General features: G+C 64.3%; 49 protein-coding genes (1 of these 49 running past the window's edge). 17 read left to right on the top strand and 32 right to left on the bottom strand.

The window, feature by feature from the left end; genetic code table 11:
* The 4 genes in view from J5M58_RS17905 to J5M58_RS17890 are tightly spaced (at most 3 nt apart) and all read right to left on the bottom strand, a layout consistent with a single transcriptional unit that may run on beyond the window.
* Positions 1-951 carry the 5' portion of a GspE/PulE family protein gene (locus tag J5M58_RS17905; protein WP_207878961.1) on the bottom strand. Its footprint begins 498 nt before the window's first position, so the window shows 951 of its 1,449 coding nt (coding positions 1-951); it begins with the start codon at positions 949-951; its stop codon lies off the left edge, out of view.
* On the bottom strand, positions 951-2,714 hold the full coding sequence (gspD, locus tag J5M58_RS17900; protein ID WP_207878942.1) for a type II secretion system secretin GspD: 1,764 nt from the start codon (positions 2,712-2,714) through the stop codon (positions 951-953). The genes J5M58_RS17905 and gspD overlap by 1 nt, the downstream gene beginning before the upstream one ends.
* A gap of 3 nt (positions 2,715-2,717) precedes the next feature.
* Entirely contained in the window at positions 2,718-3,143 is a 426-nt protein-coding gene (locus tag J5M58_RS17895) for a pilus assembly protein PilZ (RefSeq protein WP_207878940.1), read from the bottom strand.
* Positions 3,140-4,780 carry a lipoprotein UxpA gene (locus J5M58_RS17890; RefSeq protein WP_112250896.1) on the bottom strand — a complete coding sequence of 547 codons (1,641 nt, stop codon included), beginning with the start codon at positions 4,778-4,780 and terminating at the stop codon, positions 3,140-3,142. Before J5M58_RS17890 ends, J5M58_RS17895 begins: the two co-directional genes overlap by 4 nt.
* A 224-nt stretch (positions 4,781-5,004) precedes the next feature.
* Between J5M58_RS17890 and J5M58_RS17885 the strand changes: the two genes are divergently transcribed.
* Positions 5,005-7,059, top strand: a complete 2,055-nt coding sequence (locus J5M58_RS17885; RefSeq protein WP_207878939.1) for a PhoX family phosphatase — start codon at positions 5,005-5,007, stop codon at positions 7,057-7,059.
* 138 nt (positions 7,060-7,197) lie between these two features.
* Here J5M58_RS17885 and gspK read toward each other — a convergent pair whose 3' ends face one another.
* Positions 7,198-8,163, bottom strand: coding sequence for a type II secretion system minor pseudopilin GspK (gene gspK / locus J5M58_RS17880; protein ID WP_112250894.1), 966 nt, complete (start codon positions 8,161-8,163; stop codon positions 7,198-7,200).
* 145 nt (positions 8,164-8,308) lie between these two features.
* Here gspK and tatA point away from each other — a divergent pair, with 145 nt between their 5' ends.
* The 3 genes from tatA to tatC are packed head-to-tail and all read left to right on the top strand — an operon-like array spanning position 8,309 to position 9,605.
* Positions 8,309-8,542 carry a twin-arginine translocase TatA/TatE family subunit gene (tatA, locus tag J5M58_RS17875; protein ID WP_207878938.1) on the top strand — a complete coding sequence of 78 codons (234 nt, stop codon included), beginning with the start codon at positions 8,309-8,311 and terminating at the stop codon, positions 8,540-8,542.
* Entirely contained in the window at positions 8,542-8,847 is a 306-nt protein-coding gene (gene tatB, locus J5M58_RS17870) for a Sec-independent protein translocase protein TatB (RefSeq protein ID WP_207878937.1), read from the top strand. The genes tatA and tatB overlap by 1 nt, the downstream gene beginning before the upstream one ends.
* Complete coding sequence (gene tatC / locus J5M58_RS17865; protein WP_207878935.1) at positions 8,844-9,605, top strand: twin-arginine translocase subunit TatC; 762 nt, start codon at positions 8,844-8,846, stop codon at positions 9,603-9,605. Before tatB ends, tatC begins: the two co-directional genes overlap by 4 nt.
* A gap of 103 nt (positions 9,606-9,708) precedes the next feature.
* Here the strand turns inward: tatC and J5M58_RS17860 are convergent, their stop codons facing one another.
* Positions 9,709-10,020, bottom strand: a complete 312-nt coding sequence (locus J5M58_RS17860) for an NGG1p interacting factor NIF3 (protein ID WP_112250889.1) — start codon at positions 10,018-10,020, stop codon at positions 9,709-9,711.
* Positions 10,021-10,023: 3 nt separating this feature from the next.
* Positions 10,024-13,920, bottom strand: a complete 3,897-nt coding sequence (gene purL / locus J5M58_RS17855; protein ID WP_133970341.1) for a phosphoribosylformylglycinamidine synthase — start codon at positions 13,918-13,920, stop codon at positions 10,024-10,026.
* A 323-nt stretch (positions 13,921-14,243) separates the two neighbouring features.
* Between purL and mltF the strand changes: the two genes are divergently transcribed.
* Positions 14,244-15,701, top strand: a complete 1,458-nt coding sequence (gene mltF / locus J5M58_RS17850) for a membrane-bound lytic murein transglycosylase MltF (RefSeq protein ID WP_112250883.1) — start codon at positions 14,244-14,246, stop codon at positions 15,699-15,701.
* Between the two features lie 111 nt (positions 15,702-15,812).
* On the opposite strand, the gene tadA is transcribed toward mltF, so the two are convergent.
* From tadA to J5M58_RS17820, 6 genes are all read right to left on the bottom strand, one after another.
* On the bottom strand, positions 15,813-16,292 hold the full coding sequence (tadA, locus tag J5M58_RS17845; protein WP_207878933.1) for a tRNA adenosine(34) deaminase TadA: 480 nt from the start codon (positions 16,290-16,292) through the stop codon (positions 15,813-15,815).
* A complete protein-coding gene (locus tag J5M58_RS17840) occupies positions 16,292-17,674 on the bottom strand; it encodes a multicopper oxidase family protein (RefSeq protein WP_207878932.1) in 1,383 nt (460 codons plus the stop codon). The genes tadA and J5M58_RS17840 overlap by 1 nt, the downstream gene beginning before the upstream one ends.
* An 89-nt stretch (positions 17,675-17,763) precedes the next feature.
* Positions 17,764-19,236 carry a M48 family metallopeptidase gene (locus tag J5M58_RS17835; protein WP_112250880.1) on the bottom strand — a complete coding sequence of 491 codons (1,473 nt, stop codon included), beginning with the start codon at positions 19,234-19,236 and terminating at the stop codon, positions 17,764-17,766.
* 31 nt (positions 19,237-19,267) lie between these two features.
* On the bottom strand, positions 19,268-19,933 hold the full coding sequence (locus J5M58_RS17830; RefSeq protein WP_207878931.1) for a hypothetical protein: 666 nt from the start codon (positions 19,931-19,933) through the stop codon (positions 19,268-19,270).
* Positions 19,926-20,585, bottom strand: coding sequence for a hypothetical protein (locus J5M58_RS17825; protein ID WP_112251139.1), 660 nt, complete (start codon positions 20,583-20,585; stop codon positions 19,926-19,928). The genes J5M58_RS17830 and J5M58_RS17825 overlap by 8 nt, the downstream gene beginning before the upstream one ends.
* A gap of 2 nt (positions 20,586-20,587) precedes the next feature.
* Entirely contained in the window at positions 20,588-21,028 is a 441-nt protein-coding gene (locus J5M58_RS17820) for a hypothetical protein (protein WP_112250879.1), read from the bottom strand.
* Positions 21,029-21,205: 177 nt separating this feature from the next.
* Between J5M58_RS17820 and J5M58_RS17815 the strand changes: the two genes are divergently transcribed.
* The gene (locus tag J5M58_RS17815; protein ID WP_207878929.1) at positions 21,206-22,150 is read left to right on the top strand and encodes an AraC family transcriptional regulator; all 945 of its coding nucleotides are present in this window, start codon (positions 21,206-21,208) and stop codon (positions 22,148-22,150) included.
* 63 nt (positions 22,151-22,213) lie between these two features.
* Here J5M58_RS17815 and guaA read toward each other — a convergent pair whose 3' ends face one another.
* The 4 genes from guaA to J5M58_RS17795 all read right to left on the bottom strand — a co-directional run bounded on the left by guaA (position 22,214) and on the right by J5M58_RS17795 (position 26,790).
* On the bottom strand, positions 22,214-23,791 hold the full coding sequence (guaA, locus tag J5M58_RS17810; protein ID WP_013971139.1) for a glutamine-hydrolyzing GMP synthase: 1,578 nt from the start codon (positions 23,789-23,791) through the stop codon (positions 22,214-22,216).
* A 78-nt stretch (positions 23,792-23,869) separates the two neighbouring features.
* The gene (guaB, locus tag J5M58_RS17805; protein WP_013971138.1) at positions 23,870-25,339 is read right to left on the bottom strand and encodes an IMP dehydrogenase; all 1,470 of its coding nucleotides are present in this window, start codon (positions 25,337-25,339) and stop codon (positions 23,870-23,872) included.
* Positions 25,340-25,425: 86 nt separating this feature from the next.
* A complete protein-coding gene (locus J5M58_RS17800) occupies positions 25,426-25,983 on the bottom strand; it encodes a sugar ABC transporter ATPase (RefSeq protein ID WP_112250875.1) in 558 nt (185 codons plus the stop codon).
* A gap of 51 nt (positions 25,984-26,034) precedes the next feature.
* On the bottom strand, positions 26,035-26,790 hold the full coding sequence (locus J5M58_RS17795; protein WP_112250873.1) for a sulfite exporter TauE/SafE family protein: 756 nt from the start codon (positions 26,788-26,790) through the stop codon (positions 26,035-26,037).
* A gap of 97 nt (positions 26,791-26,887) precedes the next feature.
* Here J5M58_RS17795 and J5M58_RS17790 point away from each other — a divergent pair, with 97 nt between their 5' ends.
* The 4 genes from J5M58_RS17790 to leuA all read left to right on the top strand — a co-directional run bounded on the left by J5M58_RS17790 (position 26,888) and on the right by leuA (position 32,326).
* Positions 26,888-27,766, top strand: coding sequence for a LysR family transcriptional regulator (locus J5M58_RS17790; protein ID WP_207878928.1), 879 nt, complete (start codon positions 26,888-26,890; stop codon positions 27,764-27,766).
* A gap of 251 nt (positions 27,767-28,017) precedes the next feature.
* On the top strand, positions 28,018-29,397 hold the full coding sequence (gene xseA, locus J5M58_RS17785) for an exodeoxyribonuclease VII large subunit (RefSeq protein ID WP_112251138.1): 1,380 nt from the start codon (positions 28,018-28,020) through the stop codon (positions 29,395-29,397).
* Positions 29,398-29,400: 3 nt separating this feature from the next.
* On the top strand, positions 29,401-30,228 hold the full coding sequence (locus J5M58_RS17780; protein ID WP_112250869.1) for a M23 family metallopeptidase: 828 nt from the start codon (positions 29,401-29,403) through the stop codon (positions 30,226-30,228).
* Positions 30,229-30,652: 424 nt separating this feature from the next.
* The gene (gene leuA / locus J5M58_RS17775) at positions 30,653-32,326 is read left to right on the top strand and encodes a 2-isopropylmalate synthase (RefSeq protein WP_112250867.1); all 1,674 of its coding nucleotides are present in this window, start codon (positions 30,653-30,655) and stop codon (positions 32,324-32,326) included.
* Positions 32,327-32,564: 238 nt separating this feature from the next.
* On the opposite strand, the gene J5M58_RS17770 is transcribed toward leuA, so the two are convergent.
* Genes J5M58_RS17770 through zwf form a run of 3 tightly spaced genes read right to left on the bottom strand, consistent with a single transcriptional unit; the run spans position 32,565 to position 35,432 of the window.
* Positions 32,565-33,245: a bifunctional 4-hydroxy-2-oxoglutarate aldolase/2-dehydro-3-deoxy-phosphogluconate aldolase gene (locus tag J5M58_RS17770; RefSeq protein ID WP_112250863.1), complete on the bottom strand. Its 681-nt coding sequence runs from the start codon at positions 33,243-33,245 to the stop codon at positions 32,565-32,567.
* A 17-nt stretch (positions 33,246-33,262) separates the two neighbouring features.
* A complete protein-coding gene (pgl, locus tag J5M58_RS17765; protein WP_112250861.1) occupies positions 33,263-33,976 on the bottom strand; it encodes a 6-phosphogluconolactonase in 714 nt (237 codons plus the stop codon).
* Positions 33,963-35,432 (bottom strand): glucose-6-phosphate dehydrogenase, encoded by a 1,470-nt coding sequence (zwf, locus tag J5M58_RS17760; RefSeq protein ID WP_112250859.1) that lies wholly within the window; start codon positions 35,430-35,432, stop codon positions 33,963-33,965. Before zwf ends, pgl begins: the two co-directional genes overlap by 14 nt.
* A 211-nt stretch (positions 35,433-35,643) precedes the next feature.
* On the opposite strand from zwf, the gene hexR reads away from it, so the two are divergent.
* Positions 35,644-36,507 carry a DNA-binding transcriptional regulator HexR gene (hexR, locus tag J5M58_RS17755; RefSeq protein ID WP_181457315.1) on the top strand — a complete coding sequence of 288 codons (864 nt, stop codon included), beginning with the start codon at positions 35,644-35,646 and terminating at the stop codon, positions 36,505-36,507.
* Here hexR and J5M58_RS17750 read toward each other — a convergent pair.
* From J5M58_RS17750 to edd, 11 genes are all read right to left on the bottom strand, one after another.
* Entirely contained in the window at positions 36,500-37,354 is an 855-nt protein-coding gene (locus J5M58_RS17750) for a D-hexose-6-phosphate mutarotase (protein ID WP_112250855.1), read from the bottom strand. The genes hexR and J5M58_RS17750 overlap by 8 nt on opposite strands.
* A gap of 116 nt (positions 37,355-37,470) precedes the next feature.
* Positions 37,471-38,763, bottom strand: coding sequence for a carbohydrate porin (locus J5M58_RS17745; RefSeq protein WP_243432399.1), 1,293 nt, complete (start codon positions 38,761-38,763; stop codon positions 37,471-37,473).
* Between the two features lie 101 nt (positions 38,764-38,864).
* Positions 38,865-40,019: an ABC transporter ATP-binding protein gene (locus J5M58_RS17740; protein ID WP_112250851.1), complete on the bottom strand. Its 1,155-nt coding sequence runs from the start codon at positions 40,017-40,019 to the stop codon at positions 38,865-38,867.
* Positions 40,020-40,022: 3 nt separating this feature from the next.
* Positions 40,023-40,868: a carbohydrate ABC transporter permease gene (locus tag J5M58_RS17735; protein ID WP_112250849.1), complete on the bottom strand. Its 846-nt coding sequence runs from the start codon at positions 40,866-40,868 to the stop codon at positions 40,023-40,025.
* On the bottom strand, positions 40,861-41,769 hold the full coding sequence (locus tag J5M58_RS17730) for a carbohydrate ABC transporter permease (protein WP_112250847.1): 909 nt from the start codon (positions 41,767-41,769) through the stop codon (positions 40,861-40,863). The genes J5M58_RS17735 and J5M58_RS17730 overlap by 8 nt, the downstream gene beginning before the upstream one ends.
* Before the next feature lie 198 nt (positions 41,770-41,967).
* A complete protein-coding gene (locus tag J5M58_RS17725) occupies positions 41,968-43,254 on the bottom strand; it encodes an ABC transporter substrate-binding protein (RefSeq protein WP_207878926.1) in 1,287 nt (428 codons plus the stop codon).
* Positions 43,255-43,358: 104 nt separating this feature from the next.
* Positions 43,359-44,609, bottom strand: coding sequence for an AGE family epimerase/isomerase (locus tag J5M58_RS17720; RefSeq protein WP_207878924.1), 1,251 nt, complete (start codon positions 44,607-44,609; stop codon positions 43,359-43,361).
* 239 nt (positions 44,610-44,848) lie between these two features.
* A complete protein-coding gene (locus tag J5M58_RS17715; RefSeq protein ID WP_112250843.1) occupies positions 44,849-46,303 on the bottom strand; it encodes an ATP-binding protein in 1,455 nt (484 codons plus the stop codon).
* Positions 46,284-47,009 carry a two-component system response regulator GltR gene (gene gltR / locus J5M58_RS17710; protein ID WP_112250842.1) on the bottom strand — a complete coding sequence of 242 codons (726 nt, stop codon included), beginning with the start codon at positions 47,007-47,009 and terminating at the stop codon, positions 46,284-46,286. The genes J5M58_RS17715 and gltR overlap by 20 nt, the downstream gene beginning before the upstream one ends.
* A gap of 169 nt (positions 47,010-47,178) precedes the next feature.
* Positions 47,179-48,138 carry a glucokinase gene (locus tag J5M58_RS17705; protein WP_133978453.1) on the bottom strand — a complete coding sequence of 320 codons (960 nt, stop codon included), beginning with the start codon at positions 48,136-48,138 and terminating at the stop codon, positions 47,179-47,181.
* Positions 48,135-49,961, bottom strand: a complete 1,827-nt coding sequence (edd, locus tag J5M58_RS17700) for a phosphogluconate dehydratase (RefSeq protein WP_112250839.1) — start codon at positions 49,959-49,961, stop codon at positions 48,135-48,137. The genes J5M58_RS17705 and edd overlap by 4 nt, the downstream gene beginning before the upstream one ends.
* 264 nt (positions 49,962-50,225) lie before the next feature.
* Between edd and gap the strand changes: the two genes are divergently transcribed.
* From gap to J5M58_RS17670, 6 genes are all read left to right on the top strand, one after another.
* A complete protein-coding gene (gene gap / locus J5M58_RS17695) occupies positions 50,226-51,227 on the top strand; it encodes a type I glyceraldehyde-3-phosphate dehydrogenase (RefSeq protein WP_041506241.1) in 1,002 nt (333 codons plus the stop codon).
* A 246-nt stretch (positions 51,228-51,473) separates the two neighbouring features.
* A complete protein-coding gene (locus tag J5M58_RS17690) occupies positions 51,474-51,986 on the top strand; it encodes an RNA polymerase sigma factor (protein ID WP_112250837.1) in 513 nt (170 codons plus the stop codon).
* Between the two features lie 71 nt (positions 51,987-52,057).
* Entirely contained in the window at positions 52,058-53,017 is a 960-nt protein-coding gene (locus tag J5M58_RS17685) for a FecR domain-containing protein (RefSeq protein WP_207878922.1), read from the top strand.
* Between the two features lie 261 nt (positions 53,018-53,278).
* A complete protein-coding gene (locus tag J5M58_RS17680) occupies positions 53,279-55,882 on the top strand; it encodes a TonB-dependent receptor (RefSeq protein ID WP_112250834.1) in 2,604 nt (867 codons plus the stop codon).
* Positions 55,883-56,103: 221 nt separating this feature from the next.
* Positions 56,104-56,697 carry a biliverdin-producing heme oxygenase gene (locus J5M58_RS17675; protein WP_207878920.1) on the top strand — a complete coding sequence of 198 codons (594 nt, stop codon included), beginning with the start codon at positions 56,104-56,106 and terminating at the stop codon, positions 56,695-56,697.
* Between the two features lie 54 nt (positions 56,698-56,751).
* Entirely contained in the window at positions 56,752-57,168 is a 417-nt protein-coding gene (locus J5M58_RS17670; protein WP_085624064.1) for a YbaN family protein, read from the top strand.
* Here the strand turns inward: J5M58_RS17670 and J5M58_RS17665 are convergent.
* Positions 57,148-57,671 (bottom strand): amino acid permease (locus tag J5M58_RS17665; protein ID WP_207878918.1); only part of this gene is annotated, 524 nt, incomplete at its 5' end. The two genes, J5M58_RS17670 and J5M58_RS17665, sit on opposite strands and share 21 nt — an antisense overlap.

Below are 57,671 nucleotides of genomic sequence, written 5' to 3'. Positions count from 1 at the left end.
GATTTCGCCGAGCATGATCACGTCCGGGTCCTGGCGCAGGATGGCGCGCAGGCCGCTGGCAAAGGTCAGCCCGGCACGCGGGTTGATGGCGGTCTGGCCGATGCCGGCAATCGCGTATTCCACCGGGTCCTCGACAGTGAGGATATTGCGGCTGCCGTCGTTGAGGCTGTTGAGGCTGGCATACAGGGTAGTGGTCTTGCCCGAACCGGTCGGCCCCGTTGACAGCACGATGCCGTTGGGCCGCGCCAGGCAACTGCGCAGGCCCTGCAACACCGCCGCCGGCATGCCCAGGTTGCCCAGCGCCAGCAGGCTGGCCTGCTTGTCGAGCACGCGCATCACCACCCTTTCGCCGTGGATGCCGGGCAGCGTCGAGACCCGTACATCCACTTCGCGCCCCGCCGCGCGCAGGGTGATGCGGCCATCCTGGGGCTGGCGCTTTTCAGCGATGTCCAGACGGGCCATGACCTTGATCCGCGACACCAGCATGGCCGACAGCGCACGCGGTGGGCGCAACACTTCGCGCAGGTGGCCATCGACCCGCAGGCGCACTACCAGGCTCTGCTCGAAGGTTTCTATATGAATGTCCGAAGCGCGCAGGCGCAGGGCCTGGCCGAACAGGCCGTTGATCAGGCGGATCACCGGTGCTTCGTCGTCGCTCTCCAGCAGGTCCTCGATACGCGGCATTTCGCTCATCAGGCTGTCCAGGTCGACCTGGTCGCCGATGCCTTCGATCAGCGCCTCGGTGGCAGCGTCACCGGCCTGATACAGCTGGCCGAGGCGTTCGTCGAACAGCGCAGGCTCCAGGTATTCGACCAAGCTGGGCTGGCCGTGCACACGCAGCAGCTCCTGCAATTGGGCGCTGTCGGCGTCGTGCCGCAGCCATAGCTGCCAGCCCTGCTGCGCAGGGCCCATGGCCACCCCGCTCTGCCGCGCCTGGCGATAAGGCAGCATCACCAGTCACCACCTTCCAGCCGTGCGCGGCTGGAGGGGAACACCTGCAGTAGCGGCGTAGCGTTCTGCGCATCAGCCAGGTCGGGCAACTGCAGCGGCGTGGTCTGTTGCAAGGTGCGGTACTTGTCTTCGCTGAGCCCGGCCAGGCTCGGCCCGTCACGCAGGATGCGCGGGCGGATGAACACCATCAGGTTCTGTTTGGTGTTCTTGGTCGCGTCGGAGCGGAACAGCCGCCCCAGGTAAGGGATATCGCCAAGCAGCGGCACGCGCTGGTCGCTGGTGCTCAGTTCGTCGCTGATCAGGCCACCGAGGATCACCAGGCCATTGTCCTCGACCATGACCTTGGTCTTGATCTCGCGCTTGTTGGTGATCACGTCGCTGGCCGCCGTAGTGTCTGCGATCGACGACACTTCCTGGACGATGTCCAGGCGCACGCTGTTGTCGATGTTGATCTGCGGCTTGATGCGCAGCTTCACCCCGACTTCCTTGCGCTCGATGGTCTGGTACGGGTTGGCGTTGTTCTGCGTCACCGACCCGGTGACGAAGGGTACTTCCTGGCCGACCAGGATCGACGCCTCGGCGTTGTCCAGGGTCAGCAGGGTGGGCGTGGACAGCAGGTTGAAGCCGCTCTTGCCCTTAAGCGCGTTGACCAGCATGGCGAAGTTGAAGCCGCCACCGAAATGGCCGATACCCGCCATGGCGCCGGTGGTGCTGGACAACAGGTCACCAAGGGCCTCGTTGTCGCCGCTGGCGGCGGCCCCGGCGATGCTGGCGATGTTCACTCCGTTGCTGCCGAAATTGACGATGCCGGCACCGAACTTTTCGTCGGCGAACAGCCACTGTACGCCCAGCTCCTGGGCGCTGCTGTCGGACACCTCGGCGATGATCGCTTCCACCACTACCTGGGCACGACGGATGTCCAGTTGCTCGACGATGGCGCGGTAGGCGGCCAGCTCGCTGTCGGGGCCGACCATGACCACGGCGTTGGTGCCTTCTTCGTATTCCAGGCGGATGCCCGAGCCCCCGGCGGCAGGCACGGCGGGCCTGTCCTTGCCTTCTGCTTCGCCCGCACCTTCAGAGGGCGCCATGCCTTCCTGGCTGAGCCCGCGCAACACCTTGACCACTTCGCCAGCATTGGCATGGCGCAGGTAGATGACCTGGGTACTGCCGCTGCCTGGTGCGTCCTGGGGGCGGTCGAGCTGGCGCAGCAGGCTGGCGATACGCTCCAGGTTGCTGCGCCAGTCGGTAACGACCAACTGGTGCGCCGCCGGGTAAGGTGTGATCACTCCGACCCGTGGGTCGATCAGGGGCTTGAGAATGCCCAGCACCTGCTCGCTGGCGGCGTTGCGCACATTGAATACCCGAGTAGCCACGCTGTCGCTGCCTTCCCCCTGCTGCCCTCCCGCCTCCACCGGCACTGGCTCCAGGCGAGCGGCCTGGTCGGGAACGATCTTCACGCTGCCGTTGGGCAGGTCGACCGTGGCATAGCCCTGGGCGCGCAGCTGGGCCAGGAAAATGTCGTAGATGGCATCGGCGTCATGCAGGTCGACGGTGCGCACGGTGACCTTGCCCTTGACCCGGGGGTCGACGATGAAGGTGGTGCCGGTGATGCGCGACACACTGTCGATGAACTCGCCCAGCTCGGTGTCGACGAAGTTCACCTCGTACATCGGCGTGCCGTTGTCGTCGAACACCGGCTCTTCGGCATAGGCCATGGACAGCGCCAGGCTCAGCGCGGCCGCTACGCAATATCTGACAGGCATCGTTCATCCTTGCCGCTTGAAGCCGGTCACGGCGGAGCGTGGCGGCCAGGGCAGACGTTCACGCCGCCCCTGGTTGTTGAAAATCAGGCCATCGCTGTCGATGTCCTGCAGCACGATCCCTGGCGCCAGGCGCTGGCCGCGGGCCAAAGTGCGCACCTGCTCGCCATAGCGCAGCACTACCACGCTGGAGGCCAGTGGCTGGGCCTTGAGGCCGCCGAGGTATTGCAACGGCAGGCGGGTGATGGCGATGGCACCGTCGTCGTCGGGTGCCTGCCAATGGCCGACCATCAAGCCAGGCAACGGCTTGTCGGCCACTGCAGGCGCAGTGGCCGGTTGCGGCTGGCGGCCCAGTTGCAGCACACACTGGGCCGCCAGCCAGCCGGCCAAGGTCAGGCCAGCGCCAGTCAGCAGGCGCGAGGCGAGCATCACGAGGCCAGCTGCCTTGGGTGCCAGCCCGGGTGGCCCTGCACGTAGCGCACTTCGGGCAGCTGCAGGGGCGCCAGTTGCCAGTCGCTCGACTGGCGGGCGAGCCAGGCTTCGACCCGTTGCCACAGCGGCTCGCCGGCCTGGGTCTCGAACTGCAGACCAAAGGTGCGGCACAGGCCCTGCACCGGCTCCAGGCCACTGATACGCTTGCCTTGCGGGCTATAGCTGACACGCCAGGCCTGGCCCTGCCAGCGCGGCAGGTCCTGGCTGTTGTCCAGCAACAGCGGGTCGCCGAACAGTTGCTCAGCGGCGTTTTCCAATACTTGTTCGACCTGCCGGGCCGGCGCTTCGACCACCGGTGCCGGGTAGCCGCCGGTAAGGCTGATCAGGTGTTCGCGGGTAATGGCCGCCCCGGCGGGCAGCGGGTAGTCGTAACGCAGGCCCGGCAGCAGCACCGGCATGCTGCTGTCGTCGGCCAGGGCTTGATGCAGCAGGCGGTCCCAGCTGCCGCCTCGGGTATCGCGGCGCCACAGCGCCTGTGGCGCGCGGGCCAGCGGTTGATCGAGCCAGGCCGCGTGGCCAGCGCGCTGCTGGCGCAATTCTGCCTGCAATGCCCCGACACGCTGCTGCGCGGCGGGTGCCAGCTGTTGCTCAAAGGCTGGGAAGAAACGCCCGTCGAACTGCCACAGCCCGGCCACGCGCTGGCAGCGCAGGCGGAAGGCGCCGCTGCCCCGGCACCCGGCGAACAGCACCGGCACGCGGCGGCCGCTGGCCTGGCTCACCTCGACCGGCGCCGGCCACAGGTCCTGGCCGCGGGCGCACAGCAGCACGTCGATCTGCGGTAGCCGCTCGGCCAGCCACAGGCCCGGCCCGGTACCGACATCGGCCATGGCCACCACCAGGTCGGCCTCGCGCCGGGCCTGTTCGAACACCGGTTGCAATGACTGGTACCACTGTTTAAGGGAGGCTTTCTGGTCCTGGGCATAGGGGTCGGTCACGCCGACCACGGCAATACGTGCACCGCCGCGTTCGAAGATGTGCAATGCCTCCAGGCCCAATGCGCGACGTTGCGTGTCTGCCAGCCCGGCGCCCAGGGTAACGGTGCCAGCCTGGCGATACAGTGCCGGGCTGCGCTGTGGCCACAACACGCGCTCGTCGCTGCTGACCCGCGCTTCACTGCCCAGCAGCTGGCTGCCTCGCAGGCCGCTTTCGCCCTGGGTCAGGTAGGCCAGGCCACTGCCATTCCAGCCCTGGCCGTTCTCCAGGGTCAGGCTGTTGCCCGCCCCAGCCTCGCCGCGCAGCTGTTCGAGCAACGCTGCCAGCACCGCATAGCCGCCCAGCTGGGCAGATGCAGCCTGGCTGGCATCCAGCAGTGGCGCCAGCTGTGGGTAGGTGATACTGGCACTGCTGCCGGTCATCCATGGGGCGCGGCCCAGGTGGCTGACCGGCCCCAGGCGGGTGGCCGGCACCACCGCCTGGCCAGGCTGGCGCGCATCGAGGGTATCGGCCACATAAAGCAGGTCGAGGCTGGCGTTGCCGCCCTGCTGCCCGGGGAATGCGGAGCAGGCGCCGAGTAACGGTGCCAAGGCACCGATACCCATCCAGCTGATCACTTCGCGCCTGTGCACACTGCTTGCCATCGAACCCGCCATCCTTATCCACGTTCATTCAGGGCACCGGATGTTGCGGCGTTGGCATTACAGTTTGATGGCAGAAATCCGACAGCCATTCCAAAGTGATCTGTAGAACACAGCGCTAAGAGCGAGTCGTTTTAAAACCGCCTTAACATTTCTGCCAATGAATCATCATATTTGCGAACTAAAGTCGCGGTTTCCTCTAACTCAGCCAACATAAGGACACCCTGATGAGTCGAGATACCGGCGACAACCTGGACCGGAACCAAAGCGGCAACCTGCCGATGGCCAACGTCATGGACGCCTACCTGAGCCGCCGCAGCGTGATGCGCGGCAGCCTGGGCGCCGCCATCGCCATGATTGCCGGTACCGGCCTGACAGGCTGCTTCGACGGTGGTGGTTCCGATCACGATGATCCGGAGCCACCCGTGACTGAGCCGGAAGAGCCGAAACTGGCACTGGGCTTCCAGTCCATACCGGGCTCGCGCACCGACGCCTGCGTGGTCGCCGCCGGCTACAGCGCCTATGTGCTGGCGCCTTGGGGCACGCCGCTCAACAGCAACGGCAACCCGTGGAAATCCGACGGCAGCAACACCTCGACCGACCAGGCCAACGCCATGGGCATGCACCATGACGGCATGCACTTCTTCCCCATCAACGGCAGCTCTGAAGACGGCCTGCTGGCGATCAACTTCGAGTACATCGACACCGCCGCCCTGCACCCGGCCGGCCCGACCACCGATGTCAACGGCAAGCGCCCGGTCGAGGAAGTGCGCAAGGAAATCAACGCCCACGGCGCCGGTGTTGTCCGCCTGCAGAAAATCAACGGTCGCTGGCAGGTGGTCGACAACGACCCGCTCAACCGCCGCTTCACTACCGCCTCGCGCATGGAAATAACCGGCCCGCTGCGGGGTACCGACCATGTCAAGACCAAGTACTCCACCGCCGGCACCCACTGCCGCGGCACCAACAACAACTGCGGCAACGGCTACACCCCGTGGGGCACCTACCTGACCTGCGAAGAGAACTGGCCAGGCATCTTCGTCAACAAGGGCACCCGCCCCGAAGACCAGCGCCGCATTGGCGTGGGCACCTCCAGCGGCCAGTACAAATGGGAAACCGCAGCCGGTGACAGCAGCGAAGTGGCCGACGAATTCGCCCGTTTCGACGTCACCGTCAAAGGCGCCAGCGCCACCGACGACTACCGCAACGAAGCCAGCACCTACGGCTACATCGTCGAAATCGACCCGTACACCAGCAACACCTTGGCCACCAAGCGCACCGCGCTGGGCCGCTTCCGCCACGAAGGCTGCGCCCCAGGCCTGCCCGTGGCCGGCAAGCCGCTGGTGTGGTACATGGGTGACGACTCGAACAACGAGTACCTGTACAAGTGGGTGTCCACCGCCGTGTGGGACGCCGCCGATGCCACCCCCGCCGACCGCCTGGCCACCGGCGCCAAGTACCTCGACCACGGCAAGCTGTATGTAGCCCGCTTCAATGCCGACGGCACTGGCGTATGGTTGCTGCTGGACGTGGCCACCGCCACCACTGGCGGCAGCACCCTGGGCGCACTGTATGGCGACCTGCCGGGCATCATCCTCAACACCCGTGGTGCTGCCGATGCCGTGGGTGCAACGCCGATGGACCGCCCCGAATGGACCACGGTCAACCCGCTCAACGGCGACGTGTACCTGACCCTGACCAACAACAGCGCGCGCACCCCGGAAAAGGTTGATGCAGCCAACCCGCGCGGCCCGAACCGTCACGGCCACATCATCCGCTGGCATGACAGCGACGACCAGCTGAGCTTCACCTGGGACATCTTCGTGTTCGGCGCCAACGCTGCTGGCACCGCCGACATCAACCGCTCCGGCCTGACCGAACTGAACCAGTTCGCCAGCCCGGACGGCATGAGCTTCGATAGCCGTGGCGTGCTGTGGTTCGAGACCGACAACGGCGAGAGCACCTTGACCGACTACACCAACGACCAGCTGCTGGCAGTGATCCCCACCAACCTGGTGGATGCCAGTGGCAAGCAGGTGCCGGTGAATGCACAGAACCAGGTGGACCTGCGCCGCTTCTTCGTCGGGCCGAATGGCTGCGAGGTGACCGGGATAACCTTTACCCCGGACAACAAGACCTTGTTCGTCAACATCCAGCACCCGGAGAACTGGCCGTATACCGACAAGGCTACCGATGCCACACCGGCAGGTACCACGGTAAGGCCGCGGGCTGCGACGGTGGTGATCCAGCGTATCGATGGCGGGGAGATCGGCACCGCCTGACAGGGCGCCGGTCAGTCAGCCTTGTGCTGGCTGTACCGGCCTCTTCGCGGGTAAACCCGCTCCCACAGGTACTGCACAGTGTTCAAAACTGTGCGGTCCCTGTGGGAGCGGGTTTACCCGCGAAGAGGCCGGTGAATATTACCGAACCATCGGCTCCCGGCTACGCACCCGCACTTGCTGCGCCGGCACCCGGGCATGCCATTGCACCACCCCCAGCGCCTCCACCTGGAACTCGCTGCGTATCACCCGCCCCTCCTCCGCGAACGACAGCTGCAACAGAAAATACCCGCTGTTCAGTAGCAGCCCTTCGCTCAGCCGTTCGAACGTTTCGTCATCCACCGCCCCCAGCGCCTGGCGTAGCGCAGCTGCATCCACGTAACCTGACGCCGGCCGGCCGCTGATGATGCGGCTGAGCAACGAGCGCGGATAGCGCCCCTCATACAGCGCTTCCAGCAACGGCAGATGCTCCAGCCCCAGGGCATTGGCATTCAGCCGCCAGCCGGTGGTCTGCGGCAAGGCGCACAGCATCGGGTAACGGCCCTGGCGACTGGCGTCCGGCTCCAGTAGCAGGTTCAACTCGCTGGTATCGAGCATCGGCTGGTTGGCCGCCAGGCGCGGTGGTTGCTGGCGCAGGTATTGGGCGCTCTCGGCGCCCTGCAGGCGGGTATCGCTGTCGGCATCCAGCCAGTCGGCCAGGGCGTCGACCAGGCGCTGCGCCGCCATGTCGTCGCCCAGCAGGTACCGCAACTGGCGCGCAGCACGCTCGCCGTCCGCGCCGAGCAACGCATTGACGTTGAAACAGGTGTGCTGGTCGCGGACCCGCAACTGCGCCTGGCCGGCGCCAAAATCGTAGTTCAAAGGCTGCCCACGCAAGGCCTGCCAGAACAGCGGGCTAAGCCGCCAGCTAGGGTCGCGCAGGGCCTGCTCGGCATAGGCCAGGCCGGCCTGCTCCATGGCTCGCGCCTGCACCCGCTGATGCAACAGGCGCACATCATCGACCTGGCGCCTGCCATCTTCCACCAGCCAGGCCATGCCTGCCGCCAGCATCGCCAGCACCACCATCACCATCAACAGGGCCGCACCCTGCTGTTGCCTGCCACCCATCCTTGCCTGCCTCTGTCGCCGAATGAAGACGCCAGTCAACACGCCAGGTGTTGCAGGTAGATGGCAATGAACGTTCGTCATGTGTACGTCATCTGCGCGAGGCAGGATTGTCTTTCCTTTTCATGGCCTTACAGGAGTAGTCGCAATGGGTGGCATTGGAATCTGGCAACTGGTGATCGTACTGCTGATCGTATTCCTGCTGTTTGGTACCAAGCGCCTGAAGGGCCTGGGCAGCGATGTGGGCGAGGCAATCCAGGGTTTTCGCAAGTCCATGGGCGGTGAAACTGGCACCATTCCCCCAGCGCATACGCAGGTGCAGCCACAGTGCCCGTTGACCGGTCAGGGCACGCAGCAACCGCAAGCGGACCGTCAACCCTGATGTTCGAGGTAGGTTTCAGCGAGTTGCTGCTGGTCGGCATCGTCGCGCTTATGGTGCTGGGCCCGGAGCGCTTGCCGGTGGCGGCACGCACCCTCGGGCGCGGCCTGGGCCAGGCCCGCAAGGCCATGCACGCCCTGCGTACGCAGGTGGAACGGGAGATCGACCTGCGCGCTGTCGAACTGCCCAACCTCGACAGTGCACCTTTGCAGCGCCTGGAACAGGAGATCCGCCAAGGCATCAGCCTGAAAGCGGAGCCGGCCAACGATGCGGCCACGGTCGCCTCCACCAAGGAAAACGCTTCATGAGCATTGCCATGGACCCGGCGGCGAGCATGCCGCTGACCGAACACCTGCGCGACCTGCGCAAACGCCTGGTGCGTTGCCTGGCCCTGTTGGCGCTGGTGTTCGCCGGGCTGTTCCCCTTCGCCCAGACGCTGTACACGCAGATTTCCGAACCGTTGCGGCGCTTTTTGCCGGAAGGCGCCAGCATGATCGCTACCAGCGTCACTTCGCCGTTCCTGACGCCGTTCAAGCTGACCGCGATGTGCGCAGTGTTCGTCGCCATGCCGCTGCTGCTGCACCAGGCCTGGGGCTTTCTGGCGCCGGGGCTGTACCGCCGTGAACGGCGCATTGCCCTGCCATTGCTGATATCGAGCATCCTGCTGTTCTATGCCGGCATGGCCTTCGCGTTCTTCCTGGTGTTCCCGACGATGTTCGGCTTCTTTGCCAGCGTGACACCGGAGGGCGTGGCAATGATGACCGATATCAGCCAGTACCTGGACTTTATCCTCGCGCTGTTTCTGGCGTTCGGGCTGGCGTTCGAGATCCCGGTGGCGACGTTTATCGTGGTCTGGGTGGGGTTGGCCGATGTGGCTATGTTGCGGCGCAGCAGGCCTTACGTGATCGTCGGCTGCTTTGTGGTGGGGATGATCCTGACGCCGCCGGATGTGTTTTCGCAGACGATGCTGGCGGTGCCGATGTGGGTGCTGTTCGAGGTGGGGTTGCTGGCTTGTGGATGGTTGAAGCGGCCCGGGCAGGGCAAAGAGATTGTGGCTGGATTGTAGGGCCTCTTCGCGGGTGAACCCGCTCCCACAGGGATCGCACAATATCCGAGAGTTGTGCGATCCCTGTGGGAGCGGGTTCACCCGCGAACAGCCTTGATGCGGTCTAGAACTCGGCGAGCCGCCAGACTTCGTAGGCAGGCGTCTCGTACGGGTGGCTCTGCTTGAGTGCAGCGACGACCTGGGCAATCAGGTCGTCAGCCACCACCAGCTCCACCTTCCACTCTTCCACCACCTCGACCTGGCCGGTTTGCCCGAGGAACGGCTGGCTGCCGTCCAGCGGGCGGAACTGGCCCTGGCCCAAGGCCTGCCAGGCGCAGTGGTCATAGTCACCGATGCGCCCGCCACCCGCGGCGAACACAGCGGCCTTGACCACTTCGACGTGGCTGGCGGGGACGAAGAAGGCGAGCTTGTACACGCCTTAGTTCACCCACACCCGTGCGTTACGGAACATACGCATCAGCGCGGCATCTTCCTGCCACTCATCCGGGCGCCAGGAGTTCTGCACGGCACGGAACACACGCTCCGGGTGCGGCATCATGATGGTCACGCGGCCGTCGCGGCTGGTGAGGCCGGTGATACCACGCGGCGAGCCGTTCGGGTTGGCCGGGTAGGCTTCGGTGACCTTGCCATGGTTGTCGACGTAGCGCAGGGCCACGCAACCGGACAGGTCGGCTGCCAGCAGTGCTTCTTCGCTGGCGAACTCGGCATGGCCTTCACCGTGGGCGATGGCGATCGGCATGCGCGAACCGGCCATGCCCTGCAGGAAGATCGAGTTGGACTTCTGCACTTCGACCATGGCCACACGCGCCTCGAACTGCTCCGAGCGGTTGCGCACGAAGTGCGGCCAGTGCTCGGTACCCGGAATCAGCTCATGCAGGTTGGACATCATCTGGCAACCGTTGCACACGCCCAGGGCGAAGCTGTCGGTACGCTCGAAGAAGGCCTGGAAGGCATCGCGGGCGCGGCTGTTGAACAGCGCCGATTTGGCCCAGCCTTCACCGGCACCCAGCACGTCGCCGTAGGAGAAGCCACCGCAGGCGACCAGGCCCTTGAAAGCCTCGAAGTCGACACGGCCAGCGAGGATGTCGCTCATGTGCACATCGATGGCAGCGAAGCCGGCACGGTCGAAGGCAGCAGCCATTTCGACCTGGCCGTTGACGCCCTGCTCGCGCAGGATGGCCACTTGCGGGCGAACGCCCTTCTTGATGTACGGCGCGGCGATGTCATCGTTGACGTCGAAGCCCAGCTTGACCGACAGGCCCGGGTTGTCTTCCTCGAGCAGCAGGTCGAATTCCTGGTCGGCGCAGTCGGCGTTGTCGCGCAGGCGCTGGATCTGGTAGCTGGTCTCGGCCCACTGGCGCTGCAGCATGCGGCGGTCGTCGTCGAACAGCACTTCGCCGTTCAGGCTGATGGACACTTCACCGTTGTTGACCGGCTTGCCGATCACCGCGACGCACTCGCCCAGGCCTGCGGCGCTGAACTGTGCCAGCACGTCCGGGGTGGCATCCTGGCGAACCTGGATGACCGCGCCCAGCTCTTCGTTGAAGAGGATAGCGGCCACCTCGGCCTTGCTGTCGGTCAGCGGGTCGAGTTGCAGGTCGAGGCCGCAGTGGCCGGCGAAGGCCATTTCCAGCACGGTGGTGACCAGGCCGCCGTCGGAGCGGTCGTGGTAGGCCAGCAGGTGGCCATCTTCGTTCAGGCCCTGAATCACGGCGAAGAACGCCTTCAGGTCTTCGGCGTCGTCGACGTCCGGTGCCTGGGCAGCGATCTTGCCGTAAGTCTGGGCCAGGATCGAGGCGCCCATGCGGTTCTTGCCGCGGCCCAGGTCGATCAGGATCAGGTCGGTTTCGCCCTTGTCCATGCGCAGTTGCGGAGTCAGGGTCTTGCGAATGTCGGTGACCGGGGCGAAGCCGGTGATGATCAGCGACATCGGCGAGGTGACGCTCTTCTCGACGCCCTCGTCGCTCCACTTGGTCTTCATCGACATCGAGTCTTTGCCGACCGGAATGGTAATGCCCAGCTCCGGGCACAGCTCCATGCCGACAGCCTTGACGGTGTCGTACAGGCGGGCGTCTTCACCTGGGTGGCCGGCGGCAGACATCCAGTTGGCCGACAATTTGATGTCGGACAGTTTCTCGATGCGCGAGGCGGCCAGGTTGGTCAGTGTCTCGCCAATTGCCATGCGGCCGGACGCCGGGGCATCCAGCAATGCCAGCGGAGTACGCTCGCCCATGGCCATGGCTTCGCCGGTGTAGACGTCGAAGCTGGTGGCGGTGACGGCGCAGTCGGCCACCGGTACCTGCCACGGGCCGACCATCTGGTCACGAGCTACCAGGCCGGTGATGGTGCGGTCACCGATGGTGATCAGGAAGCTCTTGCTGGCCACGGCCGGGTGGCTGAGAACGCGCTGAACGGCATTGTCCAGGTCCAGCTTGCTCGGGTCGAAGTCATCGCCCAGCTCGGCTTCGCGGGTAACCGAACGGTGCATGCGTGGCGGCTTGCCCAGCAGTACGTCGAGCGGCATGTCTACCGGCGTGTTGCCGAAGTGGCTGTCGCTTACGGTCAGGTGTTGCTCTTCAGTCGCTTCACCCACTACGGCGAACGGGCAACGCTCACGCTCGCAGATTGCCTTGAAGCGCTCGAAGTCGACGGCGCTGACGGCCAGCACGTAACGCTCCTGCGATTCGTTGCTCCAGATTTCGTGCGGGGCCATGCCCGGCTCGTCGTTGGGCACGTTACGCAGCTCAAAGCGGCCACCACGGCCACCATCGTTGACCAGTTCCGGGAAGGCGTTGGAGATACCGCCGGCACCAACGTCGTGGATGAAGGCGATAGGGTTGGCATCGCCCAACTGCCAGCAGCGGTCGATGACCTCCTGGCAACGGCGCTCCATTTCCGGGTTTTCGCGCTGAACGGAGGCAAAGTCCAGGTCGGCCGAGCTGGCACCGGTAGCCACCGACGAGGCGGCGCCGCCGCCCAGGCCGATCAGCATGGCCGGGCCACCAAGCACGATCAGCTTGGCGCCGACAGTGATCTCGCCCTTCTGCACATGGTCTTCACGGATGTTGCCCATGCCACCGGCCAGCATGATCGGCTTGTGGTAGCCGCGCACTTCTTCACCGTGCGGGGTGTTGATGGCTTGCTCGAAGGTGCGGAAGTAACCGGTCAGGGCCGGGCGACCGAATTCGTTGTTGAACGCAGCGCCACCCAGAGGGCCTTCGATCATGATGTCGAGGGCGTCGACGATGCGCTCGGGCTTGCCGTAGGCCTGCTCCCACGGCTGTTCGAAGCCCGGGATGCGCAGGTTGGACACGGTGAAGCCGGTCAGGCCAGCCTTGGGCTTGGCGCCACGGCCGGTCGCGCCTTCGTCGCGGATTTCGCCGCCGGAGCCAGTGGAGGCGCCGGAGAACGGGGCGATGGCGGTCGGGTGGTTGTGCGTTTCCACCTTCATCAGGATGTGCACCGGCTCCTGCACCGCGCCGTACTGGCGGGTTTCAGGGTTCGGGAAGAAACGGCCGGCAACGTTGCCGACGATCACCGAGGCGTTGTCCTTGTACGCAGACAGCACACCTTCGTTGTGCATCTGATAGGTGTTCTTGATCATGCCGAACAGGCTCTTTTCCTGAGCCTGGCCGTCGATATCCCAACTGGCGTTGAAGATCTTGTGGCGGCAGTGCTCGGAGTTGGCCTGGGCGAACATCATCAGTTCGATGTCGTTCGGGTTGCGCTTGAGGCCCTGGAAGGCGTTGACCAGGTAGTCGATCTCGTCTTCGGCCAGGGCCAGGCCGAGGTCGATGTTGGCCTTGGCCAGGGCGTCACGGCCACCGGCGAGGATGTCCACCGAGGTCATCGGCTTGGGCTGGGCATGGCTGAACAGGTCAGCGGCCTGCTCCAGCTGGCCGAGCACGCGCTGGGTCATGCGGTCGTGCAGCTCGGCGGCGATCAGTTCGGCGTCGGCTTCGCTCAGGCTGCCGGCAACGTAGTAGGCGATACCACGCTCCAGGCGCTGGATCGACTGCAAGCCGCAGTTGTGGGCGATGTCGCTGGCCTTGCTGGCCCAAGGCGAAATGGTGCCCAGGCGCGGCACGACCAGGAACAGGCGGCCGCTCGGCTCCTGTACCGGCACGCTCGGGCCGTACTTGAGCAGACGGCCCAGCACCTGCTGCTGGTCGGCGGTCAGCTCGCCGTCGACATCGGCGAAGTGGGCAAATTCGGCATACAAACCAGTAACAGCGGGGACTTTCTGGCTCAGTTGCTCGAGTAATTTACCGTGGCGAAAGGCAGAAAGGGCAGGAGCGCCGCGCAGGATCAACATCGTCGGGACAGCCTCAGGAAGGGGTGTGCTTAGAGGCCGTGCATTCTAGCCTAATTCGAAGGGTTTCGGCACCCGCTCTACGCCATGCCTGCCGGGCGGCGGAACCGGACTTTCGGGTCAAAAAAATTGCCTTGTGTTGCCCGTTCCGGCCCTATCGCCGGCAAGCCGGCTCCCACAGGTACAACACCGCCCTCAAGGCCTGTGGTATACCTGTGGGAGCCGGCTTGCCGGCGATAGGGCCGGTAAAGCACAGAACCCGCTACCAGACAAGCTAACAGTTGTCGAGATATGGTTGGGCCAGTCCTTTGCGTATACTGCAACCTATGTTCGCCCACACTGCTTTGCGCCAGCGTTGCGCCAGATGGCTTTTCGCAACCGGACTCTTTCTGCTGCTCGGTGCCTGCGTTGAAAAACCCAGCACCCTCGAGCGCGTGAAGGAGGATGGCGTGCTGCGCGTGATCACCCGCAACAGCCCGGCCACCTACTTTCAGGACCGCAACGGCGAAACCGGCTTCGAATACGAGCTGGTCCAGCATTTCGCCGAGGATCTCGGCGTGAAGCTGCAGATCGAGACCGCCGACAACCTCGACGAGCTGTACGACAGCCTCGGCAAGCCCTCCGGCCCGGTGCTGGCGGCCGCCGGCCTGGTCACCAGCGAACGGCGCAAGGCCCAGGTCAGGTACTCCCACCCTTACCTGGAAGTGACCCCACAGGTCATCTACCGCAACGGCCGCACCCGCCCCACCAACGCCAAGGGCCTGGTCGGCAAGAAGATCATGGTGCTCAAGGGCAGCAGCCACGCCGACCAGCTGGCCGAGCTGAAAAAGCAGTATCCGGGCCTGGAATACGAAGAATCCGACGCCGTCGAGGTGGTCGACCTGCTGCGCATGGTCGACGAAGGCCAGATCGACCTGACCCTGGTCGACTCCAACGAGCTGGCGATGAACCAGGTGTACTTCCCCAACGTGCGGGTTGCCTTCGACCTGGGCGACACCCGCGACCAGCGCTGGGCGGTGGCGGCCGGTGAAGACAACAGCCTGCTCAACGAGGTCAACGAGTTCCTCGACAAGGCGCAGAAGAACGGCACCCTGCAACGCCTGAAGGACCGCTACTACGGCCATGTCGACGTACTGGGCTACGTGGGTGCCTACACCTTCGCCCAGCACCTGCAGCAGCGCCTGCCCAAGTACGAAAAGCACTTCAAGAGCTACGCCAAGGTAGAGCAGGTGGACTGGCGCCTGCTGGCTGCCATCGGCTACCAGGAATCGATGTGGCAGCCTGAGGTCACCTCCAAGACCGGCGTACGCGGCCTGATGATGCTGACCCAGCGCACCGCCCAGGCCATGGGCGTGTCCAACCGACTGGACCCGAAGCAGAGCATCCAGGGCGGCGCCAAATACTTCATGAAGATCAAGGAAGAGCTCGACGACAGCATCCAGGAACCGGACCGCACCTGGTTCGCCCTGGCCGCCTACAACGTCGGCAGCGGCCACCTGGAAGACGCCCGCACTCTGGCCAAGCGCGAGAAGCTCAACCCGAACAAATGGCTGGATGTGAAGAAGATGCTGCCGCGGCTGTCGCAGAAGCAGTGGTATCGGCAGACCAGGTACGGTTACGCCCGGGGCGGCGAGCCTGTGCACTTTGTGGCCAACATCCGTCGCTACTACGACATTCTTACCTGGGTGACCCAGCCGCAGCTGGAAGGCCAGGTGGCCGAAGGCAGCCTGCATGTGCCCGGGGTGAACAAGGACAAACCGGCGGAGCAGTCGCCGCCGATGTAAGCCTGCACGGGCCTCTTCGCGGGTAAACCCGCTCCCACAGGTACATCACAGGTTTTGGAGATAGTGGTATTCCTGTGGGAGCGGGTTTACCCGCGAAGGGGCCGAAACAGGTCAGGACTTGGCCCGGCGAGCCTTGAAGAAGTCGCTGAGGATCTGCCCGCACTCTTCCGCCAGCACCCCGCCCTCCACCATCACCCGGTGGTTCAGGAAGCCCTGCCCGAAGAACTGCCCCTGGCTCTGCACGATCCCCGCCTTGGGCTCCAGCGCGCCGTACACCACCCGCATGACCCGTGAATGCACGATCAGCCCCGCACACATGCTGCACGGTTCCAGGGTCACATACAGGGTGCTGCCGGGTAGCCGGTAGTTGCTGGCGGATTTCGCCGCCGCGCGAATGGCCACCATCTCGGCATGCGCACTGGGGTCACTGTCGATGATCGGCCGGTTGAAGCCCTGCCCGATCACCTGCCCATGCTGCACCAGCACCGCGCCCACCGGCACCTCGCCCATGCCTGCGCCTTCGGCGGCCAGGGCCAGGGCCAGGCGCATGAATTCCTGATCGCGACTGCGATCGATGATCTGCGGACGCATCAGACCACCGCGATCGCGGCCATCAGGCCGGTTTCCATGTGGTCGATGACATGGCAGTGGAACATCCAGGTGCCCGGGTTATCCGCCACCAGCGCCACCTGGGCGCGTTCGTTCTTGCCTAGCAGGTAGGTGTCGGTGAACCACGGCTCGGTGATGTCGTGGCGGTTGGAGGCGATCACCTTGAAGCTCATGCCGTGCAGGTGGATCGGGTGCTGGTACTGGGTCATGTTCTTCAGCTCGAAGATGTAGCTCTTGCCCTTCTGCAACGTGGCGATAGGGCGCTCGGCGCAGGTCTTGTCGGTGATGTCCCAGGCCTGGCCGTTGATCTGCCACATGCTCGACGGCTTATCCTGATCCGTAGTGACCGAGACTTTTGCCGCCCATTCGAAATTGAAGTTGAGCTTTTCGGCGTTTTCCAGATCCGGCTCGGCAATCGGGTTGGGCGGCAGCGCCGGCGGCCAGTCGCTCGGCGCGTCGTTGCTGGCTACCGAACGCAGGGTGCCCAGGCGCACGAAACCGTCGCGCAGGGAGATCTCCTGCCCCGCCTCGGGAATACGGATAGCCAGGCAGATGCGCATGCCTGGGCCGAGCCAGTAGTCATCGTCCAGTGGCCGCGGGGTTACCGGGTTGCCGTCCAGGGCATAGATTTTTGCCTCGCAGTTGCCCTTGAGGTTGATGCGGTAGGTCCAGGTGTTATCGAGGTTCAGCAGACGCACCCGCACCACCTGGCCGGCTGGCAACTCGGTGACTGAATCGGCCTGGCCATTGATGGTGATCAGGCGCCCGGCGGTGCCGTTGCGCGCGGCTTCTCGCGGAATGCTGAAAGGCAGCCAGGCCCCCTGCTCGTCCACGTGCCAGTTCTTCAGGCTCAGCGTGCGCTCATGCCTGAAGCCGGTCGGCTCGCGCTCCTCGACGATCAGCGGGCCGACCAGGCCACGGCCCAGCTCCTCGGAACTGCTGACATGCGGGTGGTACCAGTAGCTGCCGGCGTCCGGCACACGGAACTTGTAGTCGAAGTACTCGCCAGGCTTGACCGGCAGCTGCGACACATAGGGCACGCCGTCCATTTCCAGCGGCAGGCGAATGCCGTGCCAATGGATGGTGGTTTCAACCGGCAGGTGGTTGATGAAGCGCACCCGCAGCCAGGTGCCCTGGCGTACGCGCAACTCGGTACCCGGGGCAGACGGGCCGAAGGCCCAGGCCTCGGTCTTGAAGCCCGGCACCAGCTCGACGTCCAGCGGGGCGGCGATCAGCTCATAGTCATGCCCGGCGTTGTCATCTTCGACCTTGCCCAGCCAGTAACGCGCCGCGCCACCGGCGCCCAGGCCAACCACAACCAGGCCGGTCAGGCCCTTGAGCATTTGTCGACGGGTGAAGGACATCGGTGCGGGTACCTCGTGTTCTGCGCAATCAAGCTGCCAGCATGGCTGGCGATGAAGGGCGAATACGATACACCTGCAAATGGGAAATATTAAGTGAAGTCTCTTGCACTGCTTTCCGCAGCCTTGCCCTCGGCAGTATTGCCGGGGGCAGCACAGAGCGCGTTGAACCACTGCTGATCATCTGCGGCCGGCACCCGCAAGGCGGCCTGGAGCAGCTGCGGGTCGAGCAGGACGTTCAGGTTCTGCAGGCGCGTGGCGATTTCGGGGTGCGTATCGAACGGATGGGGGTTGGCCAGCCCCAGCACTTCCTCACCCAGTTGCAATGGCGTGCCTTGCAGGTGCGATGCCAGCGCCTGCAGCAGGTTGTTGCCACCGTGAGCGAGCAGCAAGCCGTCGATCACCCTGCCCAGGGCAATTGCCCGTAGCAGCGCCTGTACGAACAGCTTCGGGCCAGCGACCTCGGCACCGGCCCGATCAGCCAGCAATTCCTGTGCACGCCCCCAGTGATGAACCGCAATCTGGAAATGGTGCAAGAACTGCCCAGCCAGCCACAAGGTCGGCCGAACCACCCAGGGCGGAGCATCCTCGTCGCCGACCATCGCAGAATACTGCGCGCACATCAGGCTGAAACGCGCGCTGGTTTCGCTGCCTCGCTCCGTATCACGGCGCCTGAAATGACCCAGTTCGTGGCCGATGATCGAAGCCGCCTCGGCCTGGCTCAAGGCCGTCAGCAATGGTAGCGGCAGATACAACGTGCGCCCCGTGAGTACCTCCCCGCCGGGCTGCAGCAGGACCGGCACACTGGTGACGAAAAATCCCTGGTCAAGCCCGACCACGATATGGTCCGGGGCCGGCGCTTGCAGCTGCGTTGCCAAGGCCTCGATCCACTGCCACACCGCTGGCGTCGCCTGCCTGCCGAGCGGGCGGGCGAGAAACCTGGCAGTCGGAGACTGCATCAGCGGCCACTGCCTGCGCATTCGCCAGGCCTGGCGAACACACACAACCAGGACAGAGGCCAGCGGCAGCACCACGACCAGCACGCTCATGCCGCCCTGCGCTGCACGGCTCGCTCCGGAACTGGCCTCATAGAGCAACGCCAGGCACAGCGAACCGGCAAGCATGACCATGTAGATGCTCAAGCAACAGCCCAGGCCCTGCCAGCTGGCCATCATGCGCTCATTCAGGTAGGCCGCAGAGCGCAGCGCCCGCCAGGCGTCTGCCTTCAGCTTGAGCCAGGCCCAGAGGCCGACCAGCAAAGCAGCCAATGCCAGCCAGCAGCTCACGCTGGCCATCACTTTGCGTACGCTTACCCAGTGGCGATCCGCATCGAGCAGGTCCAGTTGGCGCTGCAGGGCCTGCCGCGGCTCGACATGCCTGGCAAGCTCCTTGCGGGCTTCCCACGGCAATTGCTGTAGCAACGCCTCGCTGGGGGCCGCCAGCCATTGCCGTATGGTGCGGGCCTGATCCTGCGCCGTGTCGGCCCGCCAGTACTGCACATTACCCCAGCCGAACAGCACCAGTGGCAACAGCAGCAGGATCAGGCCCCAACCGAAGCGCTTCATTGCTCCACAGCGCCGATGGTCACGCCCAGCCTCATCTGGCCGCTTCACCCAGGCGCGCCACGCCAGGAAACAGTTGCGCCAACGTGTGCCTGGCCTGGGCCGCTTGCAGATAGGCATAGAGCAGGTCCACCAGTTCCTGCAGGGCAAGGTGGCGCCCGGCTACGACAGGGGTGCACAACCACAAGCTGACGCGCAGTCCGCCCGCCACGGCTACAGCGTCAGGCGAGGCCAACGCCCTGAAACAGGCCGGCGCCAGCGTTGGCGCGCTGCCGGCCGCCGACACGGTAAAGATCAGGCGGGTGCTGAAATGTCGCTGCTCGACGTCGAAGCCGTCGAAGGCATGCAGGGGTGTCGGCGCCTGCGCATTGGCGAAGCACAGGCTATCGGGCGTAACGCTCAGCACCCGCTTGCCATGGCGGCGGTACAGCGCTGCGGCGCATGCCAGCGCCGCCGCCCCGGTGCCGGCCAGGCCGAGGCCGAAAGCAGAGAGCAGCCATATGGCGGCGCTGCTCGCCTGGGGGGCGAACAGTACCGCCAGCGCCATCAGCCATGCACCCAGCCCGGCAAACGACAGGCCGGTCAAGGCACAGGCCAGCGCCTTGCCAAGCGAGCGCTCGCGCAGTTCGAAGCCCTCGACAGGGCCATCGGCCTGCGCCTGCAGGTACGCCAGGTGGGCTTCGCGTTCGTCGTTATTCATCAGCCTGCAACAGATCCAGTTGCCGTTGCGCATGGGCCGCATCGCGGTAAGCCGCCAGCATTGCGAGCACTTCCTCGTTGTCCAGCTTGCGCCCATTGCTGGCCAGGCCTGCGGACATGATACGCACCTGCGGTCGCGGCTTTTTCAGCACCATGGCCTGGTTGCCGAAGAACTGCAGTTTCACCACGTGGTGCTTGGGAAGCACGGCTTCGCTGCTCATTTCCAGCGTCTGCACCGTGACCAGCCCTTCATCCTTGACCGAAACATCCTCCACTTCGGCCATGTCTACCGGGGCGTCCAGCGTATCGACGAACAACTGCCGGCGGGTCAGACGCATGAACACCTGGGTACCGGCATTGCGATGCTGCCAAGTCACCGCGGCGGCGATGAAGACCGTGAAGGCACAGGCTGCGACCGCACCCATGCGCTCCAGGTTGAAGCAGACGGCGGTCAGAATCAGCGAGCCCAGCAACAGTATCGGCCCCCAGACCCGATAACGCCGGGAATTGGTGAACTCGCTCTGCTCTGGCACACGCTCGATCACTTGCTTGAGTTCGGCGATTACCCGGTCGCGCTGGGCGGCACGGGATTGCTCGTAGTCCTGTCCGAGCGAACCGGACAGCTCGGACAGCGGGTCGTTGAACTCGCTCATGGTTATTGCGCCTCCTGCGTCGCCAGGTAATCGGTGAGGAATGCCTGGGCATTACCCTGATGCGACAGCCCTTCCGAATAGCCGACCTGCAGTGGCTGCACCTCACCCGGCAGATACAGTTCGCCACCCCAACTGCCCTGGATGATCAGCACCACGTATTTCTTGCCATCCACGGTGGTGGAGTAACGGGTATCCCGGCTGGTTTTCTCCACCTGCATTTTCTGGATGCGCATGTTCCAGTCGTGATCGACGCCTTCGATCTGCACCAGCGCTTCGTTTGCGGCGCGTTCACCGATGCGCAGCGTCCACACCTTGGCCCCTTGCGTGCCCATGTAGGCAACTACCTGGTCGGCCACCTCCGGCCGTTGTTCAGCGTGAACCTGGCCCAGCCACAGGCTGAGCGCAGCCACCAGCAGGGCAGTCCATTTACGATAAGCGAGCATGTGTTTTCCATCCTGAAGCGGAACAAACGCCCATTGAAATAAGCCTGGCCCGCACTGCCAACCCCGTTGACCGGTTCGCACAACAGACAGCGCCCTGCGCACAATGGCTGTCGCTGAAAATGTGCACGCGTTACCATTTCCGGCCATGCCGCCCGCTGCCAAGGATGCCTAGCGCCCATGCGATCTATCAGCCCCTACCTCGATACCGCTTTTTCATTCGATAGCCCCGGGTCACTCGCCGAGGCCGGCGTACTGGACGCAAGCAGCGCACGAGTGATGGGTAGCGCGACCGGCCACTATCGGGCGCAGACGGTACACGGCGGGTTGCAGTACTTCGATTGCAACCTGCAATTTCCGGAGCCGCTGAGGATCGACAAGGTGCTGCAGCAAAGCCTGTGCATCGTGCAGGTGTTCGACGGGGCGTGGCAGCACACGGTGGACGGAAAGCTCAACAGTTATGCCCCTGGTCAGTTGCACATGCTGGGCCTCGGTGAAAGCCTGGAGGCGCAGGACCAATTGCCCGCCAACAGCCACGCCCGCATGGCCGGGGTGCGTATTGCCGGCGATTACCTGCACGAGCTGGCCCGGGACGATGCGCAACTGATGCCGCTGCTGGCCCTTGCCGCCGATGGCATGCGCTTCGACCAGTTGCCGCAGTGGCCAACAATAAGCCGCCTGTTCCAGCAGCTGTATCTATCGCCCTACACGGGCGCACTCAGGCGCCTGCATTGCGAAAGCCTGAGCCTGGCCATCGTGCTGGAGCTGGCCAGCCACCTGATCGGCCACAGGCCGGCCGAAAAGCCCCAGGACCGGGGGCACCGCGATTTGGCCATTGAAACGCGTCGCCAGCTTGATGCAAACCTGAATGCCCCGCCCACTGCTGCAAGCCTTGCTCGCCAACTGGGGGTGAGCGAGACCACCTTGCGCCGCGCATTCAGCCATGAGTACGGCCGGTCGCTCCTGCAGTATGTGCGGCAACAGAGAATGGAACTGGCCCGCGCCCTGCTGCTGGAACGTCGCTGGCAGGTTTCGCAGGTTGCCTATCAGGTCGGCTACGCCAACCCTGCCAATTTCTGCCATGCCTACAAGGCGTATTTCGGGCGTTCTCCCGGGGCTGAATAGGGTTTTACCGGATAAAAAAACGGGCCTGCAATGCAGGCCCGTTTCATCAACCGCGAGGTGGGATCATTCCCACTCGATGGTCGCCGGCGGCTTGCTCGACACGTCGTAGGTAACGCGCGAGATACCGTCGATTTCGTTGATGATACGGCCGCTGACGGTTTCCAGCAGCTCGTACGGCAGGTGCGCCCAACGTGCGGTCATGAAGTCCACGGTCTCGACGGCGCGCAGGGCCACGACCCAGGCGTAGCGACGGCCATCGCCAACGACGCCGACCGACTTGACCGGCTGGAACACCACGAATGCCTGGCTGGTCTTGTGGTACCAGTCGGCCTTGCGCAGCTCTTCGATGAAGATGTGGTCGGCGCGACGCAGGATGTCGGCGTATTCCTTCTTCACTTCACCGAGGATGCGCACGCCCAGGCCCGGGCCCGGGAATGGGTGGCGGTAGACCATGTCGTACGGCAGGCCCAGCTCCAGGCCGATCTTGCGTACTTCGTCCTTGAACAGCTCACGCAGCGGCTCGACCAGCTTGAGGTTCATTTCCTCCGGCAGGCCACCGACGTTGTGGTGCGACTTGATCACGTGGGCCTTGCCGCTCTTGGCGCCAGCCGACTCGATCACGTCCGGGTAGATGGTGCCTTGGGCGAGGAACTGGATGTTTTCCAGCTTGCTGGCTTCGGCATCGAACACGTCGATGAAGGTGCGGCCGATGATCTTGCGCTTCTTCTCCGGGTCGGCTTCGCCGGCCAGGTTGTCGAGGAACTGCTTCTCGGCGTCGGCGCGGATGACCTTGACGCCCATGTTCTCCTTGAACATGGCCATCACCTGGTCGCCTTCGTGCAGGCGCAGCAGGCCGTTGTCGACAAATACGCAGGTCAGCTGGTCGCCGATGGCGCGGTGCAGCAGCGCGGCAACAACCGAGCTGTCGACGCCGCCGGACAGGCCCAGCAGGACGTTGGCCGAACCGACCTGCTCACGCACCTGGGCAATGGCGTCTTCGACGATGTTGGACGGAGTCCACAGGGCTTCACAGCCGCAGATGTCCTGCACGAAGCGGGACAGGATGCGACCGCCCTGCTTGGTGTGGGTCACTTCCGGGTGGAACTGCACGCCGTAGTAGCCGCGCGCGTCGTCGAACATGCCGGCGATCGGGCAGCTCGGGGTGCTGGCCAGCACGTGGAAGTTGCCCGGCATCTGGGTGACCTTGTCGCCGTGGCTCATCCACACGTCCAGGCCCAGTACGCCGTCAGCGTCGATGTGGTCTTCGATGCCGTCGAGCAGGCGGCTCTTGCCGACCACGTCCACACGGGCATAACCGAATTCACGCAGGTCGGAACCTTCGACCTTGCCGCCCATCTGCTCGGCCATGGTCTGCATGCCGTAGCAGATGCCCAGCACTGGTACGTTCAGGTCGAACACCGCCTGCGGGGCGCGCGGGCTGTTGGCTTCGTGGACCGACTCGGGGCCGCCGGCGAGGATGATGCCGCGCGGGTTGAATTCGCGGATCGCTTCATCGTCCATGTCGAATGGATGCAGCTCGCAGTACACGCCGATTTCGCGCACGCGGCGGGCGATCAGCTGGGTGTACTGGGAACCGAAATCGAGGATCAGGATGCGGTGAGCGTGAATGTCGAGGGCCATGACTCAATCTCGTCAGTGGAAATCGGAAACGACGCGGGGCTGTCACGACAGCCCCGCATGCTTGAATTGCCAGAAGCCTCAGCCTACGCGGTAGTTAGGGGCTTCTTTGGTGATCTGCACGTCATGCACGTGGGACTCGGCCATGCCGGCACCGGTGATGCGCACGAATTCCGGCTTGGTGCGCATCTCTTCGATGGTTGCGCTGCCGGTGTAGCCCATGGACGAACGCAGGCCGCCCATCAGCTGGTGGATGATCGCGGCCAGCGCGCCCTTGTAGGGAACACGGCCTTCGATGCCTTCCGGTACCAGCTTCTCGGCACCGGCCGAGGAGTCCTGGAAGTAGCGGTCAGACGAGCCTTGCGCCTGTGCCATGGCACCCAGCGAGCCCATGCCACGGTAGGCCTTGTAGGAACGGCCCTGGAACAGTTCGACTTCACCCGGTGCCTCTTCGGTACCGGCGAACATAGAACCCATCATCACGCAGGAAGCACCGGCGACGATGGCCTTGGACAGGTCACCCGAGAAGCGGATGCCGCCGTCGGCGATCAGCGGCACGCCAGTGCCTTCCAGCGCAGCGGCAACGTTGGCGATGGCGCTGATTTGCGGCACGCCGACACCGGCAACGATACGGGTGGTGCAGATCGAGCCTGGGCCGATACCGACCTTGACCGCGTCAGCGCCAGCTTCGGCCAGCGCCTTGGCGGCAGCGCCGGTGGCGATGTTGCCGCCGATCACCTGCACTTGCGGGTAGGTTTCCTTGACCCAGCGAACGCGGTCGATCACACCTTTGGAGTGACCGTGGGCGGTGTCGACCACAACCACGTCAACACCAGCAGCCACCAGGGCGGCAACGCGCTCGCCGGTGTCCTTGCCGGTGCCGACCGCGGCGCCGACGCGCAGACGACCCTGGTCGTCCTTGCTGGCCAGCGGGTAGGCCTTGGCCTTTTCGATGTCCTTGACGGTCATCATGCCCTTGAGGTTGAACTTGTCGTCGACGATCAGGACTTTTTCCAGGCGGTGCTTGTGCAGCAGCTCGCGGACTTCGTTCTTGTCGGCGCCTTCGCGGACGGTGACCAGACGCTCTTTCGGGGTCATCACGTCGCGGACCTTGGCATCCAGGCGGCTTTCGAAGCGCACGTCACGAGAAGTGACGATGCCGACCAGGTCGCCGTTCGCCAGCACCGGTACACCGGAGATGTTGTTCAGGCGGGTCAGGTCGAACAGGTCGCGCACGGTGGCGTCGGCGTCGATGGTGATCGGGTCCTTGACCACGCCAGCCTCGAACTTCTTGACCTTGCGCACTTCGCTGGCCTGCTGTTCGATGGTCATGTTCTTGTGGATGATGCCGATGCCGCCTTCCTGGGCCATGGCAATGGCCAGGCGCGCTTCGGTCACGGTATCCATGGCAGCGGAAACCAGCGGAATGTTCAGCTCGATGCCGCGGGTCAAACGGGTCTTGAGACTGACTTCATTGGGCAGTACCTCGGAATAGCCAGGTACAAGGAGGATATCGTCGAAGGTCAGGGCTTCTTGGCTGATACGCAGCATCGCGGGGGCTCCCGGGCGGGAAAAATGGAAGCGCGCCATTATACTCATGCACGGCGCGCCGCTCAATGCAAAATAAGGGCCTTCGGTCAGCCTTGTGGCAGTTTTACCTGTACCACGGCCACCGGCTGGTCGAGCCAGTCGGCGAAGCTGTCGAGAAAGGCCTGGGTAAACCCGGCCTCGCCCCAGTTGTTGAAGATGAACCCCAGGTTGGAAAAGGCACATGGCTGCAGGTAAATGAAGCCATTGATGTCATCTTCGAACCCGCACAACGGGCAGGTGAAGTTGTCGCTCACCGCCGGCATCCATTCTTCCAGGCTTTCGAACAGCGGCTCGCCCACCTCGCGCCGGCACTCGGGGCAACCGGCCTCTTCGAGGAAACCTTCGGTAGGGGTATAGATGCAGCGTTTGAGCATCACCTCCAGGCCGTTGACTTGCTCGCCGAAGGGCAGTTTTTGCGGGTGCAGGGCCACTTTGCGGGCCCCTTCGGCCAGGGCATGGCCCATGCGGTTGCCGGTGCGGCCACAGGTGGTCAGCTGTTCCTCGACCACTTTCTCGCGCACCAGCCAGCGCAGGATGGCGCGGGCACGGGCTTCGTGCACCGGGACGGTAGACAGCTTGGGAACGATGATGCTCTGGGTGTTCATGAACGGGACAAGCCTGAAAAACTGCGGTAATGGCGCAATTCTACCGCCTGCTCAGGCGCTGAGATAGCGACCGATCAACGCCAGGCCGCTGGCCAGCACCAGCCACGTGACCAGGCGCACGAAGGCTTCGCGGGACAGCCGATGGGTAAGCCTGCGCCCCGCCCAGAGGCCGACAAGCATGACCGGCAACAGGCAGGCGGCGAGCAGCAGCAGGCTTGGGTCGGCATACACGCCAGCGATCAGGAACAGCGTCAGACGCACCACGGTACTGCAACTGATCAGCGCGCTCTGGGTGGCGCGTACCTGCTCCTTGGCCTCCAGCCGGGCACTCAGGTACAGCGCATAAAGGAAGCCGCCGCTGCCGAACAAGGCACCGAACAGCCCGCCTGCCGTACCCATGGGCATTGCCCAGAAACCGGACAGGCTGGCCGGCCGCACCTTCACCGCTAGCCCGTACACGGCATAGGCCGTGACGAACAGGCCCATCAGCAGCAGCAACAGGTCGGACTTCAGCTGCAGCAGGAATACCACACCCAGCGTGCAGCCAATGGCCATGAACGGCAGTAGCCGCAGCAGTTCGCTGCGCACGACATCGCGGCGCGAGGGCAACAGGTTGCCGAAGGCTGCGACGAAGTCCAGCAGCACCAGCAGCGGAATGATCCGCGACAGCGGCATGAAGTGGATCAGCACTGGGCCGGCCACCAGCGCGGTGCCGAAGCCGGCGATACCGAAGACGATGTAGGCAACGCCGACACCAAGCAGGATGGGTAGCCAGTCAAGGCCGGAAAACGATAGTTGGGCGAGCATGGCAACGATTCCTCGGAAGACAGGCAAAGGTTAGCCAGCCACGAGCCATGCCGACTAATATGCCTTTATCGCCACACCCATCTCGAAAAGGCATGACATGACGTCGATTCGCCAGTTGCGTTACTTCGTGGAAATCGCCGAATGCGGCAGCTTCAGCGCTGCCGCCGAGCGGCTGTACATCGCCCAGTCGGCGCTGAGCCGACAGATCAAGGAGTTGGAGCAGCAACTGGGTACGCCACTGTTCGAGCGCACCGCGCGTCTGCCACGCCTGACCCTGGCCGGCCAGGCTTTGCTGGAACGGGCACGGCGCTTGCTGGCCGACCTGGCGCAGGCCGAGCGGGTGACCCGCGACATTGGTGAAGGGCTGCAGGGCAGCCTGCGCCTGAACCACTCCAGTACCGTACCGCTGACCGGCCCGCTGCTGGCTCGCCTGGGCGGCTACTTGCGCGACAACCCAGGGGTTTCACTGGAAATTGCCCAGCAGTCGTCGGAGGCGCAACTGGAGGATATTGCTGATGGACGCCTGGATATCGGCCTGCTGCGTTTGCCTGTGTTGCGACAGCATGAAGGGGTGCTGCTGCATGAACTGTTCAGCGAGCCACTGCTGCTGGCGGTTGCCGACGGGCATCCACTGGCTGGTGCGGCACAGGTGAGGCTTGAGCAGTTGCGCGAGGAGCGCTTCATTTCCATTCCGCACCGGGACCGTGGTGGGCTGAGCTACCTGTCGGCCTCGATGTGCATGGAGGCGGGCTTTTTCCCGCGCGCGGCGCAGGTGCTGTCGCGCAAGACCACCCAGTTGCAGCTGATTCAGGCGGGGTTTGGGGTGGCGTTGTTGCCGGAATGCATGCGTGAAATTGCGCCTGCCTCAGTCAGCTTCGTGGCGCTGGAGGGAGGGTGTGAGAGTACTGTGGCGATGGCTTGCAGGCGGGATGCAGGTTCGATGGTGCGCCAGTTCGTGACGGCGATGCAGGCCTGAAGGGCCGGCCCCATAGAACTGCACATAACTCATTGAATTGGCAGGGGCCCTGTGGGAGCGGCTTTAGCCGCGAACACCGGCGCAGCCGGTGCCATGCACCGCGTTGGATTCTTCGCGGCTAAAGCCGCCCCCACAGGGTATGCGGATTGCTTGCACTTTCAGTTATCTACGCGACAGCGCAGCCCAAAGGGCTGGGCCGGCGACAGGGCCAGGACAGACAACCGGGGCCGATGTCCTTTATGATGCCCGCCATGATCAGAGACCCTTTCGAACGACTCGGCCTGGACCGCGAGGTCCTTACCGTCAGCCAACTCAACGGCCGCGCCCGTGTGCTGCTGGAAGACGTGTTCCGCAGCGTGTGGGTGGAAGGCGAGATATCCAACCTCGCCCGCCCTGCGTCCGGCCACATGTACTTCACCCTGAAGGACAGCGGCGCGCAGGTGCGCTGCGCGCTGTTCCGGCAGAACGCCACGCGGGTGCGCCAGGCCCTGCGCGACGGCCTGGCGGTGCGGGTACGCGGCAAGGTTTCGCTGTTCGAGGGGCGTGGCGATTACCAGCTGATTCTCGACACTGTCGAGCCGGCCGGCGACGGCGCCCTGCGCCTGGCCTTCGAGGCACTGAAAGAGAAGCTGGGTGCCGAGGGGCTGTTCAGCGCCGAACGCAAGCGGCCGCTGCCGGCCCACCCGCAGCGCATCGGCATCATCACCTCGCCCACTGGCGCGGTGATCCGCGACATCATCAGTGTGTTCGGTCGCCGTGCCCCGCAGGTGGAACTGAACCTGATCCCCACCGCAGTACAGGGCCGCGAAGCCATCGCCCAGATCGTGCGCGCCATCCGCCTGGCCGACAGCCTCGGGTTCGATGCGCTGATCCTGGCCCGGGGCGGCGGCTCGCTGGAGGACTTGTGGTGCTTCAACGAAGAAGCCGTGGCGCGGGCCGTGGCTGCCTGTGTCACGCCGATTGTCAGCGCTGTAGGCCATGAGACCGATGTATCGATCAGCGACTTCGTCGCCGACATGCGCGCCCCCACACCCTCTGCCGCAGCCGAACTGCTGGCCCCCGACAACAGTGGCCTGCAGCAACGGCTGGATGGCCTGCAACGGCGCCTGTTGCTGCGCATGCAGAACCGCCTTACCCACGACCGCCTGCGCCTGGAGTCGCTGACCCGACGCCTGCGCCACCCGGGCGAGCGCCTGCGCCAGCAGGCCCAGCGTCTGGACGACCTGGACATGCGCCTGCGCCGTGCATTCATGCTCAACCTCAACCAGCGCCATCAGCTGCTGGCACGCCTGGACACCCGCCTGGCCGCGCAGCACCCGGGGCGCACCCTGAAACTGCTGGGCCAACGCCTGGACAGCCTGGCCGAGCGCCTGCCACGGGCGATGCGCGAAGTGCTGAAGGACCGCCGCCAGCGCTTCCAGGCCCAGTTGCAGACGCTGCAGGTGGTCAGCCCGCTGGCCACCCTCGCCCGCGGCTACAGCATTCTGCTGGACGAACAGGGCCAGGCCATCCGCAGCGCCGAACAGACCCGCAACGGCCAGCGCCTGACCGCCCGCCTGAACGAAGGCGAGCTTTTGGTGCGAGTCGAAGACAACCACCTGACCCCGGTCACCCTCTCACTTCTGGACTGACACATGCCCCGCCTGCTCGCGCCCCTGCTTGCCCTTTCCCTCCTGCTGCTGACCGGTGGCGCCCAGGCCAGCTACATCACCCGCACGCTGAACAAGCCGGTACCCGGCGGCGTGGCGGTGGTCGACCTTGGCCCCGCAGCCAGCGCGCCCAGCGCCCGCTTCGACGGCAAACCGGTGCTGGTGGTGAAGGAGCAGGACAACTGGCTGGCCATCGTCGGCATCCCGTTGACCCAAAAGCCCGGCACTGCGGTGCTGAGCCAGGGCGGCCGTACCCTGCCTTTCAGCGTAGGTAGTAAAAAGTACCCCGAGCAGCGCATCACCCTGAAGAACACCCGCCAGGTCAACCCGAACCCGGCCGACCTCAAGCGCATCGACCGTGAGCTGGCCGAGCAGATAAAGGCTTACCGCAGCTTCAGCCCCACCCTGCCCAGCAACCTGATCCTCGACAAGCCGGTAAGCGGCCCGCTGTCGAGCAAGTTCGGCGTGCGCCGCTTCTTCAATGGCGAAGAACGCAACCCGCATGCCGGGCTGGATTTCGCGGTGCCGGCAGGCACGCCAATCAAGACCCCGGCCAATGGCAAGGTGATCCTGGTGGGCGATTACTTCTTCAATGGCCGCACGGTGTTCGTCGACCACGGACAGGGCTTCATCAGCATGTTCTGCCATATGTCGAAGATCGATGTGCAGGTTGGGCAGCAGCTGCGCCGGGGCGAAGTGGTCGGGCGTGTGGGCTCGACCGGGCGGGCTACCGGGCCGCACATGCACTGGAACGTCAGCCTGAATGATGCGCGGGTGGATCCGGCGATATTCATTGGGGCGTTCCAGCCCTGAGATCTGAGTTGGCAGTACTGGCCCTTTCGCGGGTAAACCCGCTCCCACAGGGATAGCGCTGCACCTGTGGGAGCGGGTTTACCCGCGAAAGGGCCAGCACAGTCGACATCAGTTCAACTGTGTTGCGCCATCGAAAAATACCGCGCAAAAATAAAGAAGCACTCAGTAAAATAAAGCCATAAAATCTCGCCTATTGGTATTTTTTAAGCATTCCTCTCAATTTTTTCTGAACGCTTGCCATCCCCCACCCCACTGGTTAGGGTTGAAAGCATGAAAACCTTCAGCACCCTCATCCTGCTCCGACAACATCGCAGCCTCTGCCTGGTCAGCGCCCGACTACCAGGCTGAATCGCGTCGCCTCGCCTTTACATCTCGTTATCGCCCGGCAGGCCCGATCTCGGCCGCACACAAAAGGATTGCTTCCATGACCATGCTCAAAGACCCTTCGAAGAAATACCGCGCTTTCCCGACCATCGACCTGCCTGACCGTACCTGGCCGTCGAAGACCATCACTGCCGCACCAATCTGGTGTAGTTCCGACCTGCGTGATGGCAACCAGTCGCTGATCGAGCCAATGGATTCGGAGAAGAAGCTGCGTTTCTGGAAGACCCTGGTGCAGGTTGGCGTGAAGGAAATCGAAGCCTCGTTCCCGTCCGCCTCGCAGACCGATTTCGACTTCGTGCGCATGCTGATCGAAGACGGCCACATCCCGGACGACACTACCATCCAGGTGCTCACCCAGGCCCGTGAAGACCTCATCGCCCGCACCTTCGAATCGCTGCGCGGGGCGAAAAAGGCCATCGTCCACCTGTACAACGCCACCAGCCCGTCGTTCCGCCGCATCGTCTTCAACCAGGACAAGCAAGGCGTGAAGGACATTGCGGTGAACGCAGCCAAGCTGTTCGTCAAGTACGCCGCCCAGCAGCCGGAAACCCAGTGGACCTTCCAGTACTCGCCGGAAACCTTCAGCGCCACCGAGATGGAGTTCGCCAAGGAAGTCTGCGACGCGGTGATCGAGGTGTGGAACCCGACGCCTGAGCACAAGATCATCCTCAACCTGCCGGCCACCGTGGAAGTGTCCACGCCGAACATCTACGCCGACCAGATCGAGTGGTTCTGCCGTAATGTCAGCCGTCGCGACAGCGTAATCATCAGCCTGCACTGCCACAACGACCGTGGCACTGGCATTGCCGCCACCGAGCTGGGCCTCATGGCCGGTGCCGATCGCGCCGAAGGCTGCCTGTTCGGCAACGGCGAGCGTACCGGTAACGTCGACCTGGTGACCCTGGCATTGAACCTCTACACCCAGGGCATCGACCCGCTGCTGGACTTTTCCGACATCGACGGCGTGCGCAAGGTGGTCGAAGAGTGCAACCAGCTGCCGGTGCACCCACGCCACCCATACGTGGGCGACCTGGTCCACACCGCGTTCTCCGGCTCGCACCAGGACGCGATCCGCAAGGGCTTCGCCAAGCAGCAGGAAGGCGAGCTGTGGGAAGTCCCTTACTTGCCGATCGACCCGGCCGACATCGGTCGCAGCTACGAGGCAGTGATCCGCGTCAACAGCCAGTCGGGCAAAGGCGGTATCACCTACCTGCTCGAACAGGAATACGGCATCAGCCTGCCACGCCGCATGCAGATCGAATTCAGCCAGGTGGTACAGGGTGAAACCGACCGCCTGGGCCTGGAAATGACCGCCCAGCAGATCTACAGCCTGTTGCACAAGGAATACCTCCAGGCCAACGCCCCTTACGCGCTGGTCAGCCATCGCCTGCAGGAAGAGAACGGCCATAGTGCCGTGGAAGTGGAAGTCGCCGGTGAAGGCGAAACCACCCTGCACTGGCGTGGCAAGGGCAACGGCGCCCTGGAGGCGCTGGTGGCCGGCCTGCCGATTGCCGTGGAGATCATGGATTACAACGAGCATGCGATTGGCGCCGGTACCAATGCCAAGGCGGCGGCCTACATCGAACTGCGCGTGGCCGGTGGCCGCCCGGTACATGGCGTGGGCATCGATGAAAACATCACCACGGCCAGTTTCAAGGCACTGTTCAGCGCACTGAACCGCTCGCTGAGCCAGCAGGAAGCCAAGGCAGCCTGAGCCCTGGTGTGATTAATGAAGAAGCCCGCATCGTTTGATGCGGGCTTTTTTGTGTGCCTGTGCCGGCCTCTTCGCGGGTGAACCCGCTCCCACAGGGATCGCGCTGCACTCAGCAACTGTACAGTACCTGTGGGAGCGGGTTCACCCGCGAAAGGGCCGGTACAGGCACTGCAAGAACTGCAGGCAAAAAAAGGGGCGCCGACCAAGCGCCCCATAAGCCGTAAAGCACACAACAAATTCAATTGGCGTCCAGCAGCGCCATCGCCTCCGCACTGCACGCTTCGATCCGCGCCCAATCGCCGTTCTTGATCCAGCTGCTGTCGAGCATCCAGGTGCCACCCACACACATCACATTGGGCAGCGCCATGTAGTTGCGCACGTTGGCCGGGTTCACACCGCCCGTAGGGCAGAAACGAATATCGCCGAACGGGCCACCGAAAGCCTTGATCGCCGCAACGCCGCCACTGATCTCCGCCGGGAACAGCTTGAAGCGGCGGTAGCCCAGGGCGTAGCCCATCATGATTTCGGACGGCGTGCTGATACCTGGCAGCAGCGGGATCTCGCTATCCACACCGGCTTCGAGAATATCCTGGGTGATGCCTGGGGTAACGACGAATTGCGCACCCGCAGCTTCAACCGCGGCGAACATGCCGCGATCGAGCACGGTGCCGGCACCGACACAAAGCTCCGGGCGCTGCTCGCGCAACACCTGGATGGCCTTCAGGCCGTGCTGCGAGCGCAAGGTCACTTCCAGGGTACGGATACCGCCGGCGGCCAGGGCGTCAGCCAGCGGCAGGATATCTTCCTCGCGGGCAATGGTGATCACCGGCAGGATGCGCGCCTTTTCGCAAATGGCGTCGATCCGTGCGGCTTTGTCGGCCATCGAGAGCTTGGGCTGTGGGCGTTCGAGGGTGGTCATGACTGTGGATCCTTGGCTCATGGGCACCAGTAGATGTCCAGGGGGGCGTGAAGAAAAGCGCGAATCGGCATTTCGGTAAGGTCGTTGCCAGCCAGCGCGGCGCGCAGGGTAGCGAGTTTGCCCTGCCCTTGTACGGACAGCGCGGTAAAGGCAGAGGTGGCCAGCAGCGAGCGGGTCATCGACAGGCGCTGGTGCGGCACGCTCGGTGCCAGCAAAGGCAGGCAGCGGCGCGGGCTGGCCAGGTCGAGGCCTGCTTCCAGGTTGGGACTGGCGGGGAACAGCGAGGCGGTATGGCCATCATCCCCCATGCCCAGCACCAGTACGTCGATCGGCGGCAGCTCGGCCAGGGCCTGGTCGGCCTTGTCCGCAGCGGCATCGAGGTTTTCCGCCTGCTGATACAGGCCAACGAAGCGGGCCTTGGCCGCTGCACCCTTGAACAGGTGACGGGCCAGCAGGCCGGCGTTGCTGTCGGCGTGCTCCACCGGCACCCAGCGCTCATCGGCCAGGCTGACGGTGACTTTGCCCCAGTCGAGGCTTTCGCCGGCCAGTTTCTCGAGGAAAGGTACCGGGCTGCGACCGCCCGACAGCACCACGCAGGCCTGACCCTTGGTGGCAACGGCTGCACGCAGGCGCTCGGCCACGTCATGGGCCTGGGTGGCCGCAAGCGCGGCCGCATCCGCCAGTTCATGGACGTTCACAACCGCTGGCAGTTTCAGTTCAGATATCCCCATACCACGCCCTCCCATCGCGTGTGATCAGTGCAATCGAGCTCATCGGCCCCCAGGAGCCTGCCGCATATGGCTTGGGTGCATCGCCCGCGTTACGCCAGCCGGCGATCAGCTGGTCGCACCACTTCCAGGCATACTCGATTTCGTCCTTGCGCACGAACAGGTTCTGGTTGCCGCGCATCACTTCGAGCAACAGCCGCTCGTAGGCATCCGGAATCCTTGCACTGCGCCAGGTATCGGAGAAATTCAGCTGCAACGGGCCACTGCGCAGTTGCATGCCTTTGTCCAGGCCCTGCTCCTTGGTCATCACCCGCAAAGAGATGCCTTCGTCCGGTTGCAAGCGGATGATCAGCTTGTTACCGATCTGCAAACGCTGTTCCGGGGCGAAGATGTAGTGCGGGGTTTCCTTGAAGTGGATGACGATCTGCGACAGCTTCTGCGGCATGCGCTTGCCGGTACGCAGGTAGAACGGCACCCCCGACCAGCGCCAGTTGCGGATGTCGGCACGCAGGGCGACGAAGGTTTCGGTGTCGCTCTGGGCGTTGGCGTTGTCTTCTTCCAGGTAACCGGGCACCGGCTTGCCATCGCTGTAGCCGGCGATGTACTGGCCGCGCACCACACGGGTGCTCAGCCCTTCACCGGTGATCGGTGCCAGGGCCTTGAGTACCTTGACCTTCTCGTCACGGATGGCATCGGCCGACAGTTCGCTGGGCGGGTCCATGGCGATCAGGCACAGCAGCTGCAGCAGGTGGTTCTGGATCATGTCGCGAAGCTGGCCGGCCTTGTCGAAGTAGCCCCAGCGGCCTTCGATACCGACCTTCTCGGCGACGGTGATCTCCACATGGGAGATGGAATTCTGGTTCCACTGGGTTTCGAACAGGCTGTTGGCGAAACGCAGGGCGATCAGGTTCTGCACCGTTTCCTTGCCCAGGTAGTGGTCGATACGGTAGACCCGGCCCTCCGGGAAGAACCGTGCCACGGCATCGTTTACCCGGCGCGACGACTCCAGGTCGTGGCCGATGGGCTTCTCCAGCACCACACGGGTGCGTGCGGCCAGCCCGGCCTTGTCGAGGTTTTCGCAGATGGCCCCGTACACCGCCGCAGCGGTGGCGAAGTAGGCAATCAGCGGCAGCTCGCCAGGCAACTGCTCGGCCAGGGCCTGGTAGCCCTCGGGCTGGAGGAAGTCCAGATGCTGGTAGCTCAGCCTGGCAAGGAAACGGCCCAGCGCGGCGGGCTCGATATCGGCCTCGGGTACGTGCCGGCGCAGGTGCGCTTCGATGCTGTCCAGGTGGCCCTGCGCACTACCTGCCTCGCGGGCCAGCGCCAGCAGGCGGGTTTCCGGGTGCAACAAGTTGGCCCGGTCAAGCTGGTAAAGCGCAGGAAACAGCTTGCGCAATGCCAGATCGCCGAGGGCGCCAAACAGGGCAAAGGTGCAAGGTTCGACACTGATTGCAGCCATGATGTTGGTTCTTTCCTAAAGTTGGTCTAGGAATACCGCTTTCACATACGGTTTTCAAGGGATAATGTAGTAAAAACCACAACATTACACGCAAGTGTTACAGACAAGTGGTACGCCAACCGCGCCGACAGTACGATAGACGACCGTGCAAAAAGCCTGCTGCTTCCACAGCCGGCTGTCTTCCCGACCCAAGGACACACCCATGGACCGCGTGCGAAACCTCCTGGAACAGATCCAGGGCCGCCTCGACGAGCTGAACAAGGCCGAACGCAAAGTCGCCGAAGTCATCCTGCTCAACCCGCAACAAGCCACCCGCTTCAGCATCGCTGCGCTGGCCCAGGCGGCCAAGGTCAGCGAACCGACTGTCAACCGCTTCTGCCGCTCGTTCGGCGTCAGCGGCTACCCCGAGCTCAAGCTGCAGCTGGCGCAGAGCCTGGCCAGCGGCGCCGCCTACGTCAGCCGCGCGGTGGAGGCCGACGATGACCCGGCAGCCTACACCCAGAAGATCTTCGCCAGTGCCATCGCCTCGCTCGACAGCGCCTGCCAGCAGCTCGACCCGCAGCAGGTCAGCCGCGCCGTGGACATGATGATCCAGGCCCGGCAGATCCACTTCTTCGGCCTGGGCGCCTCGGCCCCGGTGGCGCTGGATGCCCAGCACAAGTTCTTCCGCTTCAACCTGGCAGTATCGGCGCACGCCGACGTGCTGATGCAGCGCATGCTGGCCTCGGTGGCGCACACCGGCGACCTGTTCGTGATCATCTCCTACACCGGGCGTACCCGCGAACTGGTCGATGTGGCCCGCCTGGCCCGAGAGAACGGCGCCTCGGTGCTGGGGCTGACCGCCGCCGGTTCGCCACTGGCCAATGCCTGCAGCCTGAGCCTGCACATTCCGCTGCCCGAAGACACCGACATCTACATGCCGATGACCTCACGGATCATCCAGCTGACCGTGCTCGATGTGCTGGCCACCGGCATGACCCTGCGCCGCGGCGTGGACTTCCAGCCGCACCTGCGCAAGATCAAGGAAAGCCTCAACGCCAGCCGCTACCCGATCGAGGACGACGAGCTCAGCTAAGCCGGTGCGCCTGCAGGCGCAGGTGGGCACGCTGCCCCGGCGCCAGGCTCAGGCCCTCGCCACCGCCGCTGGCAGCCTCGACGCAGACGAAGCGTTGGCATTCACGCCCGGTCACGCCCATCAGCGGGCGATTGCCCGGGTGCCAGACCACCGTGTCGTCGCTGTCACCGGTATCGATGCATAGCTCGCGCTGCCAGGCCGGGTCCTGCAGTTGCACCCGCGGCGTGCCGGGGTAGACCTTCTGGCAGCCGCCCTTGAGCTTCAGCGCGCCATCCTCACGGCAGGCCTGACGGTTCAGGCGGTCGTAGCCTTCGATATCCTCGAGCCCGGACAGCGCTATCTCGGACACGTCACTGATGCGCCAGTAGGCCAGCAGGGCATGGCTCAGCTGGCAGGGTTCGCTGTCCTGGTGCTCGGTGCTCAGGCTCAGTTCCATGCGGCTACCCAGCCGGGCGTGCAGGTCGACCTGCCAGTCGCACAGGTCCAGCCGCCATTTCAGGGTTACGCCCTCTTCGTCCTCCCGGCTGCCCACCAGCTTCCAGTCGAGCAGGCGCGCCCAGCCATGGGCCGGCCACAAGTCCTCGCTGGGGTGGCGGCCATACCATGGCCAGCACACCGGCACACCACCGCGGATCGCCCCAACCTGCGGCCACTGCTCGGCGCACCACAGCCAGGGCCGTTCACCCGCCGGTTGAAAATGCAGCAATTGCGCACCCTGACGGCTGAACACCGCCTGGCAACGGGGATGGTCGATGATCAGCACATCGCGCTGCTGGTAACGCTCCCACTCGAATGTCGGCCGCGGCCGCTGCGAGGTGAAGAAGCGATGGAGCGGATGTTCGGGCATGGTTCAGAGCTCTTGTTGTTTGAGATAGCGCTGTCTCGGCCTATCCCCGACAACCACTGAAGACCAGTGGGTGCCGGGTACCGAAGTGGATTGGCGTAAATTTACAACAATTGCTCTCAGAATGACGACTGAATCTTCAAACCTGCGACCAGCGCGTTGTCCACCTCATCCACCCCGCCCGGGCTCTTGATGTATTGCAGGTTGGGCCGCACGGTCAGCCAGTTGGTAACGTGGAAGCCGTAGTAGAGCTCGGCGTTGTACTCGGTACGCTGCAGCGGTACGAAGCCCGGGTTGTCGTAATCGCTGATGCCGCTCTGGGCGTTGAGCAGTTCGGCGCGCTTCTTCACATCGTCATTCACATGAATGCGCGCCACGCCGAAGCCGATATCGTCCTTGGGCCGGGCGTCGAAGGCGCCTTTGTAGACCAGGCCAACCTGCTGGTAGTTATCGACCACGTTGGTGGCCTTGTCGTGCACGGTGAAGTTGGCGAACAGGCTCAGGCCACGGTTTACGTCGCCGCCATGGGCAGTGACCTGCTGCTGTGCCACTACCCACCAGCCATGCTTGCTGGAGTGCGACTTGAAGGCTTCGCCCGTGAGCGCCTGCGGGTTGCCGTTGACGTCATCGAACACATCGTCGGCCTTGGCCGTGCTGTAGTAGTAACCCAGGCGGTATTCGCCCGGCAGGCCGTTGACCTTGGGTGACCACACCGCCTCCACCGGCAGGATAGCGCCTTTGGTGCCGCTGCCACTGAGCTTGAAGCCGTTGCCGGTTTCCAGGTTGGAAGGGTTCTGCTCGAAGGCACCGACCTGAACGAAGAATTCCGGGGTGATGTTGTATTTCACCCGCAGCGCCCACTGGCTGACCGGCCAGTTGTACCAGATACCGCCGACCCAGTTGCCCACCTGCGAGCCGCAGAAGGCCAGGTTCTGGAAGTCGCAGGGGAAGCTGTTGAAGTCCTCGCCCTCGCCGAAGCGGCCGAATTTCACGTCCAGTGCACCGTCGAAGTACTTCTGCTTGACCCACATCTGGGTCAGGCGCCAAGTCTGGCCGCGGCCCCACACTTCCTGCACCGAGCTGAACTGCCCGGCGCGCGGGTCGCTGATGCGGTCGTTGGACAGGTTGCGGCCGCTGCGCTCGGTGATCGCCAGCTTGAACTCGGCATCGTGCCAGCCGAAGATTTTCTGCAAATCCAGGTGCACGCCGAGGGCGAACTGGTCGCTGTAGCGCGCGGTCTTGTCGTCGTTGTAACCACCGTGCAGGTTGCCGGCAACCTCACCGACATAATCGAGGGTGAAGTCATAGCCCTTTTCCAGCAGCTCGGTGCGGGTGCCGCCCCAATCGCCGGTCATCCACTTCGATTCGCTGGAAAAGGCCTCGGCAGCCTGCGCGCCGCTGCCGGCGGCCATCGCCAGTGGAGCGAGCAAGGCCAGCGAGCCCAATGTCCTGATGCGTTTGCGCTGTTCCATCCCTTTGCGTCCTCTTTTTTCTTATTGACGGTGTAGACGAGTTATCGGCCTTTGAAGTGCGCCACGTTGTCTTTCATGGTTGCGGCAGTAGTGGCCAGGTGCAGGCGCTCGCCGCTGGCGGCGTCGAACAGCAACACCCGGGCCGGGTCGAATTGCAGGTTCAGGCTGTCGCCGACCCGGCACGCCACATCCGGCGCCAGGCGGCAGCAGACCTTGGTCTGGTTGAGGGTGACGAACACCAGCAGGTCCGGCCCGGTGGGCTCGGTTACCTGCACCTCGGCGCGGATGCCCGGCATGCCGTTGCCCTCCCCGGAGCCCAGCGCGATCTGCTCGGGGCGGATTCCCAGAATGATCTCGCGCCCCTCGAGTTCGTCGGCACCCAGCCCCAGAGGCAGTTCGCAGCGCGCCTGGCCGCTGTCGAGCAGCGCCAGCAGGCGGCCATCCTGTTTGGTCAGGCGCACCGGGATGAAGTTCATCGGCGGCGAACCGATGAAGCTGGCGACGAACTGGTTGGCCGGGTCGTTGTAGATCTGCTGTGGGGTACCGAACTGCTGGATGATGCCGTCCTTCATCACCGCCACCTTGTCGCCCAGGGTCATGGCCTCGATCTGGTCATGGGTGACGTACACGGTGGTGGTCTTCAGGCGCTGGTGCATCAGTTTCATTTCGGTACGCATCTCGACGCGCAGCTTGGCATCGAGGTTGGACAGCGGTTCATCGAACAGGTAGATCTTCGGCCGCCGTGCCAGCGCCCGGCCCATGGCCACACGCTGCTGCTGGCCACCGGACAGCTGCGCCGGCTTGCGCGCCAGCAGGTGCTCGATCTGCAACAGCTTGGCCACCCGCGCCACTTCCTCGTCGATGGCGGCCTGGGGCAGCTTGCGGATCTTCAGGCCGAACTCGATGTTCTCGCGTACGCTCATGGTCGGGTACAGCGCGTAGGACTGGAACACCATGGCGATGTCGCGGTCCTTGGGGCTCATGCCGCTGACGTCCTGCTGGTCGATGAGAATCGCACCGCCGGTGATCTGCTCCAGCCCGGCGATGCAGTTCATCAAGGTCGACTTGCCGCAACCAGACGGGCCGACCAGAATCAGGAACTCGCCGTCCTTGATCGACAGCTGGATGTCCTTGAGGGTGTCCGGCAAGCCGCTGCCGTAGGTCTTGTTCACATTGCGAAGTTCGAGCGTTGCCATGACTTACCCCTTTACCGCGCCAGCAGTCAGCCCGCGGACGAAATATTTGCCTGCCACCACGTAGACCAGCAGGGTTGGCAGGCCAGCGATCATCGCCGCCGCCATGTCGACGTTGTATTCCTTGGCCCCGGTGCTGGTGTTGACCAGGTTGTTCAGGGCCACGGTTATCGGTTGCGAGTCGCCGCTGGAGAACACCACGCCGAACAGGAAATCGTTCCAGATCTGGGTGAACTGCCAGATCAGGCAGACCATGATGATCGGCGTGGACATCGGCAGGATGATGCGGCGAAAGATGGTGAAGAACCCGGCGCCGTCCAGGCGCGCAGCCTTGACCAGCGCATCGGGGATGCTCACGTAGAAGTTGCGGAAGAACAGCGTGGTGAAGGCCAGGCCGTAGACCACGTGCACCAGTACCAGGCCAGTGGTGGTGCTGGCCAGGCCGAGCTTGCCGAGGGTGAACGAGGCCGGCAGCAGCACGGTCTGGAACGGCAGGAAGCAGCCGAACAGCAGCAGGCCGAAGAACAGCTGCGAACCGCGGAAGCGCCACATCGACAACACATAGCCGTTCAGTGCGCCAATGGCGGTAGAGATCAGCACCGCTGGCACGGTGATCATGATCGAGTTCCAGAAGTAACCGCTGACCGTGCTCCAGGCCTTCACCCAGCCGATGCCGGTAATTGCCGCCGGCCAGCTCAGCAGGTTGCCGGTGCTGATGTCTTCCGGGGTCTTGAAGCTGGTCAGCAGCATCACCACCAGTGGCACCAGGTACAGCAGCACCGCCAGCAACAGCACCGCATGGATGGCGATGCGGCTCGGGCTCGGCACCACTTTGTCGAGAGGGCTATGCATGGCGTTTGCTCCGCAGCTCCGAGTACAGGTAAGGCACGAGGATGGCCAGGATCGCACCGAGCATGAGGATGGCGCTGGCCGAGCCCATGCCCATCTGACCGCGGCTGAAGGTGAACGAATACATGAACATCGCCGGCAGGTCGGACGAGTAGCCTGGGCCGCCGGCCGTCATGGCTGCCACCAGGTCGAAGCTCTTGATGGCAATGTGCGAAAGAATCATCAGCGAGCTGAAGAACACCGGGCGCAGGCTGGGCAGCACCACGCGCCAGTAGATGCGCGGCAGACTGGCGCCGTCGATCTGCGCGGCGCGGATGATCGACGGGTCGACGCCACGCAGGCCGGCGAGGAACATTGCCATGATGAAGCCCGAGGCCTGCCACACGGCAGCGATCACCAGGCAGTACACCACCCGGTCGGGATCGATCAGCCAGTCCAGGCGAAAGCCCTCCCAGCCCCAGTCGCGCAGCAGCTTGTCCAGGCCCATGCCGGGGTTGAGCAGCCATTTCCAGGCGGTGCCGGTGACAATCATCGACAGCGCCATGGGGTACAGGTAGATGGTGCGGATGAAACCTTCGCGACGAATGCGCTGGTCCAGCAAGACCGCCAGCACTACGCCGATGACCAGGCTGATGACGATGAACAGGCCGCCGAACAGCAGCAGGTTCTTGCTTGCCACCCACCAGCGGTCGTTGTCGAACAGCCGGGCGTACTGCGCCAGGCCGGCCCATTTGTAGGTCGGCAGGAAGGTCGAAGTGGTGAAGGACAGGACGAAGGTCCAGAGGATGTAGCCGTAGAAGCCCACCAGGACGATGAACATGCTTGGGGCCAGTACCAGCTTGGGCAGCCAGCGCTGTAGCGCGTCCAGGGGTGAGGCCCGCAGTTGGGCGGTTGCTGTGGTCATGGTTCACCTCGAAGGCACAACGGCCCGCTTTTTGTGGGAGCGGCCTTGTGTCGCGAAAGGGCTGCGAAGCAGCCCCGGGGGCCTGCGGAACGAAGCTGTTCTGAAAGGACTGCGCTGCCTGGATTGGGGACCGCCTCGCGGTCCTATCGCGACACAAGGCCGCTCCCACATCAGACCGCGCCAGTTTCGAGTCAGCGTTTACTGGGCAGCCTTGATCGCCGCTGCCAGTTTCTTCGCCGCATCGGCCGGGTCGGCCTTGGGGTCGTTGATGTAGTTGGTCACCACATCGAAGAACGCGCCCTGCACGGCCAGCGTGGTAGCCATGTTGTGCGCCATGCTCGGCTGCAGGCCGCCGGTCTTGGCGTCGGCCAGGAAGTCCTTGGCAGAGGTTTGCGCACAGGCGTCGAAACCGTACTTGCCCATGTCGGCAAGCATGTCGTTGCGCACCGGGATCGACCCCTTGTTGGTGCTGAAGACCTTCTGGAAGTCCTCGCCCAGCACCTTGCGGGCAATATCCTGCTGGCCGGCCGAGGTGCCGGCGTCGTTCTGCTTGAACACCACCAGTGAGTCGATGTTGTACAGGAAGGCCTTGTCGGTGCCGGGGAATGGCACGCACTGGTAATCCTTGCCGGCGGTTTTCTTCGCCAGGGTCCATTCGCTCTTGGCCCAATCGCCCATGATCTGCATGCCGGCCTTGCCATTGATGACCTTGGCCGCTTCCAGGTTCCAGTCCTGGCCTTTGCCATCCGGGTCCATGTAGGTGGCGACCTTCTTCAGTTCGGTCAGCGCCTTGACCATCTGCGGGCCGGTCAGGGCCGTGCTGTCGAGGTCGACCAGGGCCTTCTTGTAGCCATCGGCCCCCATCACCGCCAACACCACGCTTTCGAACACGGTGCTGTCCTGCCACGGCTGGCCACCATGGGCGAGCGGGATGAAGCCGGCAGCCTTGAGCTTGTCGGCGGCGGCATAGAATTCGTCGAGGGTGGCTGGCGCCTTGTCGATGCCGGCCTTCTTGAAGACGTCGGGGTTGATCCACAGCCAGTTGATGCGGTGGATGTTTACCGGCACGGCGACATAGTCACCGTCGTACTTGACGGTGTCTGCGACCTTCTTGTCGAGCAGGGAGTCCCACTTTTCGTCCTTGGCCACGCCCTTGAGCACATCGGCGTCGAGCAGGCCGGTAGCCGCCCAGTCCTGGATGTCCGGGCCCTTGATCTGCGCGACACCCGGCGGGTTGCCTGCCACGGCGCGGCTCTTGAGCACGGTCATGGCGGTGGCACCACCACCACCGGCGACGGCGCCGTCCTTCCAGGTGAAGCCATCCTTTTCGACCTGGGCCTTGAGCACATCGACCGCCGCTTTTTCACCACCGGAGGTCCACCAGTGCACCACCTCGACACTGCCTTTGGGTTCGGCAGCCAAGGCACTCAGCGGGAACAAGGAGGCCAGTGAGATTGCGGCAGCGAGACGGAGCGTGGAATTCATCGAAGCACCTTTCTTGTTGTTATGCCGTGCAAGTCGATCGCTTGCGTTGCATGAAGTCTAAACAGCGTGCTCGCCTCGCCAGGTAACGAAGCGATGCGTGAATGTCATCGTTTGGTTACATTGCCGGCCAGGCCGCTGGCCAGGCTGGGTGCCAGTGGCAAGCCCGGCAGCAGCAGCGCCTGGTAGGCATGGTAGAGGTCGGGCTTGCCTGGCCAGATGGTTGCGGCCGGCTGGTTGTGCGCATCGAGTTCGTGGTGCCAGCTGCCAGCGCCATGGTCAATGAAATGGTTGGCGATGAAGTCCCAGCAACGGCGGTACCACTGCTCGTAGTGCGCCTCGCCCGTGCGCTGCAACAGGGCCGCGGCGGCGGCGCAGGCTTCGGCGTGCACCCAGTGCAGGCGCGCGCGCACCACCGGGCGGTCGGCCCAGTCCAGGGTGTAGACGAAACCGGGCGCGCCATCGACGCTCCAGGCCTGCTGGCAGGCTGTATCGAACAATGCGCGGGCACAGTCCGGCAGCCACTGCGGGGCATGCAGGCCGGCCTGTTCCAGGCTGGCTTCCAGGTGCAGCAGCAACCGCGCCCACTCCAGGGCATGCCCGGGCGTGGAGCCATAAGGCCGGAAGTGGTCGGCCGGGTGCGCCTGGTTGTAGTGCGGCATTGGTTGCCAGAGGGCATCGAAATGCTCGATGACCCGGTGGCCGTTGGTGGCGGCATGGGTATGGATGATGCGTTCGGCGATGCGCAAGGCGCGTTGCAACCACAGGCTGTCGCCAGTGACGTCTGCCAGGGCCAGGAAGGCCTCGACCGCATGCATGTTGCTGTTGGCGCCACGGTACTGCTCGGGCAACTGCCAGGCGCGGGAGAAGGCCTCTCGCAGGGCGCCCTCCTCTTCGCTCCAGAAATGCGCTTCGAGCACCTGCACCGCCTCTGCCAGCAGGGCTGGTGCACCGCCAGCACCTGCCATCACCGCCGAGCTGGCGGCCAGAGCGACGAAGGCATGCAGGTAAGCCGCCTTGCCGCTGTCGTCGTGGCCGCCGGGGTGGGCGAACCAGCCGCCGTAGGTGGCATCCTGCAGCGCGCCGCGCAGGGCAGCCACACCGTGTTCGGCATAGGCCAGGTAACCGGGCACGCCCTGCAGGTGGGCCAGGGCGAAACAGTGAGTCATGCGAGCGGTGATCAGGGTTTCGGCTCGGGCACCCGGTGCGAGCAGGCCTGCGGCGTCGAGGCTGCCGAAGCCATCGGGCAGTTTCGAAGCCGTGGCGAAGGCCAGCAGGCGCTGCCCTTCGGCAATGCGCCAGGCGGTGTGGGCCGGGGCGTCGAGCCAGCGGGTGGAAGGCAGGTTGGAGGTGCTCATGGGCCAGCTTGATCCTTGCCAGTCGTGTGCGAATTCTAGCTAGTGGGGTTTGCCGGGATGTCACGAAGGACGGCAGGATTGTCACCAGGGAGTGACATTTCGCTTGCCTGTGCCGGCCTCTTCGCGGGTGAACCCGCTCCCACAGCGGGCCGATAGGCCCATGCAAAGCCCGAGGCTGGTGCAAAAACCTGTGGGAGCGGGTTCACCCGCGAAGCGGCCGGCACCAGTAACCCATACCCTCAGTCCATGCCCCTTGGCAGATACAAGGTCACCCGCAACCCGCCCTCACGCAGGTTGAGCAAGCTCACCTCCCCGCCATGGCTATGGGCAATGTTGCGCGCAATCCCCAACCCCAGCCCGTACCCCTGCTGCTGCCCGGCCAGACGGAAGTGCGGCTCGAACACCTGCTCCAGCTGCTGCTGCGGCACCCCCGGCCCCTGGTCATCCACCTGCAGGACGAACCCCTCGGCGTTATCGATGATGCGCAGCCGTGCCCGCTCGCCGTACTTGATGGCGTTGTCGATCAGGTTGCCGATGCAGCGCCGCAGCGCCAGTGGCTTGCCGGGGTACGGCGCCAGCGCACGGCCTTCGAGCGTGATGCGGCCATCGCCCAGGTAAGGCTCGGCCAGGATTTCCAGCACCTGGTTGAGGTCGACCGGCTCGATATTCTCGTGGATGTCGGTGTCCTTAACGCACTGCAATGCACCTTTTACCAACAGCTCCAGCTCGTCCAGATCCTGGCTGAACTTGGCCTGCAGGCGCTCGTCCTCCAGCAGCTCGACGCGCAGGCGCAAGCGGGTGATCGGCGTGCGCAGGTCGTGGGAAATGGCGCTGAACAACTGGCTGCGTTCGGTCAGGTAGCGGCTGATGCGCTCGCGCATGCTGTTGAACGCACGCCCCACCTCGACCACCTCGCTGCCACCGCCTTCGGCCACCGGCGCCACATCGGCGCCCAGCGACATCTCCCGCGCAGCCCGTGCCAGGCGTTTGAGCGGCCAGCTTTGCCAGTGCACCAGCAAGCCGATGAACAACAGCAGCAAAGCCGTGGTCAGCACGATGAAGCCGATCTGCTGACGCGGCAGGCGCTCGGCCTCCAGGCTGGTGTAGGGCTCCGGCAGCAGCGAGGCGATGTACAGCCATTCGCCCTCGTCCAGGCGGATCTGCGTGACCAGTACCGGCGGGTTGAGCGGTTCCAGGGTCAGTGAGTAATGCGCCCAGGAACGTGGCAGTTCGTCGAGCTTGAGGCCGCTGTTGAAGATGCGCAGGTCGTCGGGGCTGACGAACTCCACGGAAATTTCCATTTGCGAACCCAGGCGCTCATGCAGCACTTGCTGGAACACATCGATCACCGCCTGCTTGCGCGGGGTAACGGGCAGTAGCGGCATGTCCAGTGGCTTGGCGTTGAGCGACACGAAAAAGCGCGTGCCGCCCATGCTGCGCAGTTGGTCCAGGACCATCGGCCGGTAGGCGACCGGCAGCGAGCGGAAGTAGCTGACGCTGGCACTCATCGAATGAGCCAGGCTGCTGGCGCTGGCACGCAGGCCCTGCAACTGGCTGGCGCGCAATTGGGCAACCCAGATGATGCTCGACAGCCCCTGGGCAAGCAGCACCACCAGCAGGGTCAGCAGCAGCATGCGCCCCAGTAGCGAGCGCGGCAGCAGGCGCCAGCGCCGCTCAGGGCGCACTGCAGACATGGGCAGCCAGCAGGTAGCCGCTGCCGCGTACGGTGCGGATCAGCCGGGGTGGTTTGTCGGTATCGCGCAGGCGCTGGCGCAGACGGCTGACCGCCATGTCGACGATGCGGTCCAGCGGCATCGGCTCGCGGCCACGGGTGGCGTTGCCGATGGTGTCGCGGTCGAGAATCTGCTGTGGGTGGTCGAGGAACAGCTTGAGCAGGGCGAAATCGGCGCCGGAGAGAATCACCTCCTCGCCGTCGCGATGGAACAGGCGATGGCTGACCGTGTCCAGGCGCCAGTCGTCGAAGGCCAGCACGGCACTGCCGGGTGCCGCCTGGCCGAACTCGGCGCGGCGCAGCAGGGCCTTGATCCGCGCTTGCAGTTCACGGGGGCTGAACGGCTTGCCCAGGTAGTCGTCAGCGCCCAGCTCCAGGCCGATGACCCGGTCGGTTTCGTCGGAGCTGGCGGTGAGCATGATGATCGGCACCCGGGCCTGGCGCGGGTGCTGGCGTACCCAGCGGCACAGGCTGAAGCCGTCTTCGTCGGGCAGCATGACATCGAGGATGACCAGGTCGCAGGGGGTGGTTTCCAGCGCGCGGCGAAAGCCCTTGCCGTCGGCTTCGGCATGCACCTGAAAGCCGGAGCGGCTCAAGTAGGTTTGCAGCAGTTCGCGGATTTCCTGGTCGTCGTCGACCATCAGGATCGATTTGCCGGCAGTGGTCAAGGTGGTCCTTCCTCTTGTTGATTACAGGTCTTTGTTGCCTGTTTTTATTGGGGCTGCTTTGCAGCCCTTCGCGGGCTTGCCCGCTCCCACAGGGATCGCACATTTCATGGGCACAGCGACACACCTGTGGGAGCGGGCAAGCCCGCGAAGGGCCGCAAAGCGGCCCCAGTCAGTGATCCAACGCCTGCTGCAAGGCCACCCCGGCCCCCAGCAACCCGGAAAACTCCGCCGTCACCAGCCACACCGGCACGCCAGCGAAATACCCACTCATGCAACCCTTGTCGGCAAAACTCGCGGCGAACCCACTGCGCAGAAACAGCTCGGCAAAGCGCGGGATCACGCCGCCGACAATATAGACGCCGCCCCGTGCGCCCAGTGTCAGAACATTGTTACCAGCGACTCGGCCGAGGAACCGGCAGAACTGCTCGACCACCGCCAACGCCCGTGGCTCGCCGCCGAGCGCGGCATCGGTGATCTGTGCCGGTGTCTTGTGTCGCGGTGTGTCGCCGTCCAGTGCGCAGATCGCCTGGTAAAGGCGCAGCAGCCCACCGCCACTGAGCACAGTCTCGGCGCTGACATGGCCGATCTGGCTGTGGATCTGTTGGTGAATAGCCGCTTCACGGGCATTGCCCACTGGCAAGTCGACGTGCCCGCCCTCGCCCGGCAAGGCGCACCAGCGCTGGTCGCCCAGACGCAACAGGGAGCCAACGCCCAGGCCGGTGCCCGGGCCGATGACCAACGCGGGACGCGAAAGGTCGGCCTGGCCCGGGCATACCTCACGGAATTCGCCTTCGCGCAGACGGGTCATGCCCAGCGCCATGGCGGTGAAATCATTGATCAGCAGCAGCTGCTCGATCTGCAGCCTCTGGCAGAACGCGAGGCGGCTCAGGCGCCAATGGTTGTTGGTGAAGCGGAACTCGTCACCGTTGACCGGCCCGGCCACTGCAAGGCAGGCCGCAATCAGCCCACCGCGAGCAATGCCAAGCCCGTCGAGATACGCCTCGATGGCCTGTTCCGGGCTGGTGTAGTCCTCGGTCGCGAAAACCTTCACTTCATGCAGCTGGTTGTCACGCCACAACGCAAAACGGGCATTGGTGCCGCCGATGTCGCCAACCAGCAGGTCCTTCATTTGAGGTTCTCCAGGGCCGAGGTGAACGCACTGGCGCCCTGCTCTGCCGGGCTGAACGCCATGCGCATGAAGCCGAACAGCTCGCGCCCGCAGCCCAGGTCGTTGCCCTGCGGCGCTGGCGGCAGGTCGCGGCTGGCCAGTTCTTCGGCCGACACCATTACCCGCAGCGTGCCTTTGACACCATCGACCCGCACCATATCACCATCGCGCACCCGTGCCAGCGGGCCGCCGTCATAAGCCTCGGGGCAAACGTGAATGGCCGCCGGGATCTTGCCCGAGGCACCAGACATGCGCCCGTCGGTGACCAGCGCTACCTTGAAGCCACGGTCCTGCAGCACGCCGAGGAACGGCGTGAGCTTGTGCAGCTCCGGCATGCCGTTGCAGCGCGGGCCCTGGAAGCGCACCACGGCGACGAAGTCGCGCTCCAGTTCACCGGCCTTGAACGCATCGGCCAGCGACTGCTGGTCGTGGAACACCCGCGCCGGGGCCTCGACCACCTGGTGCTCGGGAGCGACAGCGGACACCTTCATCACGCCGCGGCCGAGGTTGCCCTCCATCACCCGCAGGCCGCCTTCGGCCGAGAACGGCCGCGCCACCGGGCGCAGGATGCTTTCGTCCAGGCTGTGCTGCGGCCCTTCGCGCCACACCAGCTTGCCATTGTCGAGGAACGGCTCCTGGGTATAGCGGCGCAGGCCATGGCCGGCCACGGTGTTGACGTCTTCGTGCAGCAGCCCGGCATCGAGCAGCTCGCGGATCAGGAAGGCCATGCCGCCCGCAGCCTGGAAGTGGTTGATGTCGGCCTTGCCGTTGGGGTAGACATGGGACAGGGTCGGCACGACTTCGGACAGGTCGGCCATGTCCTGCCAGGTCAACTGGATACCCGCAGCCTGGGCAATCGCCGGAATGTGCAGGGTGTGGTTGGTCGAACCGCCGGTGGCGTGCAGGGCAACGATGGAGTTGACCAGCGCCTTTTCGTCGACGATTTCACCCAGCGGCATGAAGCTGCCGCTGGCCTTGGTCATGCGCGTGACCTGCTGTGCGGCCTCGGCGGTGAGCGCATCACGCAACGGTGTATACGGGTTGACGAACGAGGCCCCCGGCAGGTGCAGGCCCATCACTTCCATCACCAGCTGGTTGGTGTTGGCAGTGCCGTAGAACGTGCAGGTTCCCGGGCTGTGGTAGGACTTCATCTCCGACTCCAGCAGCTCTTCGCGGCTGGCCTTGCCCTCGGCGTAGCGCTGGCGCACATCAGCCTTCTGCTTGTTGGAAATACCGGAGACCATCGGCCCGCCCGGGACGAAGATGGTCGGCAAGTGGCCGAAGCGCAGCGCACCCATCATCAGGCCGGGGACGATCTTGTCGCAGATGCCCAGCATCAGCGCGGCGTCGAACATGTTGTGCGACAGGGCCACGGCGGTGGACATGGCGATCACTTCACGGCTGGCGATGGCCAGCTCCATGCCCGGCTCGCCCTGAGTCACGCCATCGCACATGGCCGGCACGCCGCCGGCGAACTGGCCGACCGAGCCGACCTCGCGCAGGGCCTGCTTGATCTGCGCGGGGAAGTGCTGGTACGGCTGGTGCGCCGAAAGCATGTCGTTGTAGGCCGAGACGATGGCCACGTTGGCCGCGTTCATCAGGCGCAGGGTCTGCTTGTCGTCGCTGCCGCAACCGGCCACGCCATGGGCGAAGTTGGCGCACTGCAGGCTGGCACGCATGGGGCCGTCACTTGCCGCGCCGCGAATCAGTTGCAGGTAGCGTTCGCGGGTGGCACGGCTACGTTCGACCAGCCGCTGGGTGACCTCAAGGATGCGCGGATGCATGTACTGGACTCCAGGCTAATTGTAAGGGCGGTTTGCCGGGCATTTCCCCTCCAAACGATTGCGGCCTAGGCTCAAGGTAGAGGAGCCGCTGCATCGATGAAGGCACATCGCCCAACCACTCGTTGTATATTTAAACAAAATACTGCCACTAAAAAGGCTTGTTTTCTATCGGAAGGTGAATAATCTTGTAATTCCAACAACAAAACCGTTTCAGTGAAGCTCCTTTGTGCCACAGGTTTCACTCGGACTGCCAGAGGTACTGCCATGACCCTACGCATCGCCATCAATGGATTCGGCCGCATCGGGCGCAACGTCCTGCGCGCACTGTATACCCAAGGCTACCGCCAGGACCTGCAGGTCGTCGCCATCAACGACCTGGGCGACAGCGCCATGAATGCCCACCTGCTCAAGTACGACAGCGTGCACGGCACCTTCGACGCCAGCGTCGAGGCCGACCACGAAAGCCTGACGGTCAATGGTGACCGTATCGCGGTCAGTGCCATCCGCAACCCGGCCGAACTGCCCTGGAAGGCCGAGGCGATCGACGTGGTATTCGAATGCACCGGGCTGTTCACCGAACGCGCCAAGGCCGCCGCACACCTGGCTGCGGGGGCTGGCAAGGTGATTGTCTCGGCACCAGCCAAAGGCGCCGATGCCACTGTGGTGTACGGGGTCAACCATGACATCCTGCGGGCCTCGCACCAGATCATTTCCAATGCCTCCTGCACTACCAACTGCCTGGCACCGATTGCCCAGGTGCTGCACCGCGAGTTCGGCATCGAACAGGGCCTGATGACCACCATCCATGCCTACACCAACGACCAGGTGCTGACCGATGTGTACCACGGCGACCCGTACCGTGCGCGTTCGGCGACCCAGTCGATGATCCCGAGCAAGACCGGTGCTGCCGAGGCCGTGGGCCTGGTGCTGCCGGAGCTGGCCGGCAAGCTTACCGGCATGGCGGTGCGGGTGCCGGTGATCAACGTGTCGCTGGTCGATCTCACCGTCAACCTCAAGCGCGAAGCCACGGCCGAGCAGGTCAACCAGCTGTTCCTCGAGGCCAGCAAGCATTCCAGGGTATTGGGCTACAACGCCTTGCCGCTGGTTTCCTGCGATTTCAACCACAACCCGCTGTCGTCGATCTTCGATGCCAACCATACCCGGGCCAACGGGCGCATGCTCAAGGTGCTGGCCTGGTATGACAACGAGTGGGGGTTCTCCAACCGCATGCTGGATAACTGCCTGGCGTTGTGCCGCGCCCGCTGAGCTTCGGCACGCTCCCTGTAGGAGCGGCCTTGTGTCGCGATGGGCTGCGCAGCAGCCCCCTGCAATCTGTGCCAAGGCCAAAATACCGGGGCTGCTGCGCAGCCCATCGCGACACAAGGCCGCTCCTACACGGGGACCGCGCAAGGCCGGGACTCACAATCTTTACCTTTTCCTAACATTTCCAAGCTTGACCTTCGATATGGATGATAAGCATTATCATTAACCTTTCGTCGGCCAGGTCCCCCAGTGAGTCAGTCCCGGTTCAACTCTGTCTTCCTCGTCCAGCGCCTTACCCTGCTGCGCACCTTGCAGCGCATGGTGGGCAACCCCACCACGGCCGAGGACCTGTTGCAGGAAACCTACCTGCGGGTATCCCGCGCAATCGGTGAGCGGCCCATCGAACACATCGAACCGTTCGTGTTCCAGACCGCACGCAATCTGGCCCTCGACCATCTGCGCGCGCGCCGGGTGCAATCGCGCATGCTGGTCGACGACGTGCCCGACGAGGTGCTGCACAGCGTGGCCGCGCCCGCTACCAGCAGCGAGGATGCAGCCCATGCCGAACAGTTGCTCAGGCACCTGAGCATCAGCCTCAACCAGTTGAGCGAACGCCAGCAGCGCATCTTCATCCTCAGCCGCCTGCACGGCGCTACCTATCTGGAAATAGCCGAACAACTGAATGTTTCACCCAGCACGGTACAGAAGGAACTGAAACTGATCATGGCGATCTGCATGGGTGTCGCCGACCGCCTCAAGTGAGGCAACGCAAAGCCCTTGCCACGCCCCGCCTCAGCCTTGATCATTCGCAAAAAACCATTCAAGGATTCACCGTGACCGACAGCCCCCCTCGCCCGTCACCCGCCGGGCCCAGCGCCCGTGCTCGTGCCATGGACGAGGCGCTGGACTGGCTGGTGCGCCTGCAATGCGCTGACGCCGAGGACACCCAGGCCTTCGAGGCCTGGCTGAGCGCAGCGCCGGAAAATGCCGAGGCCTATGTCGAGGCAGAAGCCCTGTGGAATGGCGCACCGCTGCACCAGGTGGCCGTGCAGATGCATCAGCAACAGCGCCGCTCGTGGCGCGGGCGCCTGCGCAGCCACTGGAAACCCCTGGCAACGGCGGCGCTGCTGCTGGTCGGGCTGTTCACCCTCGGCAACCTGCCCATGCGCTTGCAGGCCGACCACCTGACGGTGGTGGGAGAGCGCCAGCGCCTGAAGCTGGAAGACGGGGCAAAAGTGCTGCTCAACACCAATTCGGCATTTGCCAGCGAGCAGCGTGATGGCCGCCAGGTCGCCCGCCTGCTGCAGGGCGAGGCCTATTTCCAGGTCCCCGAAGGCACGCTGCGGCCCCTTGAAGTGCAGGCCGGGCCGTTGCGCGCGCAGGTGCGCGACACCGACTTTGCCGTGCGCTATCTCGACGGCGAGGCACAGGTGCGGGTGCAGCGCGGCGATGTCGACCTGCAGGGGGCTCGCGACCAGCGCATCCGCCTGAGTGCCGGCGACAGCATCAGCGTCGGCCCCCAGGGATTCGGCCAGCGCCAGCGCCCCGACATGCACAAGGACCTGGCCTGGGTCGACGGCCGCCTGGTGTTCGAGAACTGCCCGCTGAGCCAGGTGCTGGCCGAGGTGCAGCGCTACTACCCGGGCTGGATCATCAACCGCAATGCACAACTGGAAGACATGGCGGTCACCGGCAACTACCGCCTCGACCAGCCGCTGGAAACCCTGCGCGCGCTGGCCCACATTACCTCGGCACAGCTGCATGAGTACCCGGCGCTGGTGATCCTGAACTGATCTTTTGCCTGTCTCGGCCTCATCGCCGGCAAGCCAGCTCCCACCCCGACCGCATTGGCCTCAAGCAATGTGATGTCCCTGTGGGAGCTGGCTTGCCGGCGATGAGGCCCGTGCAGGCAGCACATGATCATGCCCCCCTGAATTTATTTTTACGCAGTCACGCTACCCCGCCCGTCTCGTTATAGCCAATGCAACTGATTCTCGTTTGAAAACGAGGACAGCCATCACCTATAACAGTCCGCGCGTCAGGGAGCGCTTCCGATGTCCACAGGTCCTACCCGCCCCTCCACCCGTCCTCGCCATGGAGGGCAGCTGTCCCTCCTGAGCCTTTCCCTACTGAACCTGGCCCTGCTCGCCAGCGGCGCCATCAGCCTGCCGGCACTGGCCGCCGAGCCGGCCCAGGCCAGCAGCCCGCGCATGGGCGACTACCGCTTCAGCATCGGCCAGCAGCCGCTGGTTTCGGCCATCAATGCTTTCAGCCAGGTCACCGGCTGGCAGGTCGGCTTCAGCGCCGAGCTGGCCGACGGCGTTGCCTCGCCAGGGGTGCAAGGTTCGCTACCGCCGGATGCCGCACTCAAGCGCCTGCTGCACGGCACCGGCCTGGGCTTTCGCAAGATCAGCAACGGCAATGTGGTGCTCGAACGCCAGGCCAGCGCCAATGTGATCGCCCTGCAGCAGGTCACCGTCAGCGCCACGCGCAGCGCCCAGGACGTCAGCCAGGTGCCGAGCACCGTCAGCGTGCAGACCCGCGAGCAGCTGGACCGGCAGAACGTCAACAACATCCAGGACCTGGTGCGCTACGAACCGGGCGTGTCGGTAGCCGGCACCGGACAGCGCAGCGGCCTGAACGGCTACAACATCCGTGGCATCGACGGCGAGCGCATCCTCACCCAGGTCGATGGCGTGTCGATCCCCGACAGTTTCTTCTTCGGCCCCTACGCCCAGACCCAGCGCAACTACGTGGACCCGGAGATCGTCAAGCGTGTGGAAATCCTCCGCGGCCCGGCCTCGGTGCTGTATGGCAGCAACGCCATCGGGGGGGCAGTAAGCTACTTCACCCTCGACCCTGACGACATCATCAAGCCCGGCAAGGACGCAGGTGCCCGCCTGAAGACCGGCTACAGCTCGGCCGACGAAAGCTGGCTGACCTCCGCCACCGTCGCCGGCCGCCAGGGCGAGTTCGACGGCCTGGTGCACCTGAGCCAGCGCAACGGTCACGAAACCGAAACCCACGGCGGCCACAGCGGTGACGGCCTGTCGCGTACCGAAGCCAACCCGATGGACGTGCGCACCACAAACGTACTGGCCAAGCTGGGCTGGAATTACGCCGACGACGCGCGCCTGGGCTTCACCTACGAGCGTTACAAGGATGACCGCGACCAGAACATCCTCAGTGCGGTGGGCGGGCCGTTCATTCCTGGCCGTGGTGCTTCGGGTTACTACAAGGCGCGTAGCGGCAACGACACCATCACCCGTGAACGCTTTGGCATCAACCATGAGTTCGGCCTGGATTCGCTGGTCGCCGACCATGTGAAGTGGAGCCTGAACTACCAGATCGCCAAGACCGACCAGTACACCGAGGAGGTCTACGCACCGCCTGGCCGTCAGGTGCTGCGTACCCGCGATACCACCTACAAGGACCGCCAGTGGGTATTCGACGCCCAGCTGGACAAGGCCTTCAGCCTCGGTGCCACCGAGCACCTGCTGACCTATGGCACCACCCTCAAGCACGAGAAGGTCACCGGTTCGCGCAGCGGCACCGGCACCTGCCTGACCGTTGGCTCAGGTTGTTCCGGCCCTGGCGCCGAGCGCCCGGCAGACGGCCAGGTGCTGGTCAGCGACTTCCCGGACCCGACCGTGAACACCTACAGCCTGTTCGTGCAGGATGAAATCCGCTGGAACAACTGGACCTTCATGCCTGGCGCTCGTTACGACTACACGCGAATGGAGCCCAGGTTCACCGAGGAATTCCTGCGTGGCCTTGAGTCCTCCGGGACCGCACCCACCTCCCAGGACGACTCGGACAAGAAGTGGCACCGTATCTCACCCAAGTTCGGTCTGACCTACGCCTTCAACGACAACTACACCTGGTATGGCCAGTACGCCGAAGGTTTCCGCACCCCGACTGCCAAATCCATGTACGGGAAGTTCGAGAATATCGAGCAAGGCTACCGCGTAGAAGGCAACCCGGGCCTCGAGCCGGAAAAGAGCAAAAGCTATGAAACCGGCCTGCGTGGCAACTTCGACGCCGGCAACTTCGACGTGGCGGTGTTCTACAACAAGTACCGCGACTTCATCGACGAGGACGCCGTGAAAAGCGCCAACCTGGAGCAGACCTTCCAGGCCAACAACATCAAGCACGCCACTATCAAGGGTGCCGAGGTCAAGGGCCGCCTGAACCTCGACCACTTCGGTGCACCGCAGGGCCTGTATACCCAGGGCTCGATCGCCTACACCCATGGCCGCAACGATGACACCGGCGAACCACTGAACACCGTCAACCCGCTCAAGGGCGTGTTCGGCCTGGGTTATGAACAACAGCACTACGGCGGCCTGCTGAGCTGGACGCTGGTCAAGCGCAAGACCCGCGTCGACGACAGCACCTTCTACTCGCCCGACGGCTCGAGCTCCAAGTTCCGCACCCCGGGCTACGGGGTACTGGACCTGACCGGTTACTACAAGATCACCGACGACGTGACCATCAACGCCGGCTTGTACAACCTCACCGACAAGAAGTACTGGCAGTGGGATTCGGTGCGCAGCTACGACGGCCAGGGTGAAGCGGCCGTGACCCAGCCGGCCAACATCGACCGCCTGACCATGCCGGGGCGCAACTTCGGCATCAATGTGGTTTGGGATATCTGACCTGGATTATCGCTGACAGGTTTGTTTCGTCAGCGCCGGCCTCTTCGCGGGTAAACCCGCTCCCACAGGAACATTACAGGCCCGAGGTCTGCGCAATACCTGTGGGAGCGGGTTCACCCGCAAAGAGGCCAGCACTACCAGCACAAATACCAGCTTTTTTTACTGTCCCGCCCCCGCTGTTTCGTCTTGTCTCTGAATGCCCCTTTTCCAAGGACTGCCCCATGACCGACCGCCCAGCCCTGCGCTCCCAGCGCCTCAACCAGATCACCCACGCTCCCCACGCCGAACTGGATGCCTTGGTCAAAGCCCATGCACCCTTCGACAGCCGCGAAAGCTTCGCCCGCTTCGTGGTCGCCCAGTACCTGTTCCAGGCCGAGCTGCAGGCCCTGTACAACGACCCGCAACTGATCGCCATCGTCCCCGACCTGGCCGAGCGCTGCCGTGCCGAACAGGCCCGCCTGGACCTCGCCGATCTCGACACCGAAGTACCGCCAGCCGTACCGGGTGCCCTGCGCAACCCGAGCCTGGGCGAGGCAATGGGCTGGATCTTCGTCTCTGAAGGCTCCAAACTGGGCGCTGCGTTTCTGATCAAGCGTGCCGTGGCCCTGGATCTATCCGACAGCTTTGGTGCCCGACACCTGGGCGAACCAGCCGGTGGCCGTGCCGAAGGCTGGAAGCAGTTCACCCGCATTCTTGATGGCCTGGCCCTGTCGGAGGAAGAGGAAGCCGCTGCCGAACGCGGCGCAGTTGCGGCGTTCGAGCGCTTCACCGAGCTGCTCAAGCACGCTTATGCTGCGGATGCCGCGCTGGTTTGATACGCCGTACCCGGCCACCCTACCGGTGGCCGAACCGTTTTAAGCAGTGAGACCATGACCCGACCTGCCCGCTCGAAACTCGCCCGCCTGCTGTATGCGATCCTGGCTTACGTGAGCCTGGGTGTGGGCCTGGTCGCGATCGTCATACCCGGCCTGCCGACCACCGAATTCATCCTGCTGGCCGCCTGGGCGGCCACCCGTAGTTCACCGCGCCTGTCTGCCTGGCTGGAAAACCACCGGCTGTTCGGGCCGATCCTGCACAACTGGCGCAATGGCAAGGTGATCCAGCGGCGGGCCAAGGTCAGCGCGACCCTCAGCATGCTGCTGTGCGCGGGCCTGATGCTGACGCTCCTGGAACACCGTTGGCCGGTGTTCCTGGCCATTGCCGGCATGACCCTGGGCAACCTGTGGATCTGGTCACGCCCGGAGCACGCCCCCTGCCCTGCCCCGTCACAAGCTCAGCAGCCCTGAGTACAGGGCATAGGCCGCCAGCGCGGCACCTGCCAGCACGGCGGCAAAAATCAGCTTTTCCCAGGTGGTGAACAAGGCTTTTCCCTGCTCATGCTTGGCCCGGGCGAACAGGATCACGCCCGGCGCATACAGCAGCGCCGACAGCAGCAGGTACTTGAGCCCGCCGGCATACAACAGCCACACGGCATACACCAAGGCAACCAGCGCCACCAGCAGGTCCTTGCGGCGCAGGGCCGGCTGCCCATCGTAGGTTTCTTTACGCACCGCCAACAGCACGGCGTAGGCCGCCGACCACAGGTAGGGCACCAGGATCATCGACGAGGCCAGGTAGATCAGGCTGGTATAGGTACCGGCGGAAAACAGCGTGATCAGCAGGAAGCCCTGGATCATGCAGTTGGTCAGCCACAGGGCGTTGGCCGGCACATGGTTGGCGTTTTCCTTGGCCAGAAAGCGCGGCATGGTCTTGTCCCGCGCCGTGGCGAAGAGGATCTCGGCGCACAGCA

Source organism: Pseudomonas sp. 32_A (assembly GCF_017490905.1).
Taxonomy (GTDB): domain Bacteria; phylum Pseudomonadota; class Gammaproteobacteria; order Pseudomonadales; family Pseudomonadaceae; genus Aquipseudomonas; species Aquipseudomonas inefficax.
Note: the sequence above shows the minus strand (reverse complement) of the source record. Positions and strands in the feature narration are given on the sequence as shown.

Bases quoted from the DNA above. Each gene is read 5' to 3' on its own strand.
- gspD (WP_207878942.1), bottom strand. From the start codon at position 2,714: ATGCCTGTCAGATATTGCGTAGCGGCCGCGCTGAGCCTGGCGCTGTCC.
- J5M58_RS17890 (WP_112250896.1), bottom strand. From the start codon at position 4,780: ATGGCAAGCAGTGTGCACAGGCGCGAAGTGATCAGCTGGATGGGTATC.
- J5M58_RS17885 (WP_207878939.1), top strand. From the start codon at position 5,005: ATGAGTCGAGATACCGGCGACAACCTGGACCGGAACCAAAGCGGCAAC.
- gspK (WP_112250894.1), bottom strand. From the start codon at position 8,163: ATGGGTGGCAGGCAACAGCAGGGTGCGGCCCTGTTGATGGTGATGGTG.
- tatA (WP_207878938.1), top strand. From the start codon at position 8,309: ATGGGTGGCATTGGAATCTGGCAACTGGTGATCGTACTGCTGATCGTA.
- tatB (WP_207878937.1), top strand. From the start codon at position 8,542: ATGTTCGAGGTAGGTTTCAGCGAGTTGCTGCTGGTCGGCATCGTCGCG.
- tatC (WP_207878935.1), top strand. From the start codon at position 8,844: ATGAGCATTGCCATGGACCCGGCGGCGAGCATGCCGCTGACCGAACAC.
- purL (WP_133970341.1), bottom strand. From the start codon at position 13,920: ATGTTGATCCTGCGCGGCGCTCCTGCCCTTTCTGCCTTTCGCCACGGT.
- mltF (WP_112250883.1), top strand. From the start codon at position 14,244: ATGTTCGCCCACACTGCTTTGCGCCAGCGTTGCGCCAGATGGCTTTTC.
- tadA (WP_207878933.1), bottom strand. From the start codon at position 16,292: ATGCGTCCGCAGATCATCGATCGCAGTCGCGATCAGGAATTCATGCGC.
- J5M58_RS17840 (WP_207878932.1), bottom strand. From the start codon at position 17,674: ATGTCCTTCACCCGTCGACAAATGCTCAAGGGCCTGACCGGCCTGGTT.
- J5M58_RS17835 (WP_112250880.1), bottom strand. From the start codon at position 19,236: ATGAAGCGCTTCGGTTGGGGCCTGATCCTGCTGCTGTTGCCACTGGTG.
- J5M58_RS17830 (WP_207878931.1), bottom strand. From the start codon at position 19,933: ATGAATAACGACGAACGCGAAGCCCACCTGGCGTACCTGCAGGCGCAG.
- J5M58_RS17825 (WP_112251139.1), bottom strand. From the start codon at position 20,585: ATGAGCGAGTTCAACGACCCGCTGTCCGAGCTGTCCGGTTCGCTCGGA.
- J5M58_RS17820 (WP_112250879.1), bottom strand. From the start codon at position 21,028: ATGCTCGCTTATCGTAAATGGACTGCCCTGCTGGTGGCTGCGCTCAGC.
- J5M58_RS17815 (WP_207878929.1), top strand. From the start codon at position 21,206: ATGCGATCTATCAGCCCCTACCTCGATACCGCTTTTTCATTCGATAGC.
- guaA (WP_013971139.1), bottom strand. From the start codon at position 23,791: ATGGCCCTCGACATTCACGCTCACCGCATCCTGATCCTCGATTTCGGT.
- guaB (WP_013971138.1), bottom strand. From the start codon at position 25,339: ATGCTGCGTATCAGCCAAGAAGCCCTGACCTTCGACGATATCCTCCTT.
- J5M58_RS17800 (WP_112250875.1), bottom strand. From the start codon at position 25,983: ATGAACACCCAGAGCATCATCGTTCCCAAGCTGTCTACCGTCCCGGTG.
- J5M58_RS17795 (WP_112250873.1), bottom strand. From the start codon at position 26,790: ATGCTCGCCCAACTATCGTTTTCCGGCCTTGACTGGCTACCCATCCTG.
- J5M58_RS17790 (WP_207878928.1), top strand. From the start codon at position 26,888: ATGACGTCGATTCGCCAGTTGCGTTACTTCGTGGAAATCGCCGAATGC.
- xseA (WP_112251138.1), top strand. From the start codon at position 28,018: ATGATCAGAGACCCTTTCGAACGACTCGGCCTGGACCGCGAGGTCCTT.
- J5M58_RS17780 (WP_112250869.1), top strand. From the start codon at position 29,401: ATGCCCCGCCTGCTCGCGCCCCTGCTTGCCCTTTCCCTCCTGCTGCTG.
- leuA (WP_112250867.1), top strand. From the start codon at position 30,653: ATGACCATGCTCAAAGACCCTTCGAAGAAATACCGCGCTTTCCCGACC.
- J5M58_RS17770 (WP_112250863.1), bottom strand. From the start codon at position 33,245: ATGACCACCCTCGAACGCCCACAGCCCAAGCTCTCGATGGCCGACAAA.
- pgl (WP_112250861.1), bottom strand. From the start codon at position 33,976: ATGGGGATATCTGAACTGAAACTGCCAGCGGTTGTGAACGTCCATGAA.
- zwf (WP_112250859.1), bottom strand. From the start codon at position 35,432: ATGGCTGCAATCAGTGTCGAACCTTGCACCTTTGCCCTGTTTGGCGCC.
- J5M58_RS17750 (WP_112250855.1), bottom strand. From the start codon at position 37,354: ATGCCCGAACATCCGCTCCATCGCTTCTTCACCTCGCAGCGGCCGCGG.
- J5M58_RS17745 (WP_243432399.1), bottom strand. From the start codon at position 38,763: ATGGCCGCCGGCAGCGGCGCGCAGGCTGCCGAGGCCTTTTCCAGCGAA.
- J5M58_RS17740 (WP_112250851.1), bottom strand. From the start codon at position 40,019: ATGGCAACGCTCGAACTTCGCAATGTGAACAAGACCTACGGCAGCGGC.
- J5M58_RS17735 (WP_112250849.1), bottom strand. From the start codon at position 40,868: ATGCATAGCCCTCTCGACAAAGTGGTGCCGAGCCCGAGCCGCATCGCC.
- J5M58_RS17730 (WP_112250847.1), bottom strand. From the start codon at position 41,769: ATGACCACAGCAACCGCCCAACTGCGGGCCTCACCCCTGGACGCGCTA.
- J5M58_RS17725 (WP_207878926.1), bottom strand. From the start codon at position 43,254: ATGAATTCCACGCTCCGTCTCGCTGCCGCAATCTCACTGGCCTCCTTG.
- J5M58_RS17720 (WP_207878924.1), bottom strand. From the start codon at position 44,609: ATGAGCACCTCCAACCTGCCTTCCACCCGCTGGCTCGACGCCCCGGCC.
- J5M58_RS17715 (WP_112250843.1), bottom strand. From the start codon at position 46,303: ATGTCTGCAGTGCGCCCTGAGCGGCGCTGGCGCCTGCTGCCGCGCTCG.
- J5M58_RS17705 (WP_133978453.1), bottom strand. From the start codon at position 48,138: ATGAAGGACCTGCTGGTTGGCGACATCGGCGGCACCAATGCCCGTTTT.
- edd (WP_112250839.1), bottom strand. From the start codon at position 49,961: ATGCATCCGCGCATCCTTGAGGTCACCCAGCGGCTGGTCGAACGTAGC.
- gap (WP_041506241.1), top strand. From the start codon at position 50,226: ATGACCCTACGCATCGCCATCAATGGATTCGGCCGCATCGGGCGCAAC.
- J5M58_RS17680 (WP_112250834.1), top strand. From the start codon at position 53,279: ATGTCCACAGGTCCTACCCGCCCCTCCACCCGTCCTCGCCATGGAGGG.
- J5M58_RS17675 (WP_207878920.1), top strand. From the start codon at position 56,104: ATGACCGACCGCCCAGCCCTGCGCTCCCAGCGCCTCAACCAGATCACC.
- J5M58_RS17670 (WP_085624064.1), top strand. From the start codon at position 56,752: ATGACCCGACCTGCCCGCTCGAAACTCGCCCGCCTGCTGTATGCGATC.